At 35.2% G+C, this 47,566-nt stretch carries 39 protein-coding genes; 21 read left to right on the top strand and 18 right to left on the bottom strand.

Annotated features, from left to right (window positions below):
• The first annotated feature begins 111 nt into the window (after nt 1–111).
• Nucleotides 112–1,086: a quinone oxidoreductase family protein gene (locus tag D5R40_RS08715; RefSeq protein WP_124147011.1), complete on the top strand. Its 975-nt coding sequence runs from the start codon at nt 112–114 to the stop codon at nt 1,084–1,086.
• A 280-nt stretch (nt 1,087–1,366) separates the two neighbouring features.
• Complete coding sequence (locus D5R40_RS08710; RefSeq protein WP_205127517.1) at nt 1,367–1,822, top strand: DUF29 domain-containing protein; 456 nt, start codon at nt 1,367–1,369, stop codon at nt 1,820–1,822.
• A 93-nt stretch (nt 1,823–1,915) separates the two neighbouring features.
• On the opposite strand, the gene D5R40_RS40880 is transcribed toward D5R40_RS08710, so the two are convergent.
• Both D5R40_RS40880 and D5R40_RS08705 read right to left on the bottom strand, forming a co-directional pair.
• Nucleotides 1,916–2,041, bottom strand: a complete 126-nt coding sequence (locus tag D5R40_RS40880; RefSeq protein WP_275670440.1) for a hypothetical protein — start codon at nt 2,039–2,041, stop codon at nt 1,916–1,918.
• Between the two features lie 112 nt (nt 2,042–2,153).
• Nucleotides 2,154–2,936, bottom strand: coding sequence for an SDR family NAD(P)-dependent oxidoreductase (locus tag D5R40_RS08705; RefSeq protein ID WP_124147010.1), 783 nt, complete (start codon nt 2,934–2,936; stop codon nt 2,154–2,156).
• A 388-nt stretch (nt 2,937–3,324) separates the two neighbouring features.
• On the opposite strand from D5R40_RS08705, the gene D5R40_RS08700 reads away from it, so the two are divergent.
• Nucleotides 3,325–4,221, top strand: coding sequence for a DUF4437 domain-containing protein (locus D5R40_RS08700; RefSeq protein WP_240039151.1), 897 nt, complete (start codon nt 3,325–3,327; stop codon nt 4,219–4,221).
• Between the two features lie 28 nt (nt 4,222–4,249).
• Here D5R40_RS08700 and D5R40_RS08695 read toward each other — a convergent pair whose 3' ends face one another.
• The 6 genes from D5R40_RS08695 to D5R40_RS08670 all read right to left on the bottom strand — a co-directional run bounded on the left by D5R40_RS08695 (nt 4,250) and on the right by D5R40_RS08670 (nt 10,542).
• Complete coding sequence (locus tag D5R40_RS08695) at nt 4,250–5,062, bottom strand: alpha/beta fold hydrolase (protein ID WP_124147009.1); 813 nt, start codon at nt 5,060–5,062, stop codon at nt 4,250–4,252.
• A 66-nt stretch (nt 5,063–5,128) separates the two neighbouring features.
• Nucleotides 5,129–5,584: a DUF29 domain-containing protein gene (locus tag D5R40_RS08690; protein WP_124147008.1), complete on the bottom strand. Its 456-nt coding sequence runs from the start codon at nt 5,582–5,584 to the stop codon at nt 5,129–5,131.
• Between the two features lie 31 nt (nt 5,585–5,615).
• The gene (locus tag D5R40_RS08685) at nt 5,616–6,431 is read right to left on the bottom strand and encodes an alpha/beta fold hydrolase (protein ID WP_124147007.1); all 816 of its coding nucleotides are present in this window, start codon (nt 6,429–6,431) and stop codon (nt 5,616–5,618) included.
• A gap of 354 nt (nt 6,432–6,785) precedes the next feature.
• Nucleotides 6,786–6,992: a hypothetical protein gene (locus D5R40_RS34890; RefSeq protein WP_124147006.1), complete on the bottom strand. Its 207-nt coding sequence runs from the start codon at nt 6,990–6,992 to the stop codon at nt 6,786–6,788.
• 106 nt (nt 6,993–7,098) lie between these two features.
• Nucleotides 7,099–8,826, bottom strand: coding sequence for an ABC transporter ATP-binding protein/permease (locus D5R40_RS08675; RefSeq protein WP_124147005.1), 1,728 nt, complete (start codon nt 8,824–8,826; stop codon nt 7,099–7,101).
• A gap of 9 nt (nt 8,827–8,835) precedes the next feature.
• Nucleotides 8,836–10,542 (bottom strand): glycosyltransferase family protein, encoded by a 1,707-nt coding sequence (locus tag D5R40_RS08670; RefSeq protein WP_124147004.1) that lies wholly within the window; start codon nt 10,540–10,542, stop codon nt 8,836–8,838.
• Between the two features lie 427 nt (nt 10,543–10,969).
• On the opposite strand from D5R40_RS08670, the gene D5R40_RS08665 reads away from it, so the two are divergent.
• The 3 genes from D5R40_RS08665 (at nt 10,970) to D5R40_RS08655 (ending at nt 14,948) form a co-directional block, all read left to right on the top strand.
• The gene (locus D5R40_RS08665; RefSeq protein ID WP_124154512.1) at nt 10,970–11,155 is read left to right on the top strand and encodes a hypothetical protein; all 186 of its coding nucleotides are present in this window, start codon (nt 10,970–10,972) and stop codon (nt 11,153–11,155) included.
• A gap of 495 nt (nt 11,156–11,650) precedes the next feature.
• The gene (locus D5R40_RS08660) at nt 11,651–12,853 is read left to right on the top strand and encodes an RNA-guided endonuclease InsQ/TnpB family protein (RefSeq protein WP_124147003.1); all 1,203 of its coding nucleotides are present in this window, start codon (nt 11,651–11,653) and stop codon (nt 12,851–12,853) included.
• A 346-nt stretch (nt 12,854–13,199) separates the two neighbouring features.
• On the top strand, nt 13,200–14,948 hold the full coding sequence (locus D5R40_RS08655) for a glycosyltransferase family 39 protein (protein WP_124147002.1): 1,749 nt from the start codon (nt 13,200–13,202) through the stop codon (nt 14,946–14,948).
• A gap of 956 nt (nt 14,949–15,904) precedes the next feature.
• Here the strand turns inward: D5R40_RS08655 and D5R40_RS08650 are convergent.
• Nucleotides 15,905–17,089 (bottom strand): NAD(P)H-quinone oxidoreductase subunit H, encoded by a 1,185-nt coding sequence (locus D5R40_RS08650; protein WP_124147001.1) that lies wholly within the window; start codon nt 17,087–17,089, stop codon nt 15,905–15,907.
• A gap of 537 nt (nt 17,090–17,626) precedes the next feature.
• Here D5R40_RS08650 and rsmH point away from each other — a divergent pair.
• The 4 genes from rsmH (at nt 17,627) to D5R40_RS08630 (ending at nt 21,869) form a co-directional block, all read left to right on the top strand.
• Entirely contained in the window at nt 17,627–18,478 is an 852-nt protein-coding gene (rsmH, locus tag D5R40_RS08645; protein WP_124154511.1) for a 16S rRNA (cytosine(1402)-N(4))-methyltransferase RsmH, read from the top strand.
• 307 nt (nt 18,479–18,785) lie between these two features.
• Nucleotides 18,786–20,450, top strand: coding sequence for a SpoIIE family protein phosphatase (locus tag D5R40_RS08640; protein ID WP_124154513.1), 1,665 nt, complete (start codon nt 18,786–18,788; stop codon nt 20,448–20,450).
• Between the two features lie 4 nt (nt 20,451–20,454).
• On the top strand, nt 20,455–20,880 hold the full coding sequence (locus D5R40_RS08635) for an ATP-binding protein (protein ID WP_124146999.1): 426 nt from the start codon (nt 20,455–20,457) through the stop codon (nt 20,878–20,880).
• 554 nt (nt 20,881–21,434) lie between these two features.
• Nucleotides 21,435–21,869 (top strand): hypothetical protein, encoded by a 435-nt coding sequence (locus tag D5R40_RS08630; protein ID WP_124146998.1) that lies wholly within the window; start codon nt 21,435–21,437, stop codon nt 21,867–21,869.
• A 1,195-nt stretch (nt 21,870–23,064) separates the two neighbouring features.
• Here D5R40_RS08630 and D5R40_RS08625 read toward each other — a convergent pair.
• Nucleotides 23,065–23,571, bottom strand: a complete 507-nt coding sequence (locus D5R40_RS08625; RefSeq protein WP_124146997.1) for an orange carotenoid protein N-terminal domain-containing protein — start codon at nt 23,569–23,571, stop codon at nt 23,065–23,067.
• 423 nt (nt 23,572–23,994) lie between these two features.
• Here D5R40_RS08625 and queG point away from each other — a divergent pair, with 423 nt between their 5' ends.
• The 3 genes from queG to D5R40_RS08610 all read left to right on the top strand — a co-directional run bounded on the left by queG (nt 23,995) and on the right by D5R40_RS08610 (nt 28,185).
• Nucleotides 23,995–24,918 (top strand): tRNA epoxyqueuosine(34) reductase QueG, encoded by a 924-nt coding sequence (queG, locus tag D5R40_RS08620; protein WP_124146996.1) that lies wholly within the window; start codon nt 23,995–23,997, stop codon nt 24,916–24,918.
• Between the two features lie 110 nt (nt 24,919–25,028).
• Nucleotides 25,029–25,658: an HAD-IA family hydrolase gene (locus D5R40_RS08615; RefSeq protein ID WP_124146995.1), complete on the top strand. Its 630-nt coding sequence runs from the start codon at nt 25,029–25,031 to the stop codon at nt 25,656–25,658.
• A 694-nt stretch (nt 25,659–26,352) separates the two neighbouring features.
• A complete protein-coding gene (locus tag D5R40_RS08610) occupies nt 26,353–28,185 on the top strand; it encodes a two-component system response regulator (RefSeq protein ID WP_124154510.1) in 1,833 nt (610 codons plus the stop codon).
• Between the two features lie 13 nt (nt 28,186–28,198).
• On the opposite strand, the gene D5R40_RS08605 is transcribed toward D5R40_RS08610, so the two are convergent.
• The 3 genes from D5R40_RS08605 to D5R40_RS34885 all read right to left on the bottom strand — a co-directional run bounded on the left by D5R40_RS08605 (nt 28,199) and on the right by D5R40_RS34885 (nt 30,324).
• Complete coding sequence (locus D5R40_RS08605; protein ID WP_124154509.1) at nt 28,199–28,480, bottom strand: hypothetical protein; 282 nt, start codon at nt 28,478–28,480, stop codon at nt 28,199–28,201.
• 429 nt (nt 28,481–28,909) lie between these two features.
• The gene (locus D5R40_RS08600) at nt 28,910–30,160 is read right to left on the bottom strand and encodes a hypothetical protein (RefSeq protein ID WP_124154508.1); all 1,251 of its coding nucleotides are present in this window, start codon (nt 30,158–30,160) and stop codon (nt 28,910–28,912) included.
• Nucleotides 30,161–30,180: 20 nt separating this feature from the next.
• Entirely contained in the window at nt 30,181–30,324 is a 144-nt protein-coding gene (locus D5R40_RS34885) for a hypothetical protein (protein ID WP_161564958.1), read from the bottom strand.
• A gap of 808 nt (nt 30,325–31,132) precedes the next feature.
• Between D5R40_RS34885 and D5R40_RS08595 the strand changes: the two genes are divergently transcribed.
• Nucleotides 31,133–31,732 (top strand): acyl carrier protein phosphodiesterase, encoded by a 600-nt coding sequence (locus D5R40_RS08595; RefSeq protein WP_124146991.1) that lies wholly within the window; start codon nt 31,133–31,135, stop codon nt 31,730–31,732.
• A gap of 838 nt (nt 31,733–32,570) precedes the next feature.
• On the opposite strand, the gene D5R40_RS08590 is transcribed toward D5R40_RS08595, so the two are convergent.
• Nucleotides 32,571–33,575 carry a LysR family transcriptional regulator gene (locus D5R40_RS08590; RefSeq protein ID WP_124146990.1) on the bottom strand — a complete coding sequence of 335 codons (1,005 nt, stop codon included), beginning with the start codon at nt 33,573–33,575 and terminating at the stop codon, nt 32,571–32,573.
• A 604-nt stretch (nt 33,576–34,179) separates the two neighbouring features.
• Between D5R40_RS08590 and D5R40_RS08585 the strand changes: the two genes are divergently transcribed.
• The 5 genes from D5R40_RS08585 to D5R40_RS08565 all read left to right on the top strand — a co-directional run bounded on the left by D5R40_RS08585 (nt 34,180) and on the right by D5R40_RS08565 (nt 38,086).
• On the top strand, nt 34,180–34,893 hold the full coding sequence (locus D5R40_RS08585) for an NnrU family protein (protein WP_124146989.1): 714 nt from the start codon (nt 34,180–34,182) through the stop codon (nt 34,891–34,893).
• A gap of 47 nt (nt 34,894–34,940) precedes the next feature.
• Nucleotides 34,941–35,312 carry a thioredoxin family protein gene (locus D5R40_RS08580; RefSeq protein ID WP_124146988.1) on the top strand — a complete coding sequence of 124 codons (372 nt, stop codon included), beginning with the start codon at nt 34,941–34,943 and terminating at the stop codon, nt 35,310–35,312.
• Nucleotides 35,313–35,466: 154 nt separating this feature from the next.
• Nucleotides 35,467–35,820 (top strand): macro domain-containing protein, encoded by a 354-nt coding sequence (locus D5R40_RS08575; protein WP_124154507.1) that lies wholly within the window; start codon nt 35,467–35,469, stop codon nt 35,818–35,820.
• A 51-nt stretch (nt 35,821–35,871) separates the two neighbouring features.
• Nucleotides 35,872–36,627 carry a methanethiol S-methyltransferase gene (mddA, locus tag D5R40_RS08570; protein WP_124154506.1) on the top strand — a complete coding sequence of 252 codons (756 nt, stop codon included), beginning with the start codon at nt 35,872–35,874 and terminating at the stop codon, nt 36,625–36,627.
• A 265-nt stretch (nt 36,628–36,892) separates the two neighbouring features.
• On the top strand, nt 36,893–38,086 hold the full coding sequence (locus D5R40_RS08565) for a class I SAM-dependent methyltransferase (protein WP_124154505.1): 1,194 nt from the start codon (nt 36,893–36,895) through the stop codon (nt 38,084–38,086).
• A gap of 334 nt (nt 38,087–38,420) precedes the next feature.
• Here D5R40_RS08565 and D5R40_RS34880 read toward each other — a convergent pair whose 3' ends face one another.
• The 4 genes from D5R40_RS34880 to D5R40_RS08540 all read right to left on the bottom strand — a co-directional run bounded on the left by D5R40_RS34880 (nt 38,421) and on the right by D5R40_RS08540 (nt 41,382).
• Complete coding sequence (locus D5R40_RS34880; RefSeq protein WP_124154504.1) at nt 38,421–38,801, bottom strand: hypothetical protein; 381 nt, start codon at nt 38,799–38,801, stop codon at nt 38,421–38,423.
• 68 nt (nt 38,802–38,869) lie between these two features.
• Nucleotides 38,870–39,199 carry a hypothetical protein gene (locus D5R40_RS08550; RefSeq protein ID WP_124154503.1) on the bottom strand — a complete coding sequence of 110 codons (330 nt, stop codon included), beginning with the start codon at nt 39,197–39,199 and terminating at the stop codon, nt 38,870–38,872.
• A gap of 9 nt (nt 39,200–39,208) precedes the next feature.
• Nucleotides 39,209–40,174, bottom strand: a complete 966-nt coding sequence (locus tag D5R40_RS08545) for a restriction endonuclease PLD domain-containing protein (RefSeq protein ID WP_124154502.1) — start codon at nt 40,172–40,174, stop codon at nt 39,209–39,211.
• 68 nt (nt 40,175–40,242) lie between these two features.
• Nucleotides 40,243–41,382 (bottom strand): DNA cytosine methyltransferase, encoded by a 1,140-nt coding sequence (locus D5R40_RS08540; RefSeq protein WP_124154501.1) that lies wholly within the window; start codon nt 41,380–41,382, stop codon nt 40,243–40,245.
• A 234-nt stretch (nt 41,383–41,616) separates the two neighbouring features.
• Here D5R40_RS08540 and D5R40_RS08535 point away from each other — a divergent pair, with 234 nt between their 5' ends.
• Both D5R40_RS08535 and D5R40_RS37600 read left to right on the top strand, forming a co-directional pair.
• Nucleotides 41,617–44,541: a calcium-translocating P-type ATPase, PMCA-type gene (locus tag D5R40_RS08535; protein ID WP_124154500.1), complete on the top strand. Its 2,925-nt coding sequence runs from the start codon at nt 41,617–41,619 to the stop codon at nt 44,539–44,541.
• 794 nt (nt 44,542–45,335) lie between these two features.
• Nucleotides 45,336–47,566 (top strand): cobaltochelatase subunit CobN (locus D5R40_RS37600; protein ID WP_205127622.1); only part of this gene is annotated, 2,231 nt, incomplete at its 3' end.

Below are 47,566 nucleotides of genomic sequence, written 5' to 3'. Positions count from 1 at the left end.
GGGGGGGTTGGGGAGATGGGGGGGATGGGGAGTGTGGTCAGAAATTAAAAAATATATATCTTCACACGTTCGCGAGCAGGACAACCAAATAGTTTAAATAATACACCAAAAATGAAAGCAGTTCGCATACATGAATATACAGGTATTACTGGTATTCGAGTAGAAGAAACAGAAATGTCGCCACCAAATATTGGTGAAATTAGAATGCGTGTAGGAGCAGCAGGAATTAATAACTCAGACCTGCAAATGACCTACGGAAAATATAAAAGACCAGGGAATAATGCACTACCTCAAATTTTGGGTCAAGAAGCAGCAGGTATAGTTGATGCAGTAGGGGAAAAAGTTGAAGGGTTTTTGCCAGGAATGCGGGTAGTAGGGCAGGTTAAAGGAGGTTTTGCCGAAATGGCGATCGCTCCAGCAACAGAATTATTACCTATTCCTGATGATATTTCCTTTGAAGTAGCTGCCAGTTTACCTATTAATTATTTGACCGCTATTTTAGCTCTTATTTATCGGGCAAAAGTTCAGGTTGGAGAGTGGGTATTAGTCCATCCTAGTAGTGGTGGTGTGGGGACGGCAGCAATACAACTAGCGAAATTATTGGGAGCAAAAGTTATCGCCACTGCTGGTAATAGAGCTAAAGTGGAATACTTATTGAAACTGGGTGCTGACTATTGCATTGACTATAGCAATCAAAATGTAGTTTCTGAAGTCAGAAAAATTACAAATAATATAGGGGTACAGGTGGCAGTGGATGGTGCTGGTAAAGTGACATTTGCTGACTGTTTAGAAGTTATAGCTAATAATGGTCGTATTGCTTGCTATGGTACGACTACTGGTTTAGATGCTGCTTTACCAATGGGAAAATTACTGGGGCGCAATATTGCAGTTTACGGTATTGCCCTTTGGTATAACAGTGATTATCAGGCAAGTTGGCAAACTCTCAAAAATTTAATTATACCAGCATTTGTGCAGGGAAAGTTGCAACCGACCATCGAGGAAGTAGTCAGTCTGGAGGGAGTGTCAGCAGCATTGACGAAAATGGAGGAGCGTCGTTTGATGGGAAAAATTATTGTAGTTCCTTGAGAGTTATAAAATTAAGGGTAGTTCTGCGGAGCGTAATGGTAAATAGGAAGAAGCAATGCCTAGTGCGGGCATCCTGCCCGCTAATAAGGGAGCAAGATGCTCCCACTACCGTTTCTGGTAACAAAAATAATTACAATGCATCACCAGCAAATTAAAAATCTAATATAGTGATCAAAAAACTTTCTCCTTCTTTTCTTCTTTCTTCCCTCCTGAATTCTGACTTCTCCGTCATTTATTTATAACTATTTAAACGGATATAATATAATTAGGAGTTTTACTGATGAATTCTATTGACGTGACTAGACAAACCAATATAAAGATTAGAATGACTAATCTATATGAAACAGATTTTGTTCAATGGACAGAAGAACAAGCAAAAGCTTTGAGTGAACATAATGAAAAAGCACTTGATTGGGAGAATTTAAGAGAGGAGATAGACAACTTGGGAAAAGAGCAAATTAATGCAGTTCATAGCTTTTTAAAACAAATTATAATTCACAGATTAAAGCTAGACTACACTAATGATATCCAATCGCGCGGACATTGGATTGATGAAATTGATGATTTCCAAGATGAAATTGAGAGAAGACTTACTAATACCCTATTAAATAAAATCAATATTCAACCTGAATATGAGCGAGCAAAGCGTAAAGTTTTAAAAGTATATGATGTTAGTTTACCCGATATTTGTCCTTATACTTTTGAAGATTTGATGAAAAGATTGCCAGAAAATTGATGATCGCGGTTTTCATCACGATCATCGATTATTCTGCTTTTATAGCACCCATTTGAGATCTATATAATTATGGTTCTCAAGTCTTTTCGCGCATCAATTTTGAGGAAAAATCATCAGCAAGGAGTGTTGAATTTTTTGTATTATTTTTCCCCACATCTTCCCTCTTACCTCCTGTCTTCTGTCTCCTGTCTCCTGTCTCCTAGCTAAAAAAACGCGCATATTTATGAAGATACGATCAGGGGTTCTATAGCAATACAAGAATTGGTCCGGACATTTTTCAATCCTAAAATCCTTTTACAGTTTGCTATTCCCTATTCCCTAGCGCGTAGCGCTATAGAGTTTGACTAAACCGATGAATATTCCAAAATAAAGATAATTCTAGTCCCCCATCAACATAGATATGTTGACCTGTGATAAATCGACTTTCTGGAGAACAAAGAAAGGCCACTAAAGGAGCTATATCTTCCGGTTGTCCCCATCTTCCCATGGGGGTGACTTGGGGAGGCATTTTATCAATATAAGGAACTTTATCAAGATAGCCATCCCAAGCTTGAGTTTTGATATAACCAGGGGTAATAATATTAACAGTAATTCCCCGTGGAGCAACAGCGATCGCGTAATGTTTGGCCAAAGTTTCCATTGCTGCTTTTGCGGGTGCGGCCATTCCATAAACTTTTCCTGGGTTATGAACACCTGTTGCAGAAATAACAATGACTCTACCTTGACCATCAACCATATAAGTTAGAGCTTTTTCTATACAACGAATAAAAGCTTTAGGATAAATTTCTTGAGCTGCTTCATACTGTTCAAAAGTAAAATTTCCTGGGAGTGTTGCGGTAATAGCATAACCAGCGACATGAACAAAAGCTGTGAGTTGACTATTAAAGTTTTCTTCAACTACCTGAAATAAAGCATTAACAGTTTCAGATTTTTTGATGTCTCCAGCTACAGTAATAACCTTAATATTCAATTTTTCTAACTCTTTTTTAACTGCAAGAGCAGCATCATGGTTAGAATGATATCCCAGGATCAGATTAAAACCATCTTCAGCTAATTTACGAGAAATAGCTAACCCTATTCCACGAGTTCCACCAGTAATTAAAGCAACTTTCATAATTCTTAAAATAGTTAAGTTTTAGGTTCAGAGATTAATATTTAGATTAGTCTATTTTATCTCCTATAAATAGGTAGACACAATTATTGATATAGCAGATTTCAAACTAATGCGGTACAACTCGGGGTAAATATTTTTTGCTTGTTTCACTACCCTAATTCCCATCTTCTCTACTCCCTACTCCCTAAAAGTATCAATATATGTACCTCATAACTTCGGAAACTGCTGTATATTTACTACTCAGATATATTTTTTATTCCCTATTCCTTATTTTCTACCTCCACCAAATATTAAATTAATTTTGCATAGTGGAACTTGCCATTTCAAAGAACTATAGATTACATTATAGTTTACTTAAAAAATACCAATTTCAACAGGGGACTAAAGTATGATGGGCGAAAACCAAGAAAATAGCAATAGTGAATTTGAAGTACCATCAATTAAAGAAGACTGGGGAGGAGATGGTAGAGGACGGATGAATTTATCTGGGAGAAGTACAGCAATTTCTCCTCAGTTTATCCCTCGTCAATACCAAATTTTCGACTCTAATACTGTACCAGAAATTTTAGATTGGCGCATCCAGGGAATGCCAGAAACTGTCCCTTTCGCAACAAGAAGATTATTATCTTGGCATAATTGTGGTGCATCTACATCTAGGGTAAGTTTACCCCCTCAATTTACAGCTCCCGCAGGAATATTTACAGCCGATCTAGAAATTTTTTTTGTTCTGAGTGGAGTTATTCAAATAGGAGAATGGCAATTAGATAAACATAGTTACTCTTTTATTCCTGCTGGAGTTAGAGTTGATAATTGGAAGGTTTTAGGAGATGAACCTCTAGAAATTCTTTGGATGGAAAATGGAGTAGTTCCCTTTAAATATGAAGCCTCAGAAATAGATCATCCTGATGCTAGAATGAGTGAGTTTATTCCAGCATTGGATAGTAAATTTTTACCTTGGGGAAAAACAGAAACTAGCCAATTTGAAGTGGCTAAAAAGAAGTATTTAAGGAAAGATAATAATGGGGGAGGTGTGTGGTTAATCGCTATTCTCCCTCATTATTATGGACATTATCCAGCAATTCAAAGTTATAACGAAGAAGGATATACTTTAGTCGGGTATATGAATCTAGGTAATTATCAATTGATTAAGAATTGGTTTCACTATTGTCCGAGTTTTTCAACTGTTCCTAGAAATATTACTGATGATGGTTTTTTAGCATTTGTTCGAGTCTATCGGGATATTTCAAAACCTGGGAGGGTTTTATCTTATATAGATCGCTTATAACTGAACAAAAAATACAATTATTAATTCTCTAATTATCTAAAAAATCCACCACTATTTTAGCAATTTCTTCAGACATTTGATTCATCATGTAAATTGTACCACCTTCAATATCAACTTTCTTAGCATTAGGAATTGTTTGAGTAATTAGTTTTCTATTTTCTGATTTTGCCAGTCCTAATTTTTCTAGTTGTTTAATGTCTTCAGTTCCAGACAAGATTAGGGTTTGAGAATTAATTAATCCAAATCTTTCTAAGCTTTTCTCTGCATAATTCATTATTGAAAAAGGACCATAGGGAGGATAACCATGGCATCTAAACTCATCTAATAAACAACGATGATTTAATTCTATTGAACCTACATAGCTTAAACGAACAGGCCATCTGTTTGTTAGGTGAGAACCATCTTCTCTTATTTCAAAAGCATTAGAAAACCTACTATAAAGTATTTTTCTCTCCTCTTCCTCAAAATAATCAATACAGGATAACACCAGTTTGTTAACTCTTTCTGGGTATGCTGCTGCTACTTCTGCTGCTACGAAAGCACCTGTATGATGCCCAAGAACATTTGCTTTTTTGATTCCTAATTGATCTAGAACTAAAGTAACTGTTTTGGCGTAGTCTTCTATATAATACATTCTGGGTGGTTTATCCGATTCACCAAAACCTAAAAAATCCATAGCAATAACTAACTTTTCTTCTTTAATAAATCTTGGCATTAATTCTCGATATTCATCGCTACTTTTTATATTTTGATGTAGCAAAATTAGTGGTTCACCTTCACCACCAATTCGATAATGTATTTGACCGTCTTCTGTATCTAAAAAGGCTCTCTTTATTTTCATAATTTTAATTTCTCCTCATCTACATTTTTGTCTAAAAAAATTAACAGTAACTTATGATTATTCTTGTCAATTTTCTGGTAATCTTTGCATTAAATCTGCAAAAGTATAAGGACATTGATCGGGAAGGTCTAACTTATATTCACTTAAAACTAATCTTTTAGCTCTTTCGTACTCTTTATCTATATCTACTTTGTTTAACAGAGTTTTAGTTAGTCTTCTCTCAATTTCATCTTGAAAGTTGTTAATTTCAGTTTGCCAGTGGTTTCGAGGATAAATATTAGAGGAATAGTCTAGTTTAAGTTTGTGTTCAATTAACCTTTTGATAAAACTACTGACAGCATGAATTTGTTCTTTTCCCAAGTCTTCTATTTCCTCTTTTAAATTGTTCCAATCAAGAGCTTTTAGATCGTGATCGTTTAATGCTTGAGCTTGTTTAATAGTCCACTCCACAAAGTCAGTTTCATAGAGATTAGTCATTTTTGTTATTTCATGGGTTTCTGTAGTCTCGTCAATAGAACTCATAAGTTAAACTCCTAATAGGTTACTTTTTCCTTTAACAGTTATCTAAAAAATCAATAACAACTCTAGATATTTCTTCAGCCATTTGATTAATCATACAAATGGTTCCCCCTTCAACTTCAAAAGCTTGACTATGGGGAATTGCTTCAGATAACCAACCTTGATTTTCTGCTTTTGCTAAACCATATTTTTCAATAGGTTCTAATGCTTTAGCTCCTGTACAAACTAAGGTCGGACATTGAATAAGTTTAAACCTTTCTTGGGCAGAAACACAATATTTACTAACTGCTAAACCAGTATAAATAGGTCTACCAAAAGTTTTTAAATCATCAATAAGACAACGGTGATTTAATTCTGCTTCCAGATAGTTACTCCGCGTTAACCATCTTTCCATGAGGTGAGAACCATCTTCTTTTATGGTAAATCCTTGCCTATACCTTTCGCCAATTTTTTCTGCTTCTTCTGCATCAAAACCATGAACATTACAAAGAATTAATTTATTCAGGCGATCGCTATAAGATACGGCAACTTCTCCAGCAATATAACCCCCTGTTAAACTGCCCAAAATGCTACATTTTTGAATCCCTAATTCATCTAACAATAAAATAACAGTTTTAGCATAGTCTGCAATAGAATATTCTCTAGGAGGTTTATCCGAATTTCCTAACCCCATTAAGTCCATAGCAATAACACGATATTTAGGGGCTAAAATTGCCATTAACTCTTTAAATTCATCGCTACTTCGAGGAGTCATGTGAAGTAAAACCAGAGGTTCTCCTTCTCCTCCTATTCGGTAAAAAATTTGTCCGTCTTCTGTGTCTAAAAAGGCTTTTTTAATTGTTTTTTTCATATCTTTTTTCCCTTAAATTATGTTTGATTGCGTAAGTTCTAATTATATAGCGTTTCTCAAGTTACTGAGGTCGAATTGTTTTTCGACACCCTATTCCCTACTCCCTATTTTTAGGAAAATGCTGTAAATATTAATATACACCTCCAAAAATCAAAAATAAAATCAATTATTATCCATAAATTATCAATTATATCAAATCCGCTTAATTAGGTATAAAAAAATCTGGTAGTCCTGCATAGTAATGGTGAAGATATATATTTTTGGGGCGTTGGTAATTTGAGGTATGATATTATCTTCGGATAAGAGCGCTATAAAACTCCGCGACCTTTACGCTTCCCGAAAAACTTTCTCCTTCTATTCCTCTTTCTTCTTATTTCTTACCTCCTGACTCCTGACTCCTGTTCCCCTCCTGGGAGGGGGAGGGGCGAGGGGTGGGTTGACTCCTAAGTAATTAAGATTAATATCATACACGCGCTTTACCAACGCCATTTTTGGTAGTCCTGCTCGCGTAATGGTAGGTGGAGATAAGGAAAACTTAGAATGGGAGGAAGATGCTCCCACTGCCTATACCATTACAATGTACCACTACCACATTTTTTAATTTTTTCCCATACTTCCCATCTCCCCACACTCCCTACTCCCTACTCCCTATTCCCTATTCCCTATTTTAATGAATTGGCATAAACTTATAATCTTGTGCAGAAGTCACTCGCCAAGTTTCATCACCCATAACTTCCAAAACTTGGTGGTGATATTGTAACAAAGTTGGTCGGTGTCCGACACTAACATAAGTAGTCGATAAACTTTGCAAATGTTGGTAAAGACTTTGTTCATTTTGCACATCCAGAGCGCTCGTTGCTTCGTCTAAAATTGCATAACGGGGTTGAGTCAACAACAAACGAGCAAAAGCAACCCGCTGTTGTTCTCCCATTGACAACATATTCTCCCAATCTTCAACGGTATCTAAACCACCGAATATTTCTGCTAATTTTGGCAAATTAACTTGGTTAAGCACTCGATAAATTATTTCATCAGAGATATTTAAGTCAGTGCGTGGATATAGCAGTTGATCTCGTAGGGAACCTAAAATCATATAAGGATGTTGTGGTAAAAAAAGAATCTCTTCTAGTTTCGGTCGGTAAATTGTCCCAGTGCCAGAATTCCACAAACCAGCGATCGCTCGCAAAATAGAACTCTTTCCACTACCACTCACCCCCACAATTAAAAGTCCTTCTCCCGGTTTTAATTCTATAGATACATTTTTAACTAAAGTTCTTTGATAGTTTGGAGTTTGCAAAGTAAGATGCTGTAAACTTAAACGGGAATCTTCAACAGTATCAATTGTTGTACTACCCTCGACTGGTGATGCTTTTGGTTCTTCTAGAACTTTAACAAAACTCTCTAAACGTTCAATTCCTGCGATAAAACTGGTGAGAAATTCAAACATCCTAACTATGATATTCAAAGACCTAAAGACCCTTCCAAAAGCTCCATTAGCTTCTTGTATTGCTCCCACTTCCAACCCTGGTTCCCCTGCCAAAATTCTCGGACCAATAATTAAAGCGGGTAACATCCAGGTAATATAATTATATATGTTTTGAAAAATATCTAAGTTTCTCTCCCAAGTAATTACTTTATTATAAATACTTAAAACCGGAGCAAATACCTGCTTAATGTAGCTAAATTCTCTATCGCCTCCATTATAAAAAGCAATTGATTCAGCATTCTCTCGAATTCTCACTAAACCAAATCGAAAATTTGCCTCTCGTTTCAGTTGTTCTTTTTTAATTGGAATCAAAATTTTACCAAAACCTATAGTTGTAATTAGCATACCTCCTACAGAATATATGACTAAAATCAGAACCAATAATTTTGATTTTTCCCAAAGTAGAATTCCAAATGCAAACAAGTTAAAAATTGCTAAGGCAAACTGCCTAAATAGAGTTACAGAACGATGACAAAATGATGCAATATCTTCTGCAATTCGCTGATCGGGGTTATCAATTTCTCGATAGAGGGTATTGATTTTATAGAAGCAATCATTTTGGAAATACTTATCTAAATAAAATTTAGTTAACCACTCTCGGGAATGCAAACGAATTTTATCTTCTAAATACTGCCAAGTAGCAACAGTAACAGCTAACACAATAGAAGCACCAATATAGAAAAATGCAGATTTCCAGAATCTTTCAGAGTCCCCATCAACTAAAGCAGAGATTAATTCTCCTTGTTGTTTGAGTTGATTAAGTCCTATAGTTGAATCTAAACTGAGAAGACAAAGCAGCAATATAAATAAACCAATTGCTCGCCATTTCTCTGGAGATTCCCACCAATATAGTTTACCAATTGCCCAAAACCTCTGGAAAATGCTGAAATTAAGTTTTATATTTTTCATTCTGTGTATTTAATATGATTCATCTGTGTTAGCTGTACAGTCTTTGACTGTTGTTAAAGGAACACCTTTACGAGTGACAGAATAAACAGGATCGCAACTGGGAAAATTTTCTTCATACTTGAAACGATAAAAATATAAATAATAATCAGGTTGTTCTAATTTCATTTTTTTTAACTCGTTTTGATCGATGACAGTAAAATCAGATGTCGCAAATGGTTTTGCGGAGTATAAACTCCACAATCTTGGAACAGCTATGATCGCTCCCTTTTTACCATTCTGATTAATCCATTCTATACCATTTCTCATGCTTAATGCCCAATAATCAGTTTCATATTGCCGATGGGCAGCTTGTAATCCTCCAAAAACTCGATTAAAATAAATATACTCATAAGGATGTATTGTTACCATATCAAACAGAATAATCAGAACTCCTAGTAAAGTGACCCCTACTAACCAACGCTTAAACCTGGGTTGAGAAATCTGTTGGTAGCTCCAAATGAAGCCAATCGTTGTGACGATCGCCATTCCCGGAATTACAAACAAAAAGTGTCTTAACCCATCATAAATAGTAGAACTTTTGATAATGGCAATCATCGGCAACAGAAAGATTTGCAAAATCACCAGAAGAATATAGGCTTTTTGGCGATCGCTAAATTGATGATATTTTCTAGTTAGACCGATTAAACCTAACAAAAAGTAAAATAGAAATATTGAAGGAGTCGTAATCAGAAACCAGGTAGGAAGATAATCCCAGGGTAGTTCCGAACCTTTAATAAATTCTCCTTTAAATAAAACCGATCCAGGCCATTCATGTTGGGAAAAATAGCTGATGGCATCCCAAAACCAACGAAAAGGGTTTGACCAAGAAGAGGGGGTAACACAGAAAAGAGCGATCGCCCAACTGACCGTCATTAAAACATAATTAACTAGGTAAAATTTGAGAAATTTTCCTATATTGTTTCGGGGAATTAATATTAAAGATACCAACCCTACAAATCCCAACATCATAAACCCACCAGTCCGAATACCACTGAGCAACCCTACTAAAATACCATAGCCTATCGCTCTAATGCTAGTGCGCTGAATTCCCAAAAAAAATGGTGAATTTGAGTTTTGTTTGATTTCTTCAACAATATATGCTCCTAGATAAATACAAAGGCTAAATAAAGCAGCAAAAGGAATATCTCTAGGATTAAAAAAACTATGCCCCCAAAATCGCGGAAAAAGAGCGAGCATTAGAGGAGCTAACCAAGCCCATTTTTTTCCATAAAGGAGTGTAATGCCTCCAGCGACAGATAGGTAGCTAATTAGAGAAACACAAAAGGTAAAAACGTGCTTAGTTAAAAAGCGATCGAGAACCAGAATTTCTGAATCAACTGCTGATAGGTATGGTTCTAAGGGAGGACGAGAAAATAAATGAGTTTCGAGCCAATGCTTAACTTGAAAAATGATTTCAGCCACCTTATCAAAAACAATTCCATAAAATTTCAAATCTGATGGTATTGTTTTTCCTTCCTGAATGAATTCCCAATTCCATTGAACAATTTTAAGATATAGATGCTCGTCAACCGATATCCCATGATGATTTACAGTCGAAAGACCAATCAGAGTAATCAGGGCTAATATCGCCCCTAGTTTGATATAACTTTTGTTAAATAGTTTACCTAATTGCTCAAAAACTTTGGGAAGCATGGAAAAAAGTTTGATGTTTTTCATTCTGTCTATTTATAAGGTAAGGCATTGAATTAAGTTTAAACCTTTCTTGAGCAGAAATACAATATTTATATCATGTCCGGTTGAATAGTTATAAATAACTTTGGAGAAGTCAGGAGTCAGGAGGAAAGAAGAAGGGAGAGGAGAAGAAAGTTTTTGATCGCGTTTGCGTAGCATTGTGTAGAAAAGAGGAACGGAGTTTGATCGCGCTATTCAACGGACATGAGGCGTTTCTGAATGGTAATGATTTTTAAATTAAGTATCAACGCAAAACATAAGTTTTTCAATTTTACCTTCAGCTACTTACCATTACATTTCAGCAACGCTCAACAAAGGGAAATCTTTTAACATTCCGCATTTTCTTTACCTTCTTGTTGTTCTAATAAACTCATTTTACTTAGCAATTGAGATTGCTACAGCTAATTATAAATTGCCAGAAAACCAAAGATTCAACTTATTTGCTGGCGATACTCTTTATAATTGCGATACCTTAAACAAAGGTCAGCAAGCAATTCAAGTACCAGAATTATTAGACATCTCCAGAAAAGAGGCAACAGGCAACAGCTCCGGAAGGCAACAGGGAACCCACCCCGAACCCCTCCTGGGAGGGGAATAATTGATAATTTATGGATAATAATTGATTTTATTTTGGATTTTTACCAGATGTCTATTAGAAGATGATGCGATTTGGGCAGATACTTGGTTGCGACAACAAAAACTAAGATAACACAGAATACATTCTATAATTAAACTATTGTTATTGTCTATAAACACCTGATGAGTAATATCATGTCCCGTTGAACAGTTATAAATAAACGATCAATGAGTTAGGTAGGGTAGGTGTCGGATTGTCGAAGTATAGGAGTCAGGAGGGAAGAAAGAAGAAGAAAGAGGACGAGAAAGAGAAGAAAGAAGACGAGAAGGAGAAAGTTTTTTTATAACTAATTATCCAGACATGATATAATATAAAATCAAAAATAATTATATGATATGGCGATAATTAAAATTTTCACCGAAAAATTGGGTTTGAAGCCTCGCCCTTTTAGGGCGACTTTTGAGTTGTTTTTTGTTGAGAAATCTGCTAGAATATTGTTAGTTTAAAAATGCAATTATGAAAGCTAGGTATAAGTATCGTATCTATCCAACACCGGGACAAAAACACAAATTAGCAAAACTATTTGGCTGTGTTCGTGTTGTCTGGAATGATAGTCTGGCTTTCTCTCAACAAAAGTATAGATTAGGAGAGAAGAAACCGACTAATTCTGAACTACAAAAACAGTTTATTACATCTGCAAAAAAAACTGAAGAGAGAGAATGGTTATCGGATGTTTCAGTTGTACCATTGCAGCAGTCATTAAACGATTTAAACCAGGCTTATCAAAACTTTTTTACTTCAACCAAAGGCAAAAGAAAGGGTAAACCTGTAAGGCCCCCTAAGTTAAAAACTAGAAAGTCTAAGCAAACTGCGAGATTCACCTTGAGGGGATTTAAACTACATCAAGATAAAGTCTATTTAGCTAAAATTGGTAAGTTAAAGATAGTTTGGTCTAGAGAGCTACCTGCTGCCCCGTCGTCAGTAACAGTAATTAAAGATTCTGCCAATAGATATTTTCTAAGTTTTGTAGTAGAAATACAACCGGAAATCTTGCCTCAAACTGATAATTCAGTAGGTATAGATTTAGGAATTAAAACTTTTGCAACTTTGAGCAATGGTGAGAAAATTGATGCTCCAAAACCATTAAAGAAACGAATCAATAAATACAGGAAGTTAAGTAAATCATTATCTAAAAAAACTATAGGGTCTAAAAGGTATGATAAGGCACGGTTGAGAATAGCAAAATTTCATGCCAAACTGAAAGATACAAGGACTGATTTTCTACATAAATTATCCACTGAAATAATTCGTGATAACCAAACAGTTATTTTAGAGGATTTAAACGTTTCCGGAATGGTTAAAAACCGGAAATTATCTAGAGCGATTTCAGATTTGGGATGGCGACAATTCCGAACATTCCTAGAAGGAAAAGCTCTAAAATATGGTCGTGGATTTAGAGTAATTGATAGATGGCTGGCAACATCTCAAATCTGCTCTTGCTGTGGATTTAAGGGTGGGAAACTAGACCTTTCAATTAGGGAGTGGGAATGCCTCAACTGTGGTGCTAAACATGACCGAGATGAAAATGCAGCCATCAATATATTAGTCGCGGGTGGGCAATCCGAGACTTTAAATGGACGTGGAGGCAAGCGTAAGACCACCGTCAAGGAGGCAGCAGCCTATGAAATGTCAACCCGCCGAGGGGCTACGGCTCGGTAGGAATCCCCGCGCCTTTTAGGCCGGGGAGGATGTCAAATTCAAAAAGTTAAATGAAAAAGATACAGCAGATTCCAAGTATATAAAGTACGGCGTTGGTAAATCAAGAGATGAAACTTTCAGACTAATCCCCTTCTGACTCACTCTAAATTTTTAACCAGAGCAAGTAATGAGTATCACCCCTGCTAGAAAATCATCTTACTAATTACCAACGCCTAAAGTACAGATATTAACAATTAAATGTTCCCAGTGCGGGTCTTTTGCCCGCTATAGCATCTTGCACGCTATGGGTGTACCTCACACCTGGTGGAATCTTCTGTATCAAATAGATTAAGAGGTCACTACTAAATTGGCAATCGTAATTAACACCAGAAAAAGTCTAAAAACAAATAACTTCAACTATTTCCTACTAAGCATCTCAATTCTAATAGGTACTATTCTCCGCTACAATTTTTCGGCAGACAAACCCGCTGACTCTATAGAAATATCCACTTTAGGTTACAGTCTCGGTCATAACTTTCTTGAGATTCCCCTAGATAAAGTCATCACTTGGCAACAACTCCTCTCACCTTTATGCTTAGACACAACAACTCCCTACAGCGACGTCATTCACAACCTAATGACCGAAAGCACTCATCCCCCTCTATATTTTCTGCTGACTCATTTTTGGCTAAAAATATTTACCTCAGATGGAGAAATAGTATCATTAGCAGTAGGGCGATCGCTCAGTGCTTTGTTTGGTGTATTAGCTATTCCGGCAATATTTGCCCTTGGTTGCTTTGCCTTTCGCTCTCAGATAGTGGGGCAAATAGCTGCTGCACTGATGGCGGTGTCTCCTTTCGGCATCTACATTGCCCAAGAAGCGCGTCATTACACCCTAACTATCCTCTGGATAATCATTTCTCTAGCTTGTCTCATCGAAGCAATACGCTGTATTCAGCAGCAAAAAATATTACCTTTATGGTTAGGATGTTTGTGGGTAATAATTAATAGTTTAGGCATCGCCACCCACTACTTTTTTGCATTAACCCTAGCTGCGGAAGGCTTAGTTATGGGTGGGTTTTTGCTAAGGGATATCAAACAATTTTATCAACGTTATTGGTGGCGCATATATGCGGTTGGGTTGGGAAGTTTGCTCGGTTGTTTAGTCTGGTTGCCAGCAGTGACAGGTATTTCGGGCAATGACTTGACGAGTTGGATCGATACCAGTTATGACCTAGATGAAATCTGGCAACCTATCCTGCGTTTATTTGTATGGGGAATAACAATGATATTTATGTTGCCAGTGGAGGGAACAAATACTTTTATTAGCATTGTTTCTGGCGTGACAATGTTGTTAGTATTAGTCTGGGTTTTTCCTAGTTTATGGCAAGGGTGGAAAGTAGAGATTGCCTCTCCATTAGCAGGTCTTTCTCTTCAGATATTAGGATGGTTTTTAGGCTTTGCCATCTTCCTATTTTTATTTGTAATTTATGGTTTAGGAAAAGATATATCTTTGGTCGCTCGTTATAGCTTTGTTTATTTTCCTGTAGTTTTATTGTTGTTGGGGTCAATTATGGCGAGTTGTTGGCAAAATAATATTGCAGAGAAAAAACAAAGAAGCAAACTGTTTAAAATTATTCCGACTTTTTTCAGAGCAACAGGAAAAAAAGTAGTTGTCATAATATTAATAATGGGATTATGTGGAGCATTAAGCGTAGTTACAAATTATGCCTATCAAAAATCACGACGAGCCGATTTATTAGCCAAAATCATTCAAACAAAATCTCAAGCCCCAATCTTGATTGCCATGAGTTATAAAACTCACTCAGAAATTCGTGCTTTAATGGCTATTGGTTTATATTTTCAACATCTCGAAAAAAAGACTAATTTACCAACACCAACCTTAGAATTTATTCTGGCAAAAAAAACAGAAAAATCACCATTATTACCAGATTCAACAATTGCTCAAATCTTGAAAGAAAAAACCATACCTCTAGATTTATGGGCAGTGAATTTAGAAGTAAATGAAAATGATTTAGAGAAATTCAACTGTTGGGAGAATCCCGATATTTTACCCAAAGTTAATTATAGTTATGAACTATATAATTGTCGGTAAAATTTAGTACGATCAAAATGAAATTCTTTCTATAGCAATGTGCGCTGGCATATTTACAAATTGCAGGAGGTGTCCAATAACTAAAAGTCTTATATTATCGGCAATTTATTCCCCCTATTGCCTGTTGCCTCTCTTGGTGCGCATTCCCTCTCTTGGTCGGCATTCCCTTGCGACTGGCGTCGTCGCGGGGTCCGACCGCTTGCGACTGGCGTCGTCGCGGGGTCGCACCGCTGTTGCCTGTTGTCTGTGGGCAGCACTATATAGCAATGTGCGCTGGGATATTTACAAATTACAAGAGGTGTCCAATAGCTAAAAGCCTTATATTATCGGTTTTTTATTCCCCCTGTTGCCTGTTGCCTGTTCCCTGTTCCCTGCGCACAGCGCTATAACTTGACAAAAAAAATTATGTCTCATTCGACAACGTACTCAGACTCTTCCCACCCTGTAAAGTCCGCATTAGGGATGATGCCGAAACCACTCCTAACTTCAAAGAGTCACTAATAAGACTTACACAAAATAGAATCATAAAATAGCTTCAAATATATACAAGCAGAGAGTTTTGCCTCAAAAAGGTATAAATCCTTGGCGTTGCTGATTTGAGGTATGAAATTCAAATTTTTTGGGTAAATTTTCAGCAAAAAAAATAGTGCAAATTATACCCATTTCTTCCTATTTAATCACCGAAAAACTCCTTTCTACCTACTCTGCTGACTCCTGTACGGACGTTAACAATAGTTGTGCGCCAGCAAACGGCCGTTATAGTAGAGTAAAACTCTGTTTTTAGTCAAATCGACATTCCTAAGTAAAGTCTTTTAACCAGGGAAATTATTCGTAGCATTCTTTTTTATATTTCATATAAGTACTACTAAAACCTAAAACCTAAAACCTATCACCTAAAACCTAAAAAAAAGGGAATAAAGAAAAAATTCCCTACTCCCTTATTTTAAATAAATTAACTATCGATCTACAGACCCCATAATAATGTCAATACTACCCAAAATAGCAACAATATCTGCCACTTTTGCACCTTGCAAAATATGAGGAAAAACCTGCAAATTCACAAAATCAGCAGCCCGAATTTTAAAACGCCAAGGGAAAGGACTATTATCACCAATAATATAAATCCCAATCTCTCCCTTACCACTTTCAATCCGAACATAATGCTCACCTTCAGGAATCTTAAAAGTAGGAGGTATTTTCTTACCTAAAAATTGATAATCAAAACCATTCCACTCAGACTTCGGCCCTCCAGCCATCCGTTTTGCTTCCAGATTTTCATAAGGTCCCCCAGGAAGTCCCTTTATTGCTTGACGAATAATCTTGACCGACTCCCGCATTTCCCGAATACGCACAAAATATCGGGCCAAACAATCTCCATCAGTTTCCCAATGAACATCCCAGTCGAAATCGTCGTAACATTCATAGTGGTCAACCTTCCGTAAGTCCCATTTAACACCTGAAGCACGCAACATTGGACCAGAAAGCCCCCAGTTAATCGCCTCTTCCCTACTAATTACACCTAATCCCGTAATCCTGCGACGGAAAATAGGATTATTTGTAATTAAGCGTTCATACTCATCAACCTTTGGCATAAAGTAATCGCAAAAGTCTTCACACTTATCTACCCAACCATAAGGTAAGTCAGCAGCGACCCCACCAATACGGAAGTAGTTATTATTCACCATCCGATAACCTGTAGCAGCTTCCCATAAGTCATAAATCATTTCCCGTTCCCGGAAAATATAGAAGAAAGGAGTTTGGGCACCAACATCAGCCAAGAATGGGCCAAGCCACAAGAGGTGATTAGCAATCCGGTTTAGTTCCAGCATAATTACCCGGATATAGCTAGCCCGTTTGGGGACTTCAATATCGGCCAATTGTTCCGGAGCATTCACCGTTACGGCCTCGTTAAACATTCCCGCAGCATAATCCCAACGACTAACATAAGGGACAAACATTGTATTAGTGCGGTTTTCGGCAATCTTTTCCATGCCCCTGTGTAAGTAGCCAATCACAGGTTCACAGTCAACTACATCTTCCCCATCTAAGGTGACAATTAACCGCAATACGCCGTGCATTGAGGGATGATGGGGTCCCATGTTAATGACCATGGGTTCGGTTCTGGTTTCAATTTTGCTCATGTTGACTATTCTCCAATAGTGACCTGTTTTTATTTCAGCCCAATTATATTGTTAGACTGTAAATGGGTTTAGGCTAAATGTTATTATTATTGCTTGTATTTATATTCTGTTACTACTCTTAAATTATCAAAATAATTGGGTCACGCAACCCCGCCTTTTAAGGCGAAATATTTTTGGAGCGCGTCTTAACATCCCTCTTACAAAAATAACTTCTATAGGTCACCAATCCGACGCTCTCGCCTATCTAACTTCTGACTTCTGAGTTCGTTAAAGGGATAGCTAGTTAGTTTAAGCAGATATAATTTCTGTTCAGAGACTACATATATTAATTCAAAACTATAGTGCCACACTATATATAGTGTTTTAACTAACGGAACATACTTGTTGGAAATTAAGCTAAAAAGCGACTAAAACCTTTATGAGTTAAAATGGATATGCTTCAATCACTTAAAGCATTATATTCTAAGCTTTTGAGCAGTATCAGTTATTATTTCCCAACAAGTCTAATGTAAATTTTTCCAATAGACTTCTAACTTGATGAACCATATACCTGTTCTCAGTGCCGAGTTAATTCAAGGTTTGGCAATATCTCCAAGAGGTCTTTACTTAGATGCAACAGTAGGATTTGGTGGCCATACTCAGTCAATTTTAGCTACAGCCCCAAATGTTAAAATAGTAGCTATTGACCAAGATGAGCAAGCGATCGCCTATTGTCAAACTTTACTGGCCTTTGAAAACTCCAATATTCAATTTTGGCACGGAAATTTTGCTGATTATGAGCCAAAAAATCTTGAATTTGATGGTATAATAGCGGATTTGGGTGTAAGTTCGGTGCAATTGGATACCCCAGAACGAGGGTTCAGTTTCCGGCATGAAGCTAAGTTAGATATGCGGATGAACCGACAGCAATCTCTGACCGCAGCCGAAATAGTTAATTCTTGGGAAGAAACCAAATTAGCAAATATTTTTTATACCTACGGGGAAGAGCGTTTGTCACGACGTATTGCCAGAAGAATAGTAGAACATCGTCCTTTTGAAACAACAACCGAGTTGGCAGAAGCGATCGCCCATTGTGTACCTCGCAAATACCGTTATGGTAGGATACACCCCGCCACTCGTGTTTTTCAAGCTTTAAGAATACAAGTAAATCAAGAACTTACTGCCCTAGAAACTTTTCTAGAGAATGCCCCTAATTGGCTCAAACCAGGAGGTAGAATTGGAATTATTAGTTTTCATAGTTTAGAAGATCGTTTAGTTAAACATAGTTTAAGAAGTTCATCTGTTTTGCAAGTATTGACAAAAAAGCCCATCCAAGCCCAAGATCGTGAAACAACATTAAATCCACGGGCACGTTCTGCTAAACTTAGATTGGCAGAAAAAATTGGTTAATCTTAAGTATAAAAATCCATAAATAATTAACAAAAAAAACTGAATTATAATTAAATTTATTGTTGAATATTATTTAGTAAATGAGACATTTATTGGAAGAATCTATATCTAGAACTTAAGTATAAAATATACTCAAAATGAGTTTTTCTTGGAAGTTTATGGCCAGATAAAAAATGAAACCCAAATTCATAAAATTTAACTCAAGGCTATTTATTCTAAAAAATATACATTAATAAATTAGATTGAAGCTATTAAGGCCAACCGGAGAGTATAAAATTTGAAAAATTGTCTGGGAGTAAGGCATAGCATGAGTCGGGGAGAGGGGAAATTAAAATTGATGGTAGTCGATGACGAACCAGACAACCTAGATTTGTTGTACAGGACGTTTCGGCGAGAATTTAAAGTATATAAAGCAGATAGTGCCTTCAGTGCCATGAAAGTTTTGGAAGATGAAGGAGAAATGGCACTGATTATCTCTGACCAGAGAATGCCAGAAATGAATGGTACAGAGTTTTTAGGCAGAACATTAGAAAAATATCCAAATACAGTTAGGATTCTACTGACAGGCTATACAGATGTAGAAGACTTAGTAGAAGCAATTAACTCAGGAAAAGTATTCAAATATATTACAAAACCTTGGAATCCTGAAGAACTCAAAGCTGTAGTACAACAAGCTTCAGAAACCTACAAAATTGTCACGCAACGCACCAATGCTCTAACTCGTGCTTTGCGACGAGAGTCTATGTTAAATGAAGTAATGAGTGCTATTAGAGAATCATTGGATTACTCTAGTATGTTATCGACAATCATTCAAACAGTGGGACAGACTTTTGACGCAACAGAAGGTAAGTTATGGCCAGTAGAAGGCGATCGCTTAATGCCTGAATCATTTTCTTATCAAAACCCTGAAATTACTCAAAACAACTTCCCTTTCACTCCAGAACAATTTTTGGAAGTAGCAATAAGTCGTCAAACCAAATTAGAAGAAAGTTCAGATAAAAACATTTGTAAATTAATAATCCCCCTGATTTATCAACAAGACTTACTAGCAGTTTTAGCTCTTGATCAACAAGATAGCAGTAAATTTTGGTCTTCAGAAGATATAGAATTGATAGAAAGTGTCCTGGAGCAAGGAGCATTAGCATTATCTCAGGCTAAACTCTATCAACGCACCAGGGAACTTGCAGAACAAATGCGTAATGAGCTAGAGGTCGCCCGCCAGATACAGAGTAACCTATTACCTCAAAGTTGGCCAGAATTTGACACATTAAAGATACAAGCTTGCTGCTATCCTGCCAGAGAAGTAGGAGGAGATTTCTTTGAAGTTTATACCCATTCTCAAGGTGACATCTGGTTGGCACTGGGAGATGTTTCTGGTAAGGGAGTACCCGCTGCTTTATTCATGGCAAGTGCTATGTCTGTGATGCGACGAGAACTTTCTCAAGAAAATCCCCCAGACCCTTACGAAATAATGGAAAATCTTAATACTGGTCTCTGTGACGACCTTATTAGTAACAATTGCTTCATTACAATGGTTTTGGCTCGTTATACACCAGAAACTGGATTATTAGCTTATGCTAATGCTGGTCATATATATCCCTTGGTTTGGTCTCAAACTGCACTGCTAAGTACAGAAAATCAGGATTCTAATCAAGTGCAACCAAATTTTCTCAAGGACCGTGGCATTCCCCTAGGAATATTGCCAAAATGGAAAGGAAAAGCAGGTACTATAGACTTGAATTCAGGAGATGTATTTCTACTGATAAGTGATGGCATCACTGAAGCTACAGTAGTTCAAGAGGCTACTGATGGTGGAAAACAAACTCGTGTAATGCTGCAACAAGAAGGTTTATGGCAACTTTTAAAACAGCACAAAAGCCAAATAGACCTAAATAGTTTATTAGCTTATATCCGAGCTAATAATCAAGTTCAAGAAGATGACCAAACTATACTATCTCTGGAGGTTCTGTGAATTTATGAAAACCGAGCTTCAGGTGCCAAGCGACTTACGCTTTTTAACTATTGTCGAGCACTGGTTATTGAGCAGTTTAGAAGTAGAGCTAGGAGAACATATTGATTGGCCTCGTCAATCCAACCGTTTACGCTTGGTACTGGCAGAAGCTTACTCCAATGTGATTCGTCATGCTCATAAAGACCAACCTAATTTACCAGTATTAATACGTTTAGAAGCCAAAGACGGTGGTATTGCTTTGGAAATCTGGGACTATGGTAAAGGTTATAGTGTAGGAGGGTATAACCCACCAACACCAGAAGCTAAACAAGAAAGTGGTTATGGATGGTTGATTATGAATAGATTGATGGATCGTGTAGATTATACATTGCAGATAGATGGTAGAAACTGCCTAAAATTACAGGCTAACATACTAGAAAAAGTACAATAAAGCACTTGCTTCATTATTACAAGCTAAATAATGCAACGAAATAGACGGAAGTTGTCAGGCTTTTTCTTTGATCAAGATTAATTTTTGGAGATAAGTCAAAGTACTTCTATAAAATCAAATCTGTTATCAATATTTATTTACTTTGATTATTGTAAAGTTTTAAGTTTTTTTTCTCTTTTTTCATACGTTTATCCTTAACTCTGTTCCCTATTCTCTGTTTCCTGTTCCCTGAGTGTGGCAATATTTGATGAAATTGGTATTACACAACTGAAAAAATATTGCGATAACTATTAGACTTGTAGCTTTATAACTTAAAAATCCCCCAAAAACTTTGTTCTTTAAGGATTGTAGCTATTGGATGGCAAAAATGCTTAGAATTATTCCTCTGTGTAGGTTAGAGTGATTTTTTCCCTTTATTTTAGCGACAACTCTATTATATATATGATAAACCTGATAAGTTTTGTTAAGTTTGGTTGCATCTAACTATACTCTACCGCAAGATAAAAATAAGGTTTATTTAGATACCATTAAAATATATATATTAGGTTTGTTATATGAATATGTTTTTTCCTTTAGCCCCTCGTTATCGCCTAGATGACGAATCTCCTTGGCTAGAAAGAATCGATCCTACTCGTAATTATTGGATTCATATCAATGGAGAAAAAGCACTAACGGCTGTAATTCCCGGTTTTACAGTGTCTTCTACAGATGAATTTAAACAAAATATATTTCAATTTCGCGACCTAGAACCAGGGGCACATATAAAAATTGAGAGAGCTTCCGAAACTTGTTATATTTACTGTATTAGTCAAAACTGCTATGCAGTCGAATGCTATTTTAATAAATCGCTAGTATGGCATCTATTTGACAAAGAAACTTTAGAAAGTTTATTAATGACAAGTCATCCAGACTGGAAGTGTGCTTCTAGTCATATAGAACTAGGACAACAAATGTTAGCTCGTTCATTGCAAGTATCCACTACAGCTTGAAATTAATCATCTAACATGAAATCTAGTGTGAGGACACAAATTTAACTAGCTCTGGACTAATAGCTTTCAGCTATCAGCTTGGGTTAAAATCCCTGACTTATAGGTTAGATGCTGGATAATTTAAAAGGGATTTCAACCCCTCTTAAATTGCATTTCCCTCGGTTTCAGCATAAATTTAAGCTGAATGCTTTTTAACAACTTTTGTGGATAAGCTAACAGCTTTAAACTAAGAGCAATTATTCGCTCCTACTGACGGTTAAAAATAAATTTCCCAGCTACATTTACCTAAAATCAAGAAGTTTTGTTTCCCTGACTTAAACTTCTACGTCGCTTTCATCAAGCTCTTAGCTCACTCCTGCTTAAGGATAAGTTTGTATATAGCAGAAGAAAGAAGGAAGAAGGAAGAAGGAAAAACCTTGTGTTGTCTGGGTTTTAAGCTTTTGATATCTCCTAAACTTTACTCCGACTGCTATAACTTTAATCTTCTTCCTGAAGATAGGAAGCGATCGCATTCCTACTAATAATAGGATCTTGAAGATCATTCAGTGAGCCATTATATCATGTTCGGTTGAATACTTACACTTTGGAGGAAGGAAGGCAGTAGGGAAAGAAAGCTTCAAGGCCAGAAGTTTTTTTATAACTGATTATCCGTTAGCGTAGCTCCCCCGGAGGGGGAACATGATATTAGCAGTAAATAGACTTGCTGCAAACGCAGAAGGAAGAAGGAAAAAGTTTGATTATTTATATTCCCAAGTTTGCAGCTATTTCATAAGTCAAATACAGTAATGGCGACTGCTGTACTTTCAAAATTATCGTTATTAAAAGTTTAAAAGTAGCGAGCAACTACTTGCTGTTCAATACCAGTAATTGTTTAGCTCTGTACTGTCCAATATCAGAGAGTTTTACGGCAAGTATTTCGTTATATTAAGTGTCATTAATTAAACAAGGGTAAAAATGATCTTCTCAAATTATCTTGAGAATCTATCAAATTGCCCCCTACTGCTCCGGTGCCCCCTAATCAATGTTATTTGTGGGTATTTAAAGAGACATGATATTATACCTTTTCTGAATAGTAGTGCTATATTTAATTACCATCTCCCTATCTCTCTATCTCCCTATTTCCCCATTACAAATATATATAGCAAACTTTTTGAGATATGGTATTAGATTAGGTTTCGGGAATGTTACTCAAAAATTAAGCTAAAGGATCGACACCCATATTCGCTACAACGTTGCGTAATACAGTAATTTGTTGACCAAAATCTAATACTTCTATAGAGGTCAATACTTGAGATCCAGAAACCGAGAGCTGATGAAAAGTAGGCATTGGAACTATATCGCCTTCTTCAATGGACTCTGTTAGTTGATACCAGAAAGCTAGCTTAGTATTAGGGGTTAGTATACCATAAGCACGAGAAATAGGGTTATTTTTGCTAGCAGCTAAGTCACGGATGACTCCTAATTGTTCTTCGTGAAACATATATTTAATCTCATTTAGCAAACCTTCAGCCAACTGTAGGCGTGCTGCACCGGGGGTTGTAGGTGTAACAGAGCGTCTAATTCTAATTTTGGTGTAGATGTACCATAGTAATGCCAGTTGCTCATCAATACTAAGAGTATTGAACTGAGCTGTAGTTTCAACAACAGTTTTAGGGTTACTACAGATAAAAATTTTCATTGTAGATTCAGCAGTATATGTCATGTCTGCAACTTAGAGATTTATATTTATGTTAGCTAATCTCAAATCAAATGGCCTTGCAAATCTCTGCCTCCTTGCTTGGCATTATGTAACTTTTTGTTAATAGGTGCAAATAAAATTGACAGGTTGAAAAGTTTCAAAACAAAGTATAATTCAAAATTAATGGTGGTTGTATCGTAAATTATTATACAGTTTTGCCAATCTGTGTTACCAATTAATACCATGTTCGGATGATTAAGTATCATAAAAATGTTCTATTGAAGCGCTCTGGAAGGAATATCCCAAATTTATGCTCCGTTTCCAGTGTTCTCACTTGAATTTACACCTACCACCTAAGAACTTTATTATAACTAATTAAATGGACATGATGTAAGGTATTTAAAATATTATAAATTAATACAAATTTTACAAATCTAGCTAGTATCGATGAAATCTGCACTTAGCATTAGTCAAATCAAACAGAAAGCCTTAGAAGTAGGATTTCACAAGGTTGGTATAGCTTCAGTAAATGAGTTAGGTTCAGACACAGAAAGATTGCAGGCATGGTTGAACAAAGGTTATCAAGCAGACTTAAGATGGATGGCTAACCCCAAACGTCAAAATTTGAAGCTAGTGATGCCAGAGGTTGAATCTATTATTTGTGTTGCGCTCAACTATTACACGCTACATCAACATTCTGAAAATTCTGAAATAGGTAAAATTTCTCGTTATGGGTGGGGTAGGGATTATCATAAAGTCATGCACCAAAAGTTAAAAGCTCTGAGTAACTGGTTGCAGGAGCAAGAAAAGGAAATTTTAACCAGGTATTATGCAGATACAGGTCCAGTGCCAGAAAAGCCATTGGCACAACAAGCAGGTTTGGGTTGGATAGCAAAAAATGGTAATCTAATTACTAGAGAATACGGTTCATGGGTATTTTTGGGGGAAGTGTTAACTAACCTAGAGTTGACAAGCGATCGCCCTCATGCTCAACATTGTGGTAGTTGCACTCGTTGTCTGGAAGCTTGTCCGACTAATGCGATCGTAGAACCTTTTGTTGTTGATGCAAATTTTTGTATTGCTTATCACACAATAGAAAATAGAAATCCTGAACTACCTGAATATATTAAATCAAATTTAAAAGGGTGGGTCGCGGGTTGTGATATTTGTCAGGATGTTTGTCCTTGGAATGAACGATTTGCTCAAAAGACAAATATTGATGATTTTCAACCTTATCCTGGTAATGTAACTCCTAAGTTAACAGAACTAGCAGAGATATCTCAACAAGATTGGGATAAGCAGTTTCCAGCTTCCGCACTACGACGTATTAAGCCAGAAATGCTACGACGAAATGCTTGTGCTAATCTTTAATGAAGTCAAAGTCAAAGTTATCCACTGCCATAGATTAGGTTGATTGATTGACATTTTCGAGTAATAGTTAATGATAGAATCAGAAAGCAATTAGCAATTGTTATATAATAATGATAAAAATAGTTATTTTTGATTTTGATGGTACATTAGCAGATACTTTTGATCTGATTTTTGCAATTACAAATCATTTATCAGTTGAATTTGGATATAAACAAGCTAAGAAGGAAGAAATTCCAGAAATAGAAAAATTAAGCCCTCTACAAGTGATTAATCAGTCAGGAATATCTATTTTTAAAGTTCCTTTTTTATTGAGAAGAATTAGAGCAGAATTTCAAAAAGAAATTAAGAATGTCAGCTTGTTTTCTGGTATTCAAGAAATTTTATTAGAACTGAAACAGCAGGGTTATCAACTGGGAATAATTACTTCTAATAGTCAGAAAAATGTAGAGTTTGTCTTGCAAAAATATGATTTATTAATCTTTGATTTTATAATTTCAGCCTCAACACTTTTTGGCAAAGATAAGGTGATTAAAAAATATCTAAAAGTGGAGAATATTCAACCAGAAGAGATCGTTTATATCGGAGATGAGGTTAGAGATATTAGTGCTTCCAAAAAAGCTAAGGTTAAAGTAATAGCGGTGACTTGGGGATTTAATTCTAGAGAAGTATTATCCGATTATCAGCCAGATGCTTTAGTTGATCGACCGCAAGAATTAATGGAAGTAATTAATAACTTTTGAAGAAAGTAAAAAAAATGATGAATAGTGACAAGCCTAAGCTTTATTCACTTCAATATCTACTAGTCTTATACCAAAAGAGAAAATACTAGGTATTATGTTATTCTATCAAAATTTACACAGCTTGTCAAAACTAAGTTGGTTGTCTACTAGAATCGTTAAAAACATTGCTGAACTTTACTTATTGCTTAATAACTAAAGTCTTGAGGAAGTATACTATTATTTTTGTTTTTGGGAATTGGTATTATATATAATAATTTATGGTGGAGGTAGGGAACAGAAAACCTCTCAAATTCTAAGTTTCAAAGAAATAGTATTTACGAATTGTATCATTTTCGGTTGAATACTTATAAATAAGTGAGCAGGGAGAATAGAAAGATTTGTTGTTGAAGGTAGAGGATGGTTTTTTTCAGGCCACTCTTAAACGGACATCATATAACTTGACTTTTTCTGATAAAATTACTATTAGATTAGTACTATAATATCAATTATATAAAATAATGCCATATTTAAAGATAAAAAAGAAGCAAAAGTCAAGAGTAAATCAAGAAAAAAAATGATATATATAGATAGTGTTTAGGATCTAATTATCTGCTATTAAGGATAATTTTTAAATGTCATTTTTGTCACATAAAGTTTGAGAATTATTATAATTGTATATACAATCAAATTATCCAACTTATGCAGGTAAAATTCGATGGATATCACTGAATATTCTGTTAAAACTCCCACATATCCTACAAAAATTTTAATTATAGAAGATGAACTTATTGTCGCAGAAAATATTACTAGAAATCTTAATAAATTAGGATATGAAGTACTTGGAATTGTAGACTCTGGCGAAGAAGCTATTCAAACTGCAAGAAAAAAACATCCTAATTTAGTACTAATGGATATCATGCTTCAAGGAGATATAGATGGTATTGAAGCTGCTGGGTATATTCGCTCTCAATTAAAAATACCTGTTGTTTATATGACTGCTTATGCAGATGATAATACATTAGGGCGGGCAAAGTTAACCGAACCTTATGGATATCTAGTGAAGCCGTTTAAACCTCAATCATTAAAAACTACAATTGAGATTGCCCTTCAGAAATATCAAGGCGAACAAGATATAGAGTCGCGGTATGTTCAGCAAATTGAAACGGTAAAAGATAAACTTAATAAGTTAACTAATCAAGAAAATCCAAGTATTTTAAGTAATCGGCTTTTATTATCAGATAAATTCGATCAAATTATTAGTAATATCGCAAATTTAAAAACACAAGATTATGTAAAAGAAAAAAAAATTATACTAACTATTCCTGTGATTTGTTTAGGCATAAATCGCTTTAAGCGCATTGATGACTTAGGATATGATTGGAGTGATTTATTGGTTACAAATATAGCTAAAAGAATCAATAAATTTATTGGTAAAAATAGCGTGATAACTCGCTTAAATACAGATGAATTAGTGATTATCCTAGAATCACTTCATCAGAAGATAGAAATTACAGGTATAATTCAAAATATTATACAGCAATTTGTCGAACCTTATGTGTTAAAACAGCAAAAGTTTTTGATTAGTGCTAATGCTGGAATTGCTCTTTATCCTATTGATGGAAGACAACTGGGGCAATTACTTTTAAAAGCTAGAAAAGCCATGGAGTATGCCAGAAGAAAGGGCAATAATCAATATTTTTTTGATAATGAAGTAGGTAAAGATCAAAACAGCCATACTTTGCAGTTAGAGAATGATTTACATTCGGCACTATCAAGTAAACAATTTAAGATTTACTATCAACCAATAATTAATTTAAAAACAGGCCAAATTGTAGGTGCAGAAGCTCTACTACGCTGGCAAAAATCTGATGGGTCTATAATATTACCAAGACAATTTTTACCCCTAGCAGAAGAAACAGGATTAATTGAACCAATAGGTGAATTTGTGTTGAAGACTGCTTGTGAAAATGTTAAAGCTTTGCAGGATATTGGGTTAGGAAAAATACGAGTAGGAGTCAACATATCTGATCGCCAGTTAAATAAATTAGATTTACGTCAAAAATTAGTTAAAGTTCTTTTAAATAGCGGTCTAGCTCCTAATTACGTCGAGTTAGATTTTAATGAAAGTATTTTGATTACAAATGAAACAAAGGCTATACGAAGTTTACATGGTTTAAAAAGTTTAGGCATTCAAATTTATATAGATGATTTCGGTACTGGTTATTGTTCCTTAAGTTATCTACAAAAATTCCCCATTGATGGTATAAAAATCAATCAAAATTTTATTAGTAAAATCAACAGTAATCCTGGTAACCAAATTATCGTATCAGCAATTATTTCTATGGCTCACAAATTAAATATACGAGTTATTGCTGAAGGAGTTGAGACTGAAGAAGAATTGGCTTTTTTAGTTAAAAATCAGTGCGATGAACTTCAAGGTTATGTATTTAATCGTCCTTTACCTTTGGTCGAATTTGCATCCTTAGCAGAGTCTTTAGCTAGTTGTCCTCAAATGATTAATGATTGGATACAGGGAAAAGGAAAATGAAATAATGTATCTATTAGTTATTAGTTTGATCTTCTGAAATAGGGATTATTTCCCAGTTATGTGCTTCTAGAATAGGTGCAATATCTATAACTGCTCGCTGCCGTAGAGCAATAACTTGTTTAATCTTACAAAGTCCTTCTAACTGAATTTTATCCATAGAGGTAGCTCTACTAATAGTTTCATTATTTTTGCAATATAAATATCCAGTAGCTTGATTACTAATACCTCGAAGTTTAAGATGATATAGTTGTACATCTTGATAAAGAAAGTGATTTGGAGTAACAATAATTTGCATCTTGTTCATTAACTATAGAAGTTATACTTTAGTTATTCTAGAAAATTTCAAATAAATAAACAGGGGTAGAATTTGAGATTTTTTTTACCGAATAATTAAGGTAGAAAACCTTTTCATATCAAATCCGGTTAAACAGTTATAGATTAGTTAAGTCTTTAGGAGTCAGAAGGAGAGAGAATCACAAAGATTTATTAGTTATGACGATTCGATAATTTTTTTATATCCAATCAAACGTATTTGATATCATTGAAAAAGAAATAAAGAAAAAAATACTTTTCACCAATGCTATTATTTTCAGGAGAAGTAATTATTAATTATTAATTGTTGAAGATTCACTTAAACTGGCTACATCTTCTATCAAGTTAGTTATTTTTTTGTCAACTCAATCTAACTAAATATCAATTTTTTTTTATTTAAAGTAGAACGAATTTATTGTATCAATTTTTCTTGATCTTTTTTATTATTCAATATTTGCATTTGCAATTCAGAAATATCTGTATTTTTTTCCTCAAACTTTTCTTGATAGTTATTGACTATATTTTTATCTTGATACAGATTTTCTTGAGAAATATCAGTAATTTTGCTACCTTGTGTAACAGCAGAGGAATTTACTGCTGCTCGATCCAAGTTTGGTTGTTGAATTAATTTTTCTAACTCATCTAATGTTATCTCAGAACGTTGATTATTTTCTACTAGAGACTGAGCGGTTTGCTTACCAGTTTCAGCTAAATTGTTAAGTTCAGAAATTTTCCTCATTAAGTTATTAGCTACTAAATTCATTTGACGACCTGCTTGTGAAGTTTCATTCACCAATTTTCCAATCTCGTTAGTAATATGACTGAAACCACTAAGTTGAGAATTTGAATGACCAGCAACAATAGCAGCTTGTATTGCCAAATGTTTTGCTTGCTTACTAATTGTTTCAATTTGATGGGATGCAGAGTTAATTAGTTTAAGTTCATTGGTGAACAAGTGACCAATATTGACAATTTCATTCATATTTTTGTTGATTTTTTGTACTCCTTCAAATGTTGCATAAAATGCTTTTTTTCCTTCCTGAGAAATAAAACCAGTAATTTCTTTTAGTCTGCGGTTAAGGTTATGAATTTGTTGTGATTGACTAATTAAGTCATTTTGCTGTATTTCTAATAACTTGTGTCTAGCTAAAATTTCTTGTTTTTGCGTTTGTAATTCTGCCGTATGTTGTTGGAGTTTTTGCTGTTTATGTTTGAGCTGAATCAAATAATTTTTAGCAGAACTTTTCTGGCGAGATAACTCATTATTGACTTCTCTAAGTAGATGAGATTGAGCCAGGATTAAAGTTTGAAAATTAAGTAAAAAATAAATATAACAATTAGGATTTTTTTTGTTTACGAATTGAATTACTAGTGGTTCATATACAGTTTCTTCAGAACGGTTTAGTGCTATTTGTACAGCTAAATTAATTTTTTCTTCAGAAAGTAATACCAAACAGTTATCTAAATATTTAGTTGGAGTAGCTTTTAAAAAATATTGAATAGGACGTTTGATAAATAGTTCTCTTCCATAACGAGAACTCATTTGTTCATGAAAGTAGCGTCGAGAAATCATGCCAAAAAACTTTTCATCGGAAGCAACTATAACTCCAGATAAGTCAGGTTGTTGATTAAACTGATATTCAACTAATTCTAGGGAAGTCATCGGACTTACTTGAAAATCAGTCAGTGGTAATTCTCTGACTGATATTCAACTAATTCTAGGGAAGTCATCGGACTTACTTGAAAATCAGTCAGTGGTAATTCTCTGAGGGTAGATTCAGAATTTAGCTTCGGTAGATTAATAATAGATTCTAGAGTGTTTGCCATGCTACAAAATCCACTTAATTTATGAAAGAGCTTCGGAAAAATCTAGGGTAGTTTAATCATCATAATTTTGATTTATTGTATAAGCTGTTAGCTAATAACGTCAATCGTCATTTCTAACTTATTTCAATAGATATTGGTTTTTGTATAAATTATCCTGAGCAGTTTAACTTTGCTTTAACATAGATATGATTGGAAGTATTTCAAAATTTAATCATAAAATCTAGGCAATAGACTTCTCCAAAAATCAAAAATCAAAGCAATTCTTATTTATAAATTGTCAATTATTTATTCCTGTTATCTGTTTCCTCTTTCTTAGTTGATAGAGATTTCTAATATTAATTAATATTGATATTTATACACTCTTGATGTACAGGATTTGTCAAAAACAAAAAATAGAGAATAAAGTCTGAAACTCCTATTACTGTGATCTATTCTTGAATTCCAATAGAGATTTTATATAAAATCAAAATATATAGTAGTTGAAGGAAAGGTTATATGAAAGATAAAAAAGAATGCTACGAATAATTTAGCTAGTTAAAAAACTTTACCCAGAAATATTGATTTGACTAAAAACAGAGTTTGAGTCTAATAAATGATATGTAGGCTATTCCTACTTAGGACTGAGGACTGACTCCTTGAAACAGCCGTGCGTATTTGTAGCAAAAATTTTGGTATTTCATATTAGGACATATCAAAAGCTTAAAACTTAGACAACGCCAGATTTTTTCTTCTTCCTTATTACTTTTTCTTTCTTCCTTCTGCTATAACTGCTATGTACTTTACTTGAAAATGATATAACTATCTACTTATGAACTATCTAGCTCATTTATTTTTAGCGAAAAATACTCCCGAATCACAAATAGGAAATTTATTAGGTGATTTTGTCAAAGGGTATCTAGAACAATATGAAACTATTTATAGCCATGAAATTATTCAAGGAATCAAAACTCATCGTCAAGTTGATTGCTTTACTGATACTCATCCAATATATTTGAGAAGTAAAAATCGTATTAGTAATAGTCATAGACGTTTAGCAGGAATAATTATTGATATTTGTTATGACCATTTTTTAGCCAATCACTGGAACTTATTTGCATATGAAAACTTAGATGTATTTGTGCAAAAAATATATATTATTTTGCAAAAAAATCAGGAAATTTTACCTGATAGATTACAAAAAATATTACCTAAAATTATATCTGAAAATTGGCTTAGTTCCTACAAAAACTTATCAGGGATTAACTTAAGTTTTGTCCGTTTATCTAAACGTTTGAAGAGAGAAAATAATCTTGCTACTGCTGGAAATGAACTGATTAAAAATTATACTGAAATTGAGTCGGATTTTTTGACTTTTTTTCCAGAAGTTATTAATTATGTCAAAAATTTGTCTAATATCAAATCCGGTTGAACAGCTTCACTATCAATTTATAGAATCCATGTTTGTATCTTGACCTTGATTATCATTTTTATTTAGGCATTTTCTCGTCTCCGATCTTAGAGCTTATTTGTAAACTGAGCTGAATTCCATTTCTAGCATGGGTTTTTCAAAAGTTATGCCCTTGGGGCTTAGATAGTGTCAAACCCTTACAATGTAAAGTATTTATCCTCTTAATATTTACTTTATAAATCAGCTCTAAGAATGTGAAAAAATTGTTATTCTAGCAAACATCAAATATACTCGAGCCAATTAATCTTTATTGCGAGCAAAATTTGCTGAATCTTCTTCTATATTTATTGAGTTTTTCAAATAATAAACTTGGTTAATTTATATTCATTATTAAATTATAAATCTATGAGTATAAACTGAACTTGTTATCTATATTTTTAACCCTGGGTTTAAGATGCCAACTATTCAATTATCAGTTAATTGTTTGTAACTCCAGTTGATAGGAAAATTTGAACTGGAACTCAACTAATACCCATTGAGATTCTATATTCCCTCAGACAGTTTTCTCATCTCTGGTGTTCCCTTAACCGCCCATTGAGAGATAAAGTTTAAATGCCGAAACACTTATACCAGTTTGATAAATATTTGTTACAAATTAGGTAGACTATTTCTTAGGAGTTATGAGGACAAAGTCAGAATAAATAGCTTCGATATCATTTTTTAGGTCGGAAATTATCTTTTTAGTCAAAGGGACATCTCCTGCACCTATCTTTTAATCACCCAAATTATTCATAATATTATTTTTGGAAAATTGTATTACTGATAATTGATTCAAAAATTCTCCATTAATAGTCGATATTCAAGTTTCACTAACATTATTTGTTACTATCTCTATAGGCTGTATTTCTTTAGATAAAGGTTTAATCTTATCTGGATTAAAATTGAGACTAGAAAACAAAGGTAAAATTTCCTTACTAAAAGCCTCGGCAGCTTTAGAGCGGTAACGATTAGGATTATAAATAACCGATAATATTCTATTGACAACTATCTGCTCTATTTTAGCCGTAGTCAAAACCCCAATTTGTAAGTCTTTCTCAATAGCTGAAACAGAAACAAAAGCTACCCCCAAACCAGATTGAACAGCATTCTTAATTGCCTCAATTGAATTTAATTCCATCTCCACTTTCAGACGGCGAGTATCAATACCACTACGGGATAATACCTGATCAATTACCTTACGAATAGTAGATTGAGAATCTAGAGTAATAAAATTTAAATGATACAAATCATCCTTTTGAATAGTCTCCTTTTCTGCCAAAGAATGAGAAACAGGCAAAATTAAAGCCAACTCATCTTCAGCATAAGGTATAACTTCCAAAGACTCTTGTAACTCTGGAGGAACTTCACCCCCAACAATAGCTAAATCTATTTGTCCATTAGCAACACTCCAAGCAGTACGACGAGTAGAATGAACGTGTAACTGCACAGCTACATCAGGATATTTTTGCCTAAACATCCCAATCATTCGGGGTAGTAAATAAGTACCAGTAGTTTGAGAAGCACCAACAATTAAAGTACCACCCTGAAGGTTTTGTAAATCCTCAATAGCTCGGCAAGTCTCTTGACACAAAGATAATATCTTCTCACCATAAGTAAGTAGCAAATGACCAGCTTCAGTTAATTGTGCCCGGCGGCCACCCCGGTCGAATAAAGGTACATTCAACTGTCGCTCTAAATTTTGTACCTGTAAACTAACCGCTGGTTGAGAAACAAACAAACTATCGGCAGCTCGTTTAAAACTACCTTCAGCAGCGATCGCCTTGAGAATGCGTAATTGGTCTAGGGTGAAAGGAAGCTCAGACATATTGTTAAAGGAAAAAGAAATTGAGGAAGTTAACGCCCAAAGAGTTAGCAAATGGGCAAATTGCTTAATGGTATTTGATTTGACTCGGTAGGTCTTTCCAGAGCAAGTAGAGAGTGGAAAAGTTTTAACAAGTTTGAATTTACAGTGTTTTTCTGTCTTAAATTGGTTGGCATTTAAGTTACTTATTTGATTAAATCAGGAAGAAATTAAAATTATCAAAATAATTGGGTCGCGTAAACCCGCCTTTTAAGGCGAAATATTTTTGGAGCGAAGCTCAAATCTCCGTTACAAAAATATACTTCTGACTTCTGACTTCGTTAACTCCATGCTCCATATCTTCAATCTTGTTAGTTAATCAAGCTCTGATTGTCCTGTTTAGATTAAACTGAATCAGGGACAAAAGTCCTTAAGACAGAGGTTGAGAGTTGAAGACCTTTGATTTCCAAATTCCTGAGCTAGGGAATCAATAATTTATTGGGAAAATCAAACTCTACACTCACCGCATTTCCTTCCCCACTCAAGGGGTTGGCATTACGTCCCTTCAGCATACTGCTGGAGGATTCCTCCAAAAGTTAACTTTTATTATCAATGTCCCATAATACCCATGTCTAATGATTGGTTAACCCCTAGCCATTTAATTATGTTGGGGTTACTGCTAAGTTTTGCAATCGCCCATAGTGGTTTGGCAGCCCTCCGACCGTGGGCCGAAACCAAAATTGGTCCTAGACCCTATCGCATCTTATTTGCTCTGGTCAGTCTACCACTAGCAGTAATTCTGATTATTTACTTTTTCAACCACCGTTACGATGGGTTGCAGTTATGGCAACTGCAAGGTGTCCCAATAGTTAAGCCTATAGTCTGGATACTATCAGCAATTTCATTTATTTTTCTCTATCCCTCTACATTCAATCTTTTAGAAATTGCTGCAATTCAAAAACCCCAAGTCCATCTCTATGAAACAGGGATTATTCGGATTACCCGCCATCCTCAAATGGTCGGCCAAGTAATTTGGTGTATTGCCCATACTCTTTGGTTAGGGACAAGTTTTACCTTAGTAACATCTTTTGGCCTCATACTCCATCATTTGTTTGGTGTATGGCATGGGGATCGACGACTTCAACAGCGTTTTGGTGAATCTTTTGAAAAGTTAAAGTTTCGCACATCGGTTATACCTTTTGTCGCTATTATCCAAGGACGTCAAACTCTACAGTTACAGGAGTTTCTCCGATGGGCCTATGTGGGAGTAGCTGTTTTTATCTTCTTACTTTGGCAAGCTCATCCACTACTAATCCGTGCAACTGGGAGCGTAGACTGGTAGCATGATCCCAGGATATAAAAAATTTAATTAACTCAGATCGAGAAGCCATGCTTTTGTCAATTAACGAAAAAACTTTTAAAAAAGAGGTGTTAGATGCCTCTAACCCGGTTTTAGTAAATTTTTGGGCACCGTGGTGTGGCCTATGTAAAATGATTGTCCCCCAATTAATTCAATTTCAGTCTGAATGGAATGGCCACTTAAAGCTGGTGGGGGTGAATGCTGACGAAAGTTTAAAGCTTGCTAGTAAATATCAACTCAGAACTTTGCCTACCCTGATTTTATTTGAAAATGGCCAAGTAGTGAATCGAGTGGATCATTTCCAGGTACGGGAAGATTTTTTACGGACATTAGATACTTTTATGACCAGTTACCAAAAAACTTGTCTAACTCGACTTTTGGAACCTCAGTTAATGGGATGAAGAAGGTGTTAGGTAATTAATAATTAATAATTAATAATTAATAATTAATAATTGCTTGCACCAGTTTCTTATACCTAGCATTTTTGGAGTTTAGGGAATATCAAACGCTAATTGTACTATTGCTGAGTCTTAAATAAAGAGGTTAAAACTAGAATTGAAGGGAATAATAATAATAATTTCCTTTGGAGCTAGTTTTAGCCTCTTTCAGTTTTTACAGCCAGTTGCAGCTAGATGGCGAGCTGGAGTTTTCGGAGAGAAGAATACACTGATGAGATGTTATGAAAATAGTTTAGCTTTAGCAGAAAAATATGCTATAAAAACAATTGCTTTTCCTGCTATTGCTACTGGTGGTTTATTTTTTCCGGTGGAAGTAGCAGCAAGAATAGCTATAACTGAAGTTATGCAATTTTTATTGGAAAGTAAATCTATTGAAAAGGTTGTTCTTGTTTGTTTTAAGACTAAAGTATATGAAAAATACTTAGAAGATTTTCGTGAAATACTAGAGTAAAAAATAATTTCATTTATTTCTATAAAGTAATGGATATTTTATCAGATAAATATGAGTAGAATACTAGCATTTATCTATGGTGTAGTTTGTTATTTAATATCAATGATAACTATTCTGTACAGCATTGGTTTTGTCGGCAACTTAATAGTACCAAAAACACTAGATTCCGATTTTGATGGTTCTCTGATTAACGGGATATTAATTGATATTTTATTACTCGGTTTGTTTGCTATTCAACATAGTCTTATGGCACGTCAAAGTTTCAAGAAATGGTGGACGAAAATTATTCCACATCCGATTGAACGTAGCACTTATGTTTTAATGGCAAGTCTGGCATTATTACTGTTATTTTGGCAATGGCATTCTCTTGGTGGAATTATTTGGAATATACAAAGTCCGATTGATTCTAATATTATTTATGGCATTTTTGCTTTGGGGTGGTTAATTGTCTTCCTCAGCACTTTTATGATTAACCATTTTGATTTATTTGGTTTGCGACAAGTATATTTATATTTGCGCAGTCAGGAATATGAATATTTAGGATTTAGAACTCCAGGGTTTTACAAATATATTCGCCACCCGATTATTTTGGGTTTTGTTATTGCTTTTTGGGCAGCTCCAACTATGACATTTTCTCATTTGATTTTTGCCCTGGGTACAACAATTTATATGTTAGTGGGAATTAAATTAGAAGAAGTAGACATGATTTCTATTTATGGGAATTTATATCGGGAATATCGGCAGCAAGTTTCTATGTTAATTCCTATGCCAAGAATAAAATTAACTGAGGAGAAGGTTCAGGAATAATTTTGAAGAAGGAAGAAGGAGGAAGGAAGAAGGAAGAAGGGAAAGATGATATAGCCTATTTCATATTAGTAAGGTACATTAAGGGTATTTCATATTAGTAAGGCACATCAGTCTTATAAGGTATGGAACCATTAGAGTAGCTCTTGAGATTACGGAACTGGCAAAAAAAATCCTTAACTGAATTGTATTGTACTATAGACTTATCTACTTTTTTTTTGTTACTTCTTACTTCTTCCTTCTTACTTCTTCCTTCTTCCTTAAATTTATGAATCAACTACAAATAACTATCAACAACAGTAACGAAAATTTGTGCAAAATTATCCATCAAAGCATTTATGAATCTCCAAAAAAACGGATTACTTTTGCCCAATATATGGATTTAGTTTTGTACCATCCCCAATATGGTTATTATGCAAGTCATCCTGTGAATATTGGTAAACAAGGAGATTTTTTAACATCTTCTCATTGGGGTGCAGATTTTGGAGAATTATTGGCAGAACAATTGATGCAAATGTGGAATATTCTCAATCAACCTTATAATTTTACTCTTGTAGAAATGGGTGCTGGTCAGGGAATTTTAGCAGAGCAAGTTTTAGAATATTTAAAGCAAAATCATTTAGATTTTTTCCAAACAATAAAATATCTGATTATCGAAAAGTCAGAAGTTTTAAAAGAAGAACAAAAAGAAAGGTTACACTCATATAAAGTGAGGTGGTGTGATTGGGATGAAATTTCTCATAGTTCAATTACGGGGTGTTTATTTTCTAATGAATTAGTGGATGCTTTTCCAGTACATAAAATTATCATAGAAGATCGGGAAATTCGAGAAGTTTATGTAAGCTCTGACTCAGATGGAAAATTTATAGAAATAAGTGGTGAAACTTCTACTCCTAGAATTGCTGAATATTTTAATTTAGTGGGTATAGATTTACTATCATTTCCAGATGTAGAAGGTTATCAAACGGAGGTTAATTTACAAGCTTTAGATTGGATAAACACTGTTGCTTCTAAACTACAAAAAGGATATTTGTTAACTATTGATTATGGTTATCAAGCACCACGTTATTATAATCCGACTCGCAGACAAGGAACTCTACAATGTTATTATGAACATCATCGAAATAATGACTTATATTGGAATATTGGGCGACAAGATATTACGGCTCATGTGGATTTTACCGCATTGGAAAAACAGGGAATTTTGTCAGGATTGGAAAATATTGGTTTTACTCAACAGGCTTTATTTTTAATGGCGTTAGGTTTAGGAGATAGATTAAATGAATTATCAAATAATCAAGGGTTTTCTATTCAGGAAGTTTTGCGGCGTAGGGAAGTATTACATTCATTAATAGACCCAATGGGGTTGGGAAATTTTGGAGTTTTAGTGCAGGGTAAAGGTTTGAGTGAGGAAGAAAAAAAACAGACTTTGAAGGGTTTAAGTATGCCTGCGATGGGATAAGTTTACAAGCGATCGCTTTTGGCAATGTTCAACATTTACACTCGATCAAACCTACAAATACTAATATCCTCGTAATTTTTTGAGTCGATATAGAGAGTCTTTATACCACTTTTGATTTTCTTGTTGTTTGTATAAGTCGGCGACTTTTTTATAGTCTGATATAGCTTTTTCGGTATCCTTTACATGAATTAAAAGAGAAAATTAGCGAAATTTTCGAGAATGGAGATAATTGGTTAGGGGGATTATTTAAACTGGAAAAATGGCTGTCAAAAGCTAAAAAATATTTTCCCGACGGACAGAAAACTATTAGCCGTTGGCTGGGTGAGATTATTACTTAAGCACCATGAATACAATAAAAAAATGTCATTTCATAATAAATAATTAAAATTAGATACAAAAAACAGAGAATTGTAGCACCCATCATAGCCTGACACTTGGATATAATATTGCTTATCATTAAGACTAAAATTAAAATAACTTCAACTAAAGTGGCAATGAATAAAGGCTGGAAAAAAGATTCTATCAATTGCATGAAAGATATTATTTGGGGGAGTCTACATCGCACATAAGCTTTAGTAAACAGAGAAGTAGGTCTTAGACTTATAATTCCATAGGCTACTGAAATTTTTTGCAGAACATATAAACTACCAATAATTATTACTACTGTAAGTATAATAGTCAGTACAATAACAATTTTTCTGTAATTAAAACGCATCAGCTTTTCCTTGAGTGATTGATAGTGGCAAGGTAGGAGCAAGAGTCAGGACACTCACTCCAGAGTTGTCAGACACAAAGTAGGTAGATTAATGCGGTCAAATAACTCTCACTTACAATCTCTACCACCGTTTGTTTTGCTAATCTAGTTAAAGCAAAAGGATTTAAAGGAGTATCTGATTTTCTGGCAATAAAAGTTGGTTGTTCTGGTTGTGATGATTGTTTGTTCAGAGATGGTATTTTATTGCAACTAACCAGGGTAAATGTTGTTAGTATGATTGTTAGTGTGATGATATGTTTCATTGTGGTTGTTTTTTTATTTAGAGATTTAGTCGGGGCGGGTTTATCTGTGAAATTAACGGTGATAGTAAAATTCAAGATAATATTAGCTACTTGCATTGCTATTACTTAAAATTCTAAGTAGTAGTCTGAATCAGATAATTTATACATCCGAATGTAGTTTTTTCCATACTCTTCTAATGTCTGACTTGTGACTGGTTCAAATAGCTCTAAAACTCCTTTTTGTTGTAGTTTACCTTTTATCCAATGACCTAAAACTTTTAAGTCATCTCTTGACCTCAGATTTTTATGATAATCACCTTGGGTACGACAAGGAAATACTAAACCATCATCAGTGTAAGCAATAAAATCACCTTTGGGATAAATAGGATTTTTAGTTGTAGCTATATCGACAATAATTTCTACTTCAAACCAGTCTCTAGGAATCACAATACCTGTTTTTCTATTCCATCTTCCTTTGCCAAAAAAAGCATTTAAGTTTGACCGTTGTTGCCGATCGACTCTAGCCAAAGATATATCCACATAAGGAACTTTAGAATTAATAATTGGTTTAGTTTCTACTTTCTGAAAGTTAATCTTTTTTCGGTTAGCTTTGACAGATTTAACAATCGGAAATGATTCACACTTGTCAAAATTTACCGATATATTATCAGTAAGTAGCCAATTAATATAGGCTTCTGTTTGATTGATAGTAGGGAGGTCTGTAATTTTACAAGTAAATTCTAAATTCTCAAATAATCCTCTTTTAGAAAAATTTGAAGACCCTGCAAAGTAAAGCAATTCATTTTGATATTTTATTCTATAAATCTTGCCGTGAAATGGTGGTGGATTCCAGACAAATCTAACACCTCCACATTCAGGATTTGCAGATAATATAAAACTATTTAATTCACCTAATTTATTATAGGTATGCCGACTTAATCCTTCAAAAATTCCCATGCCAACTAACAATGTAAAATTACCACCATCGTTAACAATTTTAGCGATATATTCTTGATATTGCTGTAAGATAACTGCTGAGGTATAGCCAGATTCAATAGTAACAGAATTAGCTTCCTTTAAAAGAATACTCACTCTATCGCCAAAAGCACCTCAAAATTATGAATTATTAGTATAAATAGCCATAAAATTAATCTCAAAAATTAGAGTAAACTTAACTGTATTGCTTGTTCATCTGATTCTAATTCTGCGAATTTTAATCTATCTTTGATTGACATACCTTGTAAATGTTTACTGAGACTATATAAATCGATTTTCTGATAATCATCTTTAAATAATGGAATCAAAGATTCAACAATAGAAACAATTCCATCTGGAGGTACTGCATTACCAATTTGCCGCCTAATTTCAGTAAAAGAACCTGCAAAAATAAAGTCATCAGGAAATGTTTGTAACCTTGCTCTTTCTCTATTTGTTAAAGACCTTGGTTCGGGATAATGATAACCCCATGTTCCACCACCCCCACCAGCAATAATTGTCGCAGCAGGTTTGTCTGGATGAATTCGTCGATAAACATGACTAATCATCCCTTTTACATAATAGGGACTATCTTTAGGAATATCTCTAAAATTACCTCCTGCTTTTATCCTTTTCAATATTTCAATTGTTCGAGGTTGAATTTTTTGATGTTCATTATTATCCGGAACTTTTTCTACATTTTTAAGTGCTTCACCAGCAGTTTTATAAGGATATTTACGACCAAGACCATATTCTGGCTGAGGATGAATAAAATTAAAACCTATATCCATTCTAATCCCTACTAAAATTACTCTTTCCCGAAACTGAGGTACTCCGTAATCAGCAAATTTGTATAGTTTAGGTTTAACTAAATAACCTGGAGATATGCTTTCAAAATCTGAGATTATCCGTTGAATTGCTTGATGTTTATTTGCACTTAATAAACCTTTGACATTTTCTGCTATAAATGCCTTTGGTTGTTTCTGTTTAACAAATTCTAAGAAGTAGGTATATAAATTTCCTCTTGTACCCTTTAAACCAGGACGTTTCCAAATCATTGAAAAATCTTGACAAGGAAACCCTCCCGTAATTAAATCTGCCTCTGGAACTGCATTAATATCTATATTTTCAATTTGATTATGCTCAACAACATCAGCAATATTTCTTTTAAAAGTTTGACAAGCATAAAAATTAGAATCAATTGCCCAAACAACCTCAAATCCTGCGTAATGAAATGGTAAATCCATTCCTCCACAACCTGAAAATAAAGAAATAAGTTTTGGTGGTGTTTTCCAATTTGTTTTATTGAGGCGTTCAATCAACATTTTATCAAACAAAATAAGCGGTATTTTTACATATAAAATGTAGCATAATTTGACGATAAATTAAATATTTTGATGAAAAAAAACATAAAAAAAACAAGTAGTTTTCCTAATTATAAACACTTCTAGACAAAATTACGAATTTAAGATATATTAATAAAGTTAAGACATAAAACAATAAAATACTAAAATTATAACGAGACTCACCAAAGTAAACTTTGGCAAGGAGATTAATTAATGAAAACCACTCAAGAACCACGCCAAAAACAAAGTCGCTATAGAGGACTCACACAGGCTGAAGTAGAGACAAATAGGCAAAAATACGGGTCTAACTTATTAACGCCACCCAAGCGATCGCCTTGGTGGAAATTATGGTTAGAAAAGTTTGACGACCCAGTAATTCGGATTCTAATAATCGCAGCAGTTATTGCAATTACTGTTGGAATTTTTGAAGGTAATTATGTAGAAGGTTTAGGCATTATTGCTGCCATTATTCTGGCGACCTCTGTTGCTTTTTTAAATGAATATAAAGCTAGTAAAGAATTCGATATTCTCAATCAAGTAAATGATGAAATTCCTATCGCAGTAATTAGGGATAATAAAGTTACAACCGTTCCCAAAAAAGACTTAGTAGTAGGCGATATTGTACTGATAGAAACAGGAGATGAAATAGCAGCAGATGGTCAAGTATTAGAAGCAGTTTCTCTGGAAGTTAATGAAGCTAGTTTAACGGGAGAAGCAATACCTGTTCCGAAAATAGCAGATGTCAACTTATCCTCTAATGGTAATAGTGGTTGCGCTTATCCGCCAAACAAAGTATTGCGAGATACTGTAGTCAATGATGGACATGGAGTAATCGAAATCATAGCGGTTGGCGATGAGACAGAAATTGGTAAAACTGCTAGATGCGTTCTAGATATCACAGATGTGGAAACGCCTCTAAATCTACAACTCGAACGTCTGAGTAATCTGATTGGGATTCTCGGTTTAGTCGTAGCAGTGTTAATTGATATCGCCTTAGTAGCACGAGGTATCTTCACCGGAGAACTCGATCTCACCTCCGGACAGTGGTACATTATCAGTATCCTGACCGTTAGCTTAACTGTTGCCCTGACTAGAGTCTGGTTGCCAATAATCGTAGATGGATTGGAATCAGTAGGCAAAGAAATCGAACTACCAGAGTGGCTGGAAAATGATAGCGGGATAGCTTGGGTAAAAAATATTTTGCTCGCCCTGGCAATATCTGGCATCGGTATCGGGGTCGGTTACTATTTAGAATGGGTTCCCACTTCTCCCACTGACTGGATATCAGCAGATGTTGCTGTTAAATTCCTTACCTACTTTATGATTGCAGTTGCAGTTATAGTTGTGGCAGTACCCGAAGGACTAGCACTGAGCGTCACTCTCAGTCTAGCTTACAGTATGCAGAAAATGACTCAACAAAATAATCTGGTCCGCAGGATGCACGCTTGTGAAACCATTGGCGCTACAACGGTCATTTGTTCTGATAAAACAGGTACTTTGACCGAAAACAAAATGCAGGTCAGTGATGTGAATTTTCCTAGCTTCGACGACAAGACTCTCAATGCTGACAACATTATAGTAGAAGCAATTTGTAGCAATAGTACGGCCAACTTAGAATACAAAAAAGGTGAAGAATCTATTCCTCTGGGAGACCATACAGAAGGTGCTTTGCTATTGTGGTTGGAGGAAAATAATATTGACTACATTGATAAACGAGATGATTTTGATATTGTTAGTCAGTTAACTTTTTCAGCAGACAGAAAGTACATGGCAACTATGGGAAATTCCTCCATAACAGGGGACAAAATACTCCATATTAAAGGTGCGCCAGAATTGCTGCTAGCGAGTTGTCATCAAATTATGACTGCGGAGGGAGTCAAACCTTTTGCAGATTCTACAAGAGTATCCATTGCAGCAGAATTAAATCAGTATGAAACTATTGGTAGACGTACTTTGGGATTTGCCTATATTCGAGACCCTCAAGACTATCAACAAGGAAAAGAACTCGAACAATATCACGATTTGATTTGGTTGGGTTTTGTGGCGATCGCTGACCCAGTGCGAGAAGAAGTCCCAAATGCAGTCAAAATCTGTCAAAAAGCTGGCGTCAAGGTCAAAATGATTACTGGGGATAGTCGTCTGACTGCTGTTGAAATAGCTCGCGAAATCGGTATTATAAGTCAGGACGATCCGAATGATTATTGTATTACTGGTGGTAAACTACGTTCCCTGGATGATGAAGCAGTTTTGGCAGTGCTGAAAAAAGTCAAAGTGATTGCTCGAGCGCGACCCCAGGATAAGCAACGTATTGTACAGTTATTACAAACTAGCGGGGAAGTTGTGGCAGTTACGGGTGATGGTACTAATGATGCACCTGCTTTGAATCAAGCGCAGGTAGGTTTGTCGATGGGTAGCGGTACTTCTGTTGCTAAAGAAGCAAGCGATATCATTATTTTGAACGACTCTTTTGCCAGTATCGAAAATGCCGTGATGTGGGGGCGGTCGCTTTACCAAAATATTCAAAAGTTTATCCTCTTCCAGTTAACAATAAATGTTGCTGCTTGTGGAATAGCTTTGTTGGGTCCATTTATTGGGATTAATTTGCCGTTTACAGTAACTCAACTATTGTGGGTAAACTTAATTATGGATACTTTTGCTGCTTTAGCTTTAGCAACAGAACCCCCAAATCAAAAAGTGATGGAAAATGCACCTAGAAATTCCCAAGATTTTATTATTTCCAAACCAATGATGGTGAGTATTTTTTCGGTAGCTGCAGTATTCCTAGTATTTTTCGTCGCATTCTTACTTTATATCCAGAAAGATAGAGTAGTAACTCCTTATGAATTATCTCTATTTTTCACCACATTTGTGATGTTGCAGTTTTGGAATATGTTTAATGCCAAATGTTTTGGTTTAAAAGAATCTGCATTTTCTAATATTAGTAAAAATGGCAGTTTTGTCGCGATCGCTGCATTTATTTTTTTGGGACAAATTTTGATGGTTCAATTTGGTGGTGCTGTATTTAGAACAGTTCCTTTATCTTTAAGAGATTGGTTGGTAATTATTGGAGGTACTTCTATTGTGTTGTGGATTGGAGAAATTTGGCGAATGATTCAGATGCGGTTTAGGGTTTCTTAAAAAGTTGTAGGGTGGGTAAATATTTGCTCGCCCTAGAGACTTAGGTGGTAGGTTTCAACAATTAATAATTAATAATTAATAATTAATAATTAATAATTACCTCTCCTTGAAAACAAGAGGATTGACTAATCATGAAAATTTTTTCTTCTCTTGGTCGATTGGATATGGCGAGGAGACCCTAAGAGTGACAGAGCCGCTCCGAAGTACGCCATCCCACCCTACGGGAAGCTGCGCTAACGACCGCTTGTTTCTCCTTTAAAGGAGAGGATTTTTACCTTAATTATTCGGTAAATTCAGGATCGCTTCAATAGAACATTTTTATTAGACTTGTCGCTTAATAGAGGGAAAAAGCCGTCAGGCTATATGGCCATTCGCCCCTACAATTCTTTAATATTGAATAACACCGATGCTACAGAATTTGATATTACTATTAGCTAGGATTTAGTTAATATTTTAGGGATCGCTTCTACTAACTCTATACTTTACCTTATAGAACCCCTGATCATATCTTCATAAATATGCGCGTTTTTTTAGCCTTGAGTCAGGAGAGAGGAGAGAGGAGACAGGAGGTAAGAGGGAAGAGGGAAGAGGGAAAAAGGAAAAGGGAAGATGTGGGGAGAAATAATACAAAAAATTCAACACTTCAGAGCAGATTTTTCCTCAAAATTGATGCGCGAAAAGACTTGACTACCATAATTATATAGATCTCAAATTGGTTCTATAAAGTGACAAGTCTAATAATTAGTCTTTTTTCGTTACCCTAATAGTATAGTAACTTTTATGAAAATTAGGCCATGAAACGCATTGTCTTAATCGCTGGTTTTGAATCTTTTAACGCAGGTTTATACCGTCAAGCAGCTCAACTGGCAAATTCCCAATGTCCAGATTTAGATATCCAAGTATTTAGCGATCGCGCTCTTTCCCAACAACCGGAAACTGTCGCTACTGCTCTGGAAAATGCTGATGTTTTTTTCGGCAGTCTGCTTTTTGACTACGACCAAGTTTTATGGTTGCGCGAAAGAGTACAACATATTCCCATCCGTCTTGTTTTTGAGTCAGCACTAGAATTAATGGCATTAACAAAATTGGGAAAATTTATTATTGGCGACCAACCGAAAGGAATGCCAAAACCAGTCAAATTTATTCTCAGCAAATTTTCCAGCGGGAAAGAAGAAGACAAACTTGCGGGTTATATCAGCTTCCTGAAAACAGGTCCGAAATTACTCAAATTTGTACCAGTCAAAAAAGTGCAAGACCTGCGCAACTGGTTGATAATTTACGGTTATTGGAATGCGGGTGGTACAGAAAATGTGGCTGCTATGTGTTGGGTGTTGGCAGAAAAATATTTAGATTTAAAAGTTGGGGAAATACCGCCACCAGTGGAAACTCCCAATATGGGTTTGCTGCATCCAGACTACCAGGGTTATTTTGAGTCTCCCAAAAAATATCTGGAATGGTATCGCCAACAGAAGCAAACTTCTCCTACTCCAGTTGTTGGTATTTTGCTCTACCGCAAACACGTCATTACCAAACAACCATACATTCCTCAACTCATCCGCAAATTTGAAGAAGCAGGTTTAACACCTCTACCTGTATTTATTAACGGAGTTGAAGGTCATGTCGCCGTCAGAGACTGGATGACCAGCGCTTTTGAAAGTCAAAATTCAAAAGTCAGAAGGCATAAAAGTCAAAAGTCAAAAGTCAAAAGGCAAAAGTTAGATAAAATTCAAAAGTTAGATTCTGTTGAAACAGAACTTACGCAAATTAACCTTGAAAACGAGATATGTAGGGGCGAATGGCATTCGCCCTCAGAGGATTTAGTGTCCGTGCGTAAGTCCCGTGAAAATCAAAAGTACGATTCTGTTAAACCAATACTTTCCCTTTCTCCCGAAGCAGTGAAAGTCGATGCAGTCGTTTCAACTATTGGTTTTCCCTTGGTGGGGGGACCAGCAGGTTCCATGGAAGCAGGACGACAGGTGGAAGTTTCTCAACGTATTCTCACTGCCAAAAATGTCCCTTATTTTGTGGCAGCACCTCTACTCATTCAAGATATCCATTCTTGGACGCGCCAAGGTGTGGGCGGTTTGCAAAGTGTCGTTTTATATGCACTGCCAGAATTAGATGGAGCGATCGACCCCGTTCCCTTGGGTGGTTTAGTGGGAGAAGATATTTATTTAATTCCTGAAAGAGTGAAACGTCTCACGGGTAGAGTCAAAAATTGGATAAAACTGCGTCATACACCGCCCGCAGAAAGAAAAATAGCTGTTATTCTCTATGGTTTTCCTCCCGGTTATGGTGCTACAGGTACAGCAGCGTTGTTAAATGTGCCGCGTTCTCTCCTGAAATTTCTCCACGCTCTAAAAGAAGAAGGTTACAACGTTGGGGAAATTCCCGAAGATGGGGAAGAACTTATTCGTCAAATTAAAGAAGCAGACGAAATTTATTCTTCCTATTCCTCCCCCCTTTCCAAAAAGCAAAACACTACTCCTACCTCCCCCCTTTCAAAGGGGGGAACGAGGGAGGATAACAACCAAGTTAATATTAAAAGTCTCGAAAAATGGTTAGGGTATCTATCAACAACTCGCATCGAAAAACAATGGGGAAATCTCACCCGCACAGGCATAAAAACCGATGGTGAAAATTTCCATATTGGCGGAATTCAATTAGGAAATATTTGGCTCGGCGTACAACCACCCCTGGGAATTTCTGGCGACCCAATGCGCCTAATGTTTGAAAGAGATTTAACACCCCATCCCCAATATGCAGCTTTTTATAAATGGCTCCAAAATGAATTCCAAGCTGATGCAATTGTTCATTTTGGAATGCACGGAACTGTGGAATGGTTGCCCGGTTCACCTTTGGGAAATACTGGCTATTCTTGGTCAGATATTCTATTAGGAAATATGCCACATCTATATATATATGCTGCTAATAATCCTTCAGAATCTATGTTGGCAAAACGTCGGGGTTATGGGGTGTTAATTTCTCATAACATTCCTCCTTATGGTCGGGCTGGTTTATATAA

Origin of the sequence: Okeania hirsuta, assembly GCF_003838195.1 — a bacterium.
GTDB classification, from domain to species: domain Bacteria; phylum Cyanobacteriota; class Cyanobacteriia; order Cyanobacteriales; family Microcoleaceae; genus Okeania; species Okeania hirsuta.
The sequence above is the reverse complement of the archived record's forward strand: the minus strand, read 5'-3'. Positions and strand labels throughout refer to the sequence as shown.

What these genes read in the sequence shown, in the direction of transcription:
- D5R40_RS08715 (WP_124147011.1), top strand. Translation starts at nt 112, where the DNA reads ATGAAAGCAGTTCGCATACATGAATATACAGGTATTACTGGTATTCGA.
- D5R40_RS08710 (WP_205127517.1), top strand. Translation starts at nt 1,367, where the DNA reads ATGAATTCTATTGACGTGACTAGACAAACCAATATAAAGATTAGAATG.
- D5R40_RS40880 (WP_275670440.1), bottom strand. Translation starts at nt 2,041, where the DNA reads ATGCGCGTTTTTTTAGCTAGGAGACAGGAGACAGGAGACAGAAGACAG.
- D5R40_RS08705 (WP_124147010.1), bottom strand. Translation starts at nt 2,936, where the DNA reads ATGAAAGTTGCTTTAATTACTGGTGGAACTCGTGGAATAGGGTTAGCT.
- D5R40_RS08700 (WP_240039151.1), top strand. Translation starts at nt 3,325, where the DNA reads ATGATGGGCGAAAACCAAGAAAATAGCAATAGTGAATTTGAAGTACCA.
- D5R40_RS08695 (WP_124147009.1), bottom strand. Translation starts at nt 5,062, where the DNA reads ATGAAAATAAAGAGAGCCTTTTTAGATACAGAAGACGGTCAAATACAT.
- D5R40_RS08690 (WP_124147008.1), bottom strand. Translation starts at nt 5,584, where the DNA reads ATGAGTTCTATTGACGAGACTACAGAAACCCATGAAATAACAAAAATG.
- D5R40_RS08685 (WP_124147007.1), bottom strand. Translation starts at nt 6,431, where the DNA reads ATGAAAAAAACAATTAAAAAAGCCTTTTTAGACACAGAAGACGGACAA.
- D5R40_RS08675 (WP_124147005.1), bottom strand. Translation starts at nt 8,826, where the DNA reads ATGAAAAATATAAAACTTAATTTCAGCATTTTCCAGAGGTTTTGGGCA.
- D5R40_RS08670 (WP_124147004.1), bottom strand. Translation starts at nt 10,542, where the DNA reads ATGAAAAACATCAAACTTTTTTCCATGCTTCCCAAAGTTTTTGAGCAA.
- D5R40_RS08660 (WP_124147003.1), top strand. Translation starts at nt 11,651, where the DNA reads ATGAAAGCTAGGTATAAGTATCGTATCTATCCAACACCGGGACAAAAA.
- D5R40_RS08650 (WP_124147001.1), bottom strand. Translation starts at nt 17,089, where the DNA reads ATGAGCAAAATTGAAACCAGAACCGAACCCATGGTCATTAACATGGGA.
- rsmH (WP_124154511.1), top strand. Translation starts at nt 17,627, where the DNA reads ATGAACCATATACCTGTTCTCAGTGCCGAGTTAATTCAAGGTTTGGCA.
- D5R40_RS08640 (WP_124154513.1), top strand. Translation starts at nt 18,786, where the DNA reads ATGAGTCGGGGAGAGGGGAAATTAAAATTGATGGTAGTCGATGACGAA.
- D5R40_RS08635 (WP_124146999.1), top strand. Translation starts at nt 20,455, where the DNA reads ATGAAAACCGAGCTTCAGGTGCCAAGCGACTTACGCTTTTTAACTATT.
- D5R40_RS08630 (WP_124146998.1), top strand. Translation starts at nt 21,435, where the DNA reads ATGAATATGTTTTTTCCTTTAGCCCCTCGTTATCGCCTAGATGACGAA.
- D5R40_RS08625 (WP_124146997.1), bottom strand. Translation starts at nt 23,571, where the DNA reads ATGACATATACTGCTGAATCTACAATGAAAATTTTTATCTGTAGTAAC.
- queG (WP_124146996.1), top strand. Translation starts at nt 23,995, where the DNA reads ATGAAATCTGCACTTAGCATTAGTCAAATCAAACAGAAAGCCTTAGAA.
- D5R40_RS08615 (WP_124146995.1), top strand. Translation starts at nt 25,029, where the DNA reads ATGATAAAAATAGTTATTTTTGATTTTGATGGTACATTAGCAGATACT.
- D5R40_RS08610 (WP_124154510.1), top strand. Translation starts at nt 26,353, where the DNA reads ATGGATATCACTGAATATTCTGTTAAAACTCCCACATATCCTACAAAA.
- D5R40_RS08605 (WP_124154509.1), bottom strand. Translation starts at nt 28,480, where the DNA reads ATGCAAATTATTGTTACTCCAAATCACTTTCTTTATCAAGATGTACAA.
- D5R40_RS08600 (WP_124154508.1), bottom strand. Translation starts at nt 30,160, where the DNA reads ATGACTTCCCTAGAATTAGTTGAATATCAGTTTAATCAACAACCTGAC.
- D5R40_RS34885 (WP_161564958.1), bottom strand. Translation starts at nt 30,324, where the DNA reads ATGGCAAACACTCTAGAATCTATTATTAATCTACCGAAGCTAAATTCT.
- D5R40_RS08595 (WP_124146991.1), top strand. Translation starts at nt 31,133, where the DNA reads ATGAACTATCTAGCTCATTTATTTTTAGCGAAAAATACTCCCGAATCA.
- D5R40_RS08590 (WP_124146990.1), bottom strand. Translation starts at nt 33,575, where the DNA reads ATGTCTGAGCTTCCTTTCACCCTAGACCAATTACGCATTCTCAAGGCG.
- D5R40_RS08585 (WP_124146989.1), top strand. Translation starts at nt 34,180, where the DNA reads ATGTCTAATGATTGGTTAACCCCTAGCCATTTAATTATGTTGGGGTTA.
- D5R40_RS08580 (WP_124146988.1), top strand. Translation starts at nt 34,941, where the DNA reads ATGCTTTTGTCAATTAACGAAAAAACTTTTAAAAAAGAGGTGTTAGAT.
- mddA (WP_124154506.1), top strand. Translation starts at nt 35,872, where the DNA reads ATGAGTAGAATACTAGCATTTATCTATGGTGTAGTTTGTTATTTAATA.
- D5R40_RS08565 (WP_124154505.1), top strand. Translation starts at nt 36,893, where the DNA reads ATGAATCAACTACAAATAACTATCAACAACAGTAACGAAAATTTGTGC.
- D5R40_RS34880 (WP_124154504.1), bottom strand. Translation starts at nt 38,801, where the DNA reads ATGCGTTTTAATTACAGAAAAATTGTTATTGTACTGACTATTATACTT.
- D5R40_RS08550 (WP_124154503.1), bottom strand. Translation starts at nt 39,199, where the DNA reads ATGCAAGTAGCTAATATTATCTTGAATTTTACTATCACCGTTAATTTC.
- D5R40_RS08540 (WP_124154501.1), bottom strand. Translation starts at nt 41,382, where the DNA reads ATGTTGATTGAACGCCTCAATAAAACAAATTGGAAAACACCACCAAAA.
- D5R40_RS08535 (WP_124154500.1), top strand. Translation starts at nt 41,617, where the DNA reads ATGAAAACCACTCAAGAACCACGCCAAAAACAAAGTCGCTATAGAGGA.